Below are 51623 nucleotides of genomic sequence, written 5' to 3' on the forward strand. Positions count from 1 at the left end.
TGATAATATAGATGTAATTTATCTTGATCCCCCTTATAATCAACACCCTTATAGCTCTAATTATTTTATGCTAAATTTAATTGCAAATTATAAAGAACCCAAAGAAATTTCAAATATAAGTGGAATTCCAAAAGATTGGAATCGTAGTGTTTATAATAGTCAAAAAAATGCTGAAAATGCTTTATTTGATCTAATTTATAATTTAAAAGCTAAAATCATTTTATTATCTTATAATTGTGAAGGCTTTGTTAAAAAAGAAAATTTTTTAAAACGTTTACAAAATCTTGGAAAATGTTTTTTATTGGAACAAAAATACAATACTTTTAGAGCTAGTAGAAATCTTAAAAATCGCTCTATTTATGTTAATGAGCAACTTTATATTTTAGTTAAAAATTAATATTTCATCCTTAAATTTGCTCCGTGTGTTAAAGCTATAGCAATAGCATCTGTAATATCTAAAGGTTTAATATCTTTTGAAATTCCTAAAAGTCTTTTTACCATAAAAGCAACCTGTTCTTTTGTCGCTTTTGCTTTTCCTGTTATTGCTTTTTTAATTTGTAAAGGAGTATATTCTTTAAACTCACCATGAATTTGTAAAATTTTTAAACTTAAAGCTCCACGAAATTGTGCAAGTTTTAAAACTGTTTTTGGATTATAAGCAAAAAATATATCCTCTATAGCTACCTCATCAAATTGATGATTTTTAAAGATTAAATCTAGTCCTTCACAAAGCTCTGTAATTTGATATTGAAGTGTAGAAGGTTTAATCTTTATAAGTCCTGCTTCTATAAGAGTATTTTTATTTTTATCACTTTCTATAATAGCATAACCACAAAAACGAGTTCCTGGATCAATTCCTAAAATTTTCAAAATAAACCTTAAAAATGTGAAATTCTTTTCTAAAGATGTGAATAATTTTAACCTTTTTTTATAAAATTAAAGATAAAATTTAAAAAATATATTAGATAGGATTCAATGGATATAAATAAAATACTTGATTTTTTAAAAAAAGAACTTTCAGAAAATGAGTATGAAAATTATATTTTACCTCTTAAATTAAATGAAAAACAAAGCAAAGCAGATCTTTTAGTTTTTAATGCTTCAAATGAATTTCTAGCTAAATTTACTCAAACAAAATACGCTCAAAAAATTTCTTATTTTTATGAAGTACAAACTGGTATCAAAGCAAAAGTTATTATTCAAACACAAAATACAAAAACCCATTCTAAAGCTAGTAAAATAGATATAATGCAAATTAAAACACAAAGCACTATATTAAATCCCTCTTTTACCTTTGATAGTTTTGTTGTAGGAGATTCGAATGAATATGCCTATGTAACCTGTAAAGCTGTAGCTAACAAAGATAAATTAGGAAAACTTTATAATCCTATTTTTATTTATGGAGCAACTGGGCTTGGTAAAACTCATTTACTCCAAGCTGTTGGCAATACTTGTTTAGAACTTGGCAAAAAAGTTATTTATGCTACAAGTGCAAATTTTGTTAATGATTTTACTTCTCATCTAAGCAATAAAACTATGGAAAAATTCCACGAAAAGTATAGAAATTGTGATGTATTACTCATTGATGATGTTCAATTTTTAGGAAAAACAGATAAAATTCAAGAAGAATTTTTTTTCACTTTTAATGAAATTAAAGATAGATTAGGTCAAATTATTATGACTTCAGATAATCCACCAAATATGTTAAAAGGTATCACAGAAAGATTAAAAAGTCGTTTTGCAAATGGAATAATTGCTGATATTACACCGCCTGAACTTGATACAAAAATGACAATTATAAGAAAAAAATGTGAATTTAATGAAGTAAATTTAAATAATGAAGTTATTAATTATATTGCAACTTCTATGGGAGATAATATAAGAGAAATTGAAGGTATGATTACAAATCTAAATGCTTATTCAAGACTTATTAACCAAGAAATAACTTTAGATATAGCAAAAAGTTTAATGAAAGATCATATCAAAGAGAAAAAAGAAAATATTACTATAGAAGATATACTTAATATTGTTTGTAAAGAATTTAATATAAAACCAAGTGATATAAAATCAAACAGAAAAACAAAAAATATAGTAACTATAAGACGCATTGTGATTTTTTTAGCAAGAGAGCTTACAACTATGTCTATGCCTCAACTTGCAATGTTTTTTGAAATGAAAGATCACACAGCAATTTCACATAATATTAAAAAAATTAATGAACTTTTTTTAGAAAATTTAGAACTTAAAAATAAAATTGAAGAACTTAAAAATAAAATTTTAACAAAAAGTCAAAGTTAAGTGAAAAAATGTGAATAAAAATGAAAAATTAAAAAAGAAAAAACTATGATAAAATAAATTTTTAAAACACTTTTTCACATTTTCAATATGCTTATTATTATGATGAAATTAAATTAAAAAGGAGAAAAAATGAAATTAAGTATAAATAAAAAAACTTTAGAATCTGCTATTATTTTATGTAATGCTTATGTAGAAAAGAAAGATTCTAGTACTATCACTTCTCATTTACTTTTTGAAGCAAATGAAGATAAACTTACAATCAAAGCAACTGATTTTGAAATAGGAATAAATTATAAAATCAGAAAAATTCGTATAGAATCTTCTGGTTTTGCAACAGCAAATGCAAAAAGCATTGTTGATGTAATCAAAAACTTAAACAATGAAGAAGTTACACTTGAAACTATCGATAATTTTTTATTTATAAGACAAAAAAGCACAAAATATAAATTACCAATGTTTAATTATGAAGATTTTCCAAATTTCCCACAAACAGAAGGTAAAAATAAATTCGATATTGATTCTAGTGATTTAAGCAGATCTCTTAAAAAAATTCTCCCAAGTATAGATACAAATAATCCAAAATATTCTTTAAATGGTGCTTTTTTAGATATAAAAACTGAAAAAATCAATTTTGTAGGAACAGATACAAGAAGATTAGCTATTTATACTTTAGAAAAAAATAATGAACAAGAATTTCACATTTGTATCCCTAAAAAAGCTATTACAGAAATGCAAAAACTTTTTTATGAAAAAATCGAAATATTTTACGATGAAAATATGCTTATAGCTAAAAATGACAATTTTGAATTTTTCACAAAACTTATTAATGATAAATTCCCAGATTATGAAAAAGTTGTGCCAAAACAATTTAAACAAGAAATTATTTTACAAACCGAAGATTTTATAGATTCTTTAAAGAAAATTAGCGTAGTAACAGAAAAATTAAAAATTCATTTCCTAAAAAATAAAATTATATTTGAAGGTATTAGTCTTGATAATATGGAAGCAAAAACAGAGCTTGATATAGAACTTAATTTAGAAGAAGAATTTGCTCTTAGTGTTAAAATTAAATATTTATTAGATTTTCTATCTTCTATTGAAGAAAATGAATTTAAAATCAGTATCAATGAACCAAATTTAGCTTTTGTTGTAAGTTCAGGAAAACTTGAAATGGTTATTATGCCAATGATTTTATAATTTTTAAAAATCATAAATTTAACTAAAAGGAAAAATATGCAAGAAAATTATGGCGCAAGTAATATTAAAGTTCTAAAAGGTTTAGAAGCTGTTAGAAAGCGTCCTGGTATGTATATAGGAGATACCAATATAGGTGGTCTTCATCATATGATTTATGAAGTAGTAGATAATTCTATTGATGAAGCTATGGCAGGGCATTGTGATACTATTGATATTGAAATTACAACTGAAGGAAGTTGTATAGTAAGTGATAATGGTAGAGGAATTCCTGTAGATATGCACCCTACAGAAAATATGCCAACTTTAACTGTTGTTTTAACTGTTCTTCACGCAGGGGGAAAATTCGATAAAGATACTTATAAAGTTTCAGGTGGTTTGCATGGTGTTGGGGTTTCAGTTGTAAACGCTCTTTCTAAAAAACTTGTAGCCACAGTCGAAAGAAATGGAGAAATTTATCGTCAAGAATTTTCAGAAGGTAAAGTTATCAGTGAATTTGGTGTAATAGGAAAAAGTAAAAAAACAGGAACAACCATAGAATTTTGGCCTGATGATAAAATTTTTGAAGTAACAGAATTTGATTATGAAATCTTAGCTAAAAGATTTCGTGAACTTGCATATTTAAACCCAAAAATTACTATAAATTTTAAAGATAATCGTATAGGAAAATACGAAAGCTTTCATTTTGAAGGTGGAATTTCTCAATTCGTTACAGATTTAAATAAAAAAATAGCTTTAACTAAACCAATTTTTTTCAGTGTAGATGAAGAAGATGTAAATGTTGAAGTAGCTTTACTTTATAATGACTCTTATAGTGAAAATTTGCTTTCTTTTGTAAATAATATTAAAACTCCAGATGGTGGAACTCACGAAGCAGGCTTTAGAATGGGTTTAACACGCGTAATAAGTAATTACATAGAAGCTAATGCAAGTGCTAGAGAAAAAGATAGTAAAATTACTGGAGAAGATATTCGTGAAGGACTTATAGCTATAGTAAGTGTTAAAGTTCCTGAACCACAATTTGAAGGACAAACTAAAGGAAAACTAGGTTCAACTTATGTACGTCCTATAGTTTCAAAAGCTTCTTTTGAGTATTTAACTAAATATTTTGAAGAAAATCCTATAGAAGCAAAAGCTATAATGAATAAAGCCTTAATGGCAGCACGCGGTAGAGAAGCAGCTAAAAAAGCAAGAGAATTAACACGTAAAAAAGAAAGTTTAAGTGTAGGGACTTTGCCTGGTAAATTAGCTGATTGTCAAAGTAAAGATCCAAGTGAAAGTGAAATTTATCTTGTAGAAGGGGATTCTGCAGGGGGTTCTGCAAAACAAGGTAGAGAAAGATCTTTTCAAGCAATTTTACCTTTAAGAGGTAAAATTTTAAATGTTGAAAAAGCAAGACTTGATAAAATTTTAAAATCAGAACAAATTCAAAATATGATTACTGCTTTTGGTTGTGGTATAGGAGAAGATTTTGATATCTCAAAACTTAGATATCATAAAATCATCATTATGACAGATGCTGATGTTGATGGATCTCATATACAAACTCTACTTTTAACTTTTTTCTTCCGTTTTATGAAAGATTTAATAATAAATGGTCATATCTATTTAGCTCAACCTCCTTTATATCGTTATGAAAAAAGAGGACAAAAGAAAAAAGAAATTTATTTAAAAGATGAAAAGGCTTTAAATGATTTTTTAATTGAAATGGGTATAGAAAATTCTAACTACCAAGGTATAGGACTTAATGATTTAAAAGATTTTTTAAAAATCGTTTCAGCTTATCGTTCTGTACTTAAAGAACTTGAAAAAAGATTTAATATCATTTCAGTGATTAGATATTTAATTGAAAATCCAGATTTAATTAAAAATTCAAATGAAGAACTTTTTAACATTATAAAAGTTTATCTTGAAAAATCAAATTATAATATTTTAAATTCTTATATCAATGAAAATGAAATTCGTATTTTTGTTCAAACTGAAAATGGACTTGAAGAACTTTTAATCAATGATGATTTATTTACTCATCCTTTATATGTTGAAGCAAATTTTATCTTTGATAAGATTAAAGAAAGAGATTTGAAATTTGAAAAAGATATTTTAGAAATTTTAGAAGAAGTAGAAAGTAATGCTAAAAAAGGAGCTGATATTTATCGTTATAAAGGTCTAGGTGAGATGAATCCTGAACAACTTTGGGAAACAACTATGGATCCTAGTGCAAGAAGACTTCTTAAAATTACCATCGAAGATGCACAAAGTGCTGATGATACTTTTAATCTCTTTATGGGTGATGATGTAGAACCTAGACGCGATTATATCCAAGCTCACGCTAAGGACGTCAAGCATTTAGATGTGTGAGAATTTAGAGATAATTTATGAAAAAATATAATTTTTTAGATTTAATTATAGAAGTTTTAAAAGAAAGTAAATTTCCTTTAAGTGCAAATGAAATTTGGCAATATGCTTTAGATAAAGGTTTTGAAAAAAAACTTCAAACTTATAAAGATGGGAATTTAAGTAAAACTCCAGTTGCAAGTTTAACTGCTAAAATTTATGTAAATTTAAATAGTAAAAATTCTCTGTTTTCAATAGTTTCTAAAAGACCAACAAAATTTTGGCTTAAAGAAAGAGAAAATGAGCTCGATTTAAAAAATATTGAAAATATATCAACTAATAAATTTTCAAATTTATTGATTCAAAAAGAAATTAAATTTAAAGAAAGGGATTTACATCCTTTACTTGTTAAATTTTTATTTGAAAGTGAAAATTTTAATCTTTATTCTAAAACTATTTTTCACGAAAAGTCTCAAAGAGGTAAAAGTGGCGAAAATGAATGGATTCATCCTGATATAGTTGGTGTGCATTTTCCTTTTAAAGATTATGAAGATGAAACTTTTACACTTTGTAAAAATTTAAATCAAATTTCTTATAAAATTTATAGTTTTGAGTTAAAAGTCAAACTTGATTTTTCTAATTTAAGATCAAGTTATTTTCAAGCTGTAAGTAATTCAAGTTGGGCGAATGAAGGATACTTAGTTGCTTTAGAATTTGATGATGAAATTATGAAAGAACTTTGGAGACTAAATAATGCTTTTGGTATAGGTTTTATAAAGCTTGATACAGATATTAATAATTCTAAAATAATTATTAGAGCAAAAGAAAAACAGAATTTAGATTTAATAACACTCGATTTATTAGTGAGCAAAAATGAAGATTTTAAAAATTTCATACAAAATTTAAGTAAAGATATTAGTATAAGTGATATTGAACGTATTGGATATAAATTTTATGATGAAATTTACAATGATGAAAAAATGCAAAAATATTTAAAAGATAAAAAAATTATTTAATGATTTTTTTAATAGCTGGAGAATCACATACTGGAAAAACCTTACTCGCTCAAAAACTTTTAGAACTTTATCATTATCCTTATATAAGCTTAGATCATTTAAAAATGGGATTTTTAAAAGGAATTTTTCCTAAACCTTTTGAAGTTGATGAAGATATAAAAATCGCTAAATTTTTATATCCTATTATTAGAAGTATCATACAAACTAATTTAGAAAATAATCAAAATCTTATTTTAGAAGGAATTTATCTTTATCCTAAATATATTAATCTTTTAAAAGAAGAGTTTAAATCTAAAATAAAACATTTAAATTTACTTTTTTCTAAAGAATATATTCTAAAAAATTATGAGTTGATTTATGAAAAAGAAAGTGTAATAGAAAAACGTTTAGCAAGTGAAAAAGTAATTCTAAATGAACTTATAAAAGATCATCTAAAATTAAAAGAAGAATGTTTAAAATACCAATGTAATTTTTTAGAATTTAAAGAAAATTATGAATTAGAGTTTGAAAAAGCCTTAATTTTTTTTAATTAGTTTTTGTATAATTTTACTCTTAGAAAAAATACTATTAGCAGATAAATATTCGTCTATATTTGTAATTAATTTTAAAATTAATAAACTAAAATTATTTAAAAGGAGTATAAATAATGCGTTATGGTGAAAAAGAAATAAAAGAATTTGATGTAGATAAACATTTAGAGCTTTGGCCAAATGATGCTAAAAATGATTATGTGATTAAGATTACTTTGCCTGAATTTATGTGCTGTTGTCCAAGAAGTGGATATCCTGATTTTGCAACAATTTATTTTGAATATATTCCAGATAAACTAGTAGTTGAACTTAAAGCTATAAAATTATATATTAATTCTTTTATGAATAGAAATATTTCTCACGAAGCAAGTATCAATGAAATTTACAATACTTTAAAAGATAAATTAAAACCAAAATGGATTAAAGTTGTAGGGGATTTTAACCCACGTGGTAATGTACATACTATCATAGAATGTCGAAGTGATATGATTGTGCCAAAGTAAATTTAAAAAATGGATAAAAATTAAATCTAAAAATAATAAATTTTTATCTATTTAATTCAAATTCAATTATTAAATTTTTATACTTTAATCGTACTAATTAAGATTATTTTTTAAATAATAAAAAATAAATTTTATATAAAATACTTTTTATTTTTAAAAATTTATTACCAATTATAAAGTAATAATTTTAATTTTTATCCTTATTTAAAGGATAAAAATTAAATATTTTTATAAATTCTCTTGACAAGCAAAATATGAATTTATTATACTTTCGTTTTATTTTTAGTTAGTTTTTAAACTAACGAGTTCTTTTAAAAGGAAAAATTATGGAAAGAATTAGGCTTAAGCTTAAAGCTTATGACCACAGAGTCCTAGATAGAACAGTTGCAGCGATTGTAGAAGCTGTTAAAAGAACAGGTGCAGATATTAGAGGTCCAATACCATTACCTACTAAAATTAAACGATATACAGTTTTAAAATCCCCACATATTAATAAAGATTCTCGTGAGCAGTTTGAAATTAGAATTCACGCACGTTTATTAGATATAGTGGCTGCTACTCCTGATACAGTTGATTCTTTAACTAAGCTTGATTTAGCTCCAGAAGTTAATGTTGAAGTTAGAGCTATGGGTAAAAAAGGATAGAATATGGAATATATTGTAGAAAAAATAGGTATGAGTAGAACTATCACAAGTCCTAGTATTGCCGTAACTTTATTAAAAGTTGTGAATGCTAAAGTTTGTGAAATTGATAATGGTAGAGCATTAGTTGCTTATCCTAAAGGTAAAAGAAGCAACAAATGTATAAAAGGTCAGCAAAAAAAATACAATCTTTCAGCTGAATTTAACCGCTTTGCAACTTTAGAAGTGGCAAATACAGAAATAGGTGATTTAGATGAAACTCCTTTAAATGAAGCAAAAATTTTAAAAGTAAGTTTTAATTCTAAAGGACGCGGTTATAGTGGTGTTGTTAAAAGACATAATTTTGGTGGTGGTCCAGCATCTCACGGAAGTAGATTTCATAGACGCCATGGATCAATTGGTAATAGAGAATGGCCAGGTCGTGTTCAACCAGGGATGAAAATGGCAGGACATTATGGAAATGAAAAGGTTAGTGTTAAAAACGAAGTTGTATCCTATGATGCACAAAATAAAATTTTAGTTGTTAAAGGTGCAGTACCAGGATATAATGGTGCCATGGGTAAAATAAGGATTGCAAAATGAGTAAAATAACTATTTTAGATGAAAAATTTGATAGAGCTGGAGAATTAGATCTTCCTGCTAAATATGCAGAAGTAAATCCACACAATCTTTATTTATATGTAAAATCTTATCTTGCTAGTCTTAGAGCAAATACTGCTCATACAAAAGGTAGAAGCGACGTAAGTGGTGGTGGTAAAAAACCTTGGAGACAAAAAGGAAGAGGTGGAGCAAGAGCTGGTTCTACAAGAACAAATGTTTGGGTAGGAGGTGCTGTAGCTTTTGGTCCTACTAATAATAGAAATTATTTCCAAAAAGTTAATAAAAAGCAAAAAAGATTAGCACTTGAGAGAGCTTTAGAAGAAAAAGCTTCAAAAAATTCTCTTTTTGTAGTTCCTTCATTAACTATAGAAAGTGGTAAAACTAAAGATGCTAATGCTGTTATTAAAAAATTAGGGCTTAAAGATGCTTTAATTGTTAAAGATATGCTAGATGAAAAAACACTTTTAGCTTATAGAAATTTGTCAAATTGCTATGTTGTTGATATAAACGAAGTTAATGCATATCTTGTAGCTGTTTTTAATGCAGTTATTTTTGAAAAATCAGCATTAGATTCAATTACAAAAGAAGGATAATTATGGCAGATATTACAGATATTAAAACTATACTTTATACAGAAAAAAGCTTGAATTTACAAGAAAATGGTGTCGTAGTTATTCAAACTTCAACAAGAATGACTAAAACAAGTTTAAAAGTAATATTAAAAGAATATTTTGGCGTAAATGCACAAAGTATTAATTCTTTAAGAACTAATGGAAAAGTGAAACGTTTTAGAGGTCGTACAGGACAAAGAAACGATTATAAAAAATTCTATGTAAAGCTACCTGAAGGTGTTAGCTTAGAAAATATGGAGGCTTAAAATGGCAATTAAAACTTACAAACCATATACTCCAAGTAGAAGATATATGACAGGTTTAAGTTCTGAAGATATTACAGCAAAACCAAGCGTAAGATCTTTGCTTGTAAAACTTAAATCTCATTCGGGTCGTAATAGTTATGGAAGAATTACAAGCCGTCATAAACAAGCTGGAGCTAAAAAACTTTATAGAATTATAGATTTTAAACGTCGTAAATTCGGTATAGAAGGTAAAGTTGAAGCTATAGAATATGATCCTTATAGAAATTGTAGAATTGCTTTGATTTCTTATAAAGATGGAGAAAAAAGATATATTATTCAGCCAAAAGGTCTAAATGTTGGAGATATAGTAGCTTCAGCAGAAAGTGGGCTTGATATAAAGCCAGGTAATGCTATGAAGCTTAAAAATATTCCTATTGGAACTATAGTTCATAATATAGAATTAAAGCCAGGCAAAGGTGCTCAAATGATACGTTCAGCAGGAGCATATGCACAACTTATGGGCAAGGAAGAAAAATATGTTATTTTAAGACTTGCTAGTGGTGAGATGAGACAAGTTTTAGCTGAATGTATGGCAAGTATTGGTGAAGTTGGAAATGAAGATTGGGCTAACATTACCATAGGTAAAGCAGGTCGTAATCGCTATAGAGGAATTCGTCCTCAAACCAGAGGTTCTGCTATGAACCCAGTTGATCACCCACACGGAGGGGGAGAAGGTAAGAAAAATTCAGGACGTCATCCTGTGACTCCTTGGGGTAAACCTACTAAAGGTGCAAAAACACGTCGTAAAAAAGCAAGTGATAAATTAATAATTTCAAGAAGAAAAGGAAAATAAGATGGCTAGATCGTTAAAAAAAGGTCCTTTTGTAGATGATCATGTGATGAAAAAAGTCATCGCTGCAAAAAAGAATAATGATAATAAACCTATTAAAACTTGGTCAAGAAGAAGTACAATTATTCCTGATATGATAGGTTTAACTTTTAATGTTCATAATGGCAAAAGTTTTATTCCTGTTTATATTACAGAAAACCATATTGGTTATAAACTTGGCGAATTTGCACCAACAAGAACATTTAAAGGCCATAAAGGCTCTGTTCAAAAGAAAATAGGTAAGTAAGGGATAAGATATGAGTAAAGCTTTAATTAAATTCATAAGATTGTCTCCAACTAAGGCAAGACTTATTGCAAGAGAGGTTCAAGGTATGAATGCTGAACTTGCAATGGCAAGTTTAAAATTTATGCCAAATAAAGGTGCTAAATATATTGCTAATGCTATTTCAAGTGCAGTAGCTAATGGTGGTTTTGAAGCCAATGAAGTTATAATTAAAAGTTGCCGTGTTGATGCAGGTTCTGTTCTTAAAAGATTTAGACCACGTGCTAGAGGAAGTGCAAGTCGTATTAGAAAACCTACTTCTCATATTTTAGTAGAGGTTGCTAAAATAGAAAAAGAAACAAAAAATAATAAAAGCACTAAAAAAGCAACAGCAAAGAAGGAAAGCTAAATGGGACAAAAAGTAAATCCGATTGGTTTAAGATTAGGAATTAATAGAAATTGGGAATCAAGATGGTTTCCTAGTAAAACAAGTTTGGTTGAAAATATTGGTGAAGATTACAAAATCAGAACTTTTTTAAAAAGAAAACTTTATTATGCAGGAATTAGTCAAATTTTAGTTGAAAGAACAGCTAAAAGATTGCGTGTGACTGTTGTAGCAGCAAGACCAGGCATAATTATTGGTAAAAAAGGTAGCGATGTTGATGTTTTAAGAAAAGATCTTCAAAATTTAATTGGTAAAGATGTTAATATCAACATTAAAGAAGAAAGAAAAGCAGGAGCTTCAGCTCAACTTGCAGCAGAAAGTGTTGCAACTCAATTAGAGAAGAGAGTAGCCTTTAGAAGAGCAATGAAAAAGGTTATTCAAGGAGCGCAAAAAGCAGGAGCTAAAGGAATTAAAGTTTCTGTTTCAGGCCGTTTAGGCGGAGCTGAAATGGCAAGAACAGAATGGTATTTAGAAGGTCGTGTGCCACTTCATACTTTAAGAGCAAAAATTGATTATGGTTTTGCAGAAGCTAGAACTACTTATGGAAACATAGGAGTAAAAGTATGGATCTTTAAAGGTGAAGTATTACAAAAAGGAATGCAACCTGAAAAAACTGAAGAAAATGCTCCGGCTAAAAAAACAACAAGACGAAGAAGGAGTAAATAATGTTAATGCCAAAAAGAACGAAATATCGTAAAATGATGAAAGGGCGTAATAGAGGTTATGCTTGCAGAGGAACAGAATTTACTTTTGGTGAATTTGCATTAAAGGCCACTGAAGCAGGTCGCATTAATTCACGTCAAATCGAAGCTGCGCGTATAGCTTTAACTCGTTTTGTTAAAAGACAAGGTAAAACTTGGATTAGAGTTTTTCCTGATAAGCCTTTAACTAAAAAACCTTTAGAAACTCGTATGGGTAAAGGTAAAGGTGCAGTTGAAGAATGGGTAATGAATATTAAACCAGGACGTATTATTTATGAAATGGCAGGAGTTAATGAAGAAATGGCAAGAAAAGCTTTAACATTAGCTATGCATAAATTACCTTTTAAAACTAAGTTTGTTACAAGAGAGAGCCAAAATGAAATATACTGAAATTAAAGATAAAAATGCAGCCGAGCTTGCAACAATGCTAAAAGAAAAAAAGGTGCTTTTATTCACTTTAAGACAAAAGCTAAAAACTATGCAACTTACTAATCCAAATGAGATTAGACAAGTTAAAAAAGATATTGCTAGAATAAGTACGGCAATTAGCGTTTTAAAACAAGGATAGAATATGGCATTTAAAAGAGAAATTCAAGGTATTGTTGTTAAGATTGCTGGGGATAAGACAGTAAGTGTTTTGGTTGAAAGAAAAGTTGTTCATCCAAGATATAGAAAAATTGTTAAACGATTTAAAAAATATTTAATTCACGATGAAAGAAATGAGGCTAAAGTAGGAGATGTTGTGGTAGCTATAGAATGCAGACCTCTTTCTAAAAGAAAATCATTTCGCTTAAAATCTGTATTAGCTACAGGAGTTTAATAATGATTCAAAGTTTTACAAGACTTGCAGTTGCTGATAATAGTGGTGCAAAAGAACTTATGTGTATTAAGGTTTTGGGTGGTAGCAAAAGAAGATATGCTACAGTAGGCGATGTAATTGTTGCATCTGTAAAAAAAGCTTTACCAAATGGTAAGGTTAAAAAAGGTCAGGTTGTTAAAGCAGTCATAGTTCGCACTAAAAAAGAAATTCATAGAGAAAATGGATCTTTAATTCGTTTTGATGAAAATGCTGCTGTAATACTTGATAGCAAGAGAGAGCCTATTGGAACACGTATTTTTGGACCAGTGGGAAGAGAAGTTAGATATGGTGGCTTTATGAAAATTGTTTCACTAGCACCGGAGGTATTATAATGGCGGTTAAATTTAAAATTAAAAAAGGTGATAATGTAAAAATCATTACAGGAGATGATAAAGGTAAAACAGGAAAAGTATTAGCAGTTTTTCCAAAAAAATCTCAAGTGATTGTTGAAGGTTGCAAAATAGCTAAAAAAGCTGTAAAGCCAACTGAGAAAAATCCAAATGGTGGTTTTATCAATAAAGAAATGCCTATGGATATTTCCAATGTAGCAAAGATTGAGGGGTAGAATTTATGATGAGATTAAAAGAAAAATATGATCAAAACATAAAAGCTGCTTTAGTTAAAGAATTTGATATTAAAAATCCTATGCTTATACCTAGCATCGAAAAAATTGTTATTAGTGTAGGAGCAGGAGAATTAGCTAAAGATCAAAAAGTATTGCAAAATATTGCAGATACTATTTCTTTAATTGCTGGACAAAAAGCCGTTATAACTAAAGCAAAAAAATCTGTTGCTGGTTTTAAAGTGCGTGAAGGTTTTCCTGTAGGTGTTATGGTGACTTTAAGAAAAGATAATATGTATGCTTTTTTAGATAAGCTTATTTCTATTGCTTTACCAAGAGTAAAGGATTTTAGAGGTTTAAGCAAAGATGGCTTTGATGGACGTGGAAATTATAATTTTGGTCTTGATGAGCAATTAATGTTTCCAGAAGTTGAGTATGATAAAATTTTAAGAACTCACGGCATGAATATTGCTATTGTTACAACAGCACAAAACGATAAAGAGGCACACAGATTATTAGAACTTATAGGTGTGCCATTTGCAAAAGGAAGATAAAAATGGCTAAAAAATCAATGATTGCTAAAGCAGCACGCAAACCTAAATTTAAGGTTCGTGGATATACAAGATGTCAAGTTTGTGGGCGTCCTCATTCAGTTTATAGAGATTTTGGAATTTGCAGAGTTTGTCTAAGAAAAATGGGCAATGAAGGATTAATTCCAGGTCTTAAAAAAGCAAGTTGGTAAGGAAAAGATAATGATCAATGATATAATTTCAGATTCACTTACTCGTATTAGAAATGCAAGTATGAGAAAGCTTGAAACTACTAAGCTTTTACATTCTAATGTTATAGAAGCTTTAGTGGGTATTTTTCAAGCAAAAGGTTATATTGAAAGTTTCAATATTATTGAAGAAGATAAAAAGAAATTTGTTAATGTAGTTTTAAAATACGATGAAAAAGGACAAAGTGTTATAAACGAAATTAAAAGAGTTTCTAAACCAGGTCGTCGTGTTTATAAAGGTAAAGATGAAATTAAACGTTTTAAAAATGGTTATGGAACTATAGTAGTTAGCACAAGCAAAGGTGTTTTGCCAAACGATGAAGCTTTTAAAGCAGGAGTAGGTGGCGAAATTTTATGTACCATTTGGTAATCTTACTTTTTATGGCATTGGGTATCCATTCTTTAAAAAGTAGAAATATCCTAGACAAATAAAAAGGAAAAATATGTCTCGTATAGGTAAACAACCAGTTTCTATTCCAGATGGGATAGAAGTTACAATAGAAGGAAATTTCTTAAAATTTAAAAAAGGAAATTTAATAAAAGAGCTTGATACAAAAGCTAATGTTAATGTTGAAATTAAAGATAAGCAAATTATTTTCTCTCCAAAGGGTGAAGACAGACAAAGTAGAGCTTATTGGGGAACTTATAGAGCGCTTGCTTATAATGTGATTGTGGGAATGACTCAAGGTTTCTCAAAAACTCTTGAAATCAATGGTGTTGGTTATAAAGCAGCATTAAAAGGTAAAGTATTAGAATTAATACTTGGTTTCTCACATCCTATTAATTATGATATTCCAGAAGGTATTGAAATTGTAGTAGATAAAAATAATATCATTGTAAAAGGAAGTGATAAGCAAGTTGTTGGACAAGTTGCTGCTCAAATTCGTGAGTTTAGACCACCAGAGCCATATAAGGGTAAAGGCGTTAAATATTCTGATGAGCGTATTATCCGTAAAGCTGGTAAAACATCTAAGAAGTAAGGATAGGGTATGAGAATAAATATATTAAAAAGAAAAATTTCTTTAAGAATTAAAAGAAAAAAGAGAATTAGAGCAAGAATTTCAGGAACTGAAGTTTTACCTAGAATTTCTGTGTTTAAATCAAATAAAACCCTATATATACAAGCTATTGATGATGTTAAAGCTGTAACTTTAGCAGCAATTGATGGACGTAAGATAAATGTAAAAGCAAATAAAGAGGGTGCTAAAAAAATAGCTGCTGAATTTGCAAAAATTTTAAAAGCTAAAAAAATCGAACAAGGTATTTTTGATAGAAATGGTTATGTTTATCATGGTGTAATTGCAGCTTTAGCTGAATCTTTAAGAGAAAATGGCATTAAGCTATAACCCAAAGGAGGATCGATGGAAAAATATAATAGAGAAGAATTTGAAGAAGTAATCGTCGATATTGGCAGGGTTACTAAAGTTGTTAAAGGTGGTAGAAGATTTAGATTTACTGCTTTAGTTATAGTAGGAAATCGTAAAGGTTTAGTAGGTGTAGGCTATGGAAAAGCTAAAGAAGTTCCTGATGCTATTCGCAAAGCTGTTGATGATGCCTTTAAAAATATGGTTGAAGTAAAAACTAAAGGTTCTACTATCGCTCACGATGTTGAAGTTAAATATAATGCAAGTAGAATTTTACTTAGACCAGCAAGCGAAGGAACGGGAGTTATAGCAGGTGGTTCAACACGTCCTATTGTGGAACTTGCGGGTATTAAGGATATTTTAACTAAATCTTTAGGTTCAAATAATTCAGCTAATGTGGTTCGTGCTACAATCAAAGCTTTAACAATGTTAAAAGGATAAGAAGATGAATTTAACAAAAGCAGCGGGTTCAACGCATAAAACTAAAAGAATTGGCCGTGGTCAAGGCTCTGGTATGGGTAAGACTGCCACCAAAGGAGGAAAAGGCCAAACTGCAAGAAAAGGTTATAATGAAAAAAGAGGTTTTGAGGGAGGACAACAACCACTTCAAAGAAGATTACCAAAAGTAGGTTTTACTTCTAGAGTGGAAAAACCTTATGTAATTAATGTTGAAAAAATTGTAGCTATTAAAGAATTAAGCGAAATTAGCTTTGAAAGCATTAAAAGCATACATAAAATTTCAAAAGCTGTTAAAAAAATAAAATTAATTGGAAAAAGTGCTAAAGATTTAGCTTCTAAAATTAAAGATCAGAATATAAGTATTAGTGGAATAAAATAATGAATAAAGCATTGACGAATAAAATTTTAATTACCTTAGCGTTTTTATTCGCCTATAGGGTTTTAGCTTATGTGGCTGTTCCTGGCGTCAATGCTGATGTAATTGCAGAATTTTTTAATAATAATCAAAATAATGCCTTAGGTTTGTTTAATGTTTTTAGCGGAGGAGCAGCTGAGCGATTTTCTATTATTTCTTTAGGGATTATGCCTTATATTACAGCTTCTATTATTATGGAACTTTTAGCTGCCACCTTTCCAAATATTGGAAAAATGAAAAAAGAACGTGATGGTATGCAAAAATATATGCAGATTATCCGTTATGCAACTATTTTTATAACTTTAGTTCAAAGTGTAGGTGTGGCTATAGGTTTGCAAAGTTTACACGGACGCGGAGGCATTAATGCCATTATATTAGAGGATGCAAATACCTTTATAGCTCTTTGTGCTATTTCTATGCTTGCAGGAACTATACTTTTGATGTGGATAGGAGAGCAAATTACACAAAAAGGTGTTGGTAATGGTATTTCTTTGATTATTTTTGCTGGAATTGTTTCAGCTATTCCAAGAGCTATAGAAAATACTGTGGGTCAAATTAATTCAGGGGAAATGAATTTTTTAAGCGCATTTGTTATTTTTGTTTTGATTCTTTTAACTATAGGTATTATAATTTATGTAGAATTAGGAGAGCGTCGTATTCCAATTTCTTATTCGCGTAAAGTTGTAATGCAAAATCAAAATAAACGTATTATGAACTATATTCCTATTAAATTAAATTTAAGCGGTGTTATACCTCCTATTTTTGCAAGTGCGATTTTAATGTTTCCAGCTACAATTTTACAATCAAGTACCAATTCTTATTTACAAGCTATTAATGATTTTTTAAATCCAAATGGTTATATATTTCATATTCTAACATTCTTTTTTGTTATTTTCTTTGCTTATTTTTATTCTTCTATAGTGTTTAATTCTAAAGATATAGCAGAAAATCTTAAAAAGCAAGGAGGGTTTATACCAGGAATTAGACCTGGAGAAGGAACGGCAAATTATTTAAATGAAATTGCATCAAGACTTACTTTATCAGGTTCTATTTATCTTGGGCTTATAGCCACTTTACCTTGGGTTTTAGTTAAATTTATGGGAGTACCTTTTAATTTTGGAGGTACTTCTGTTTTAATTGTTGTTCAAGTTGCCCTTGATACAATGAGAAAAATTGAAGCTCAAATTTATATGAGCAAATACCAAACTCTTAGCGCAGTAGGTTTATAGACAAAGGAATTTTTCTTTGTCTATAATTTATCAAAAATATTTAGCAATCTTTATCTTGCACAATACTTGATAAAATTATTTTTTATTATTTGATCAATTAATTTTTATAAGCCTTAATGCTTTTTAGTTTATATAAGCTTAAAACTTTTACGATGAAGTCTGCAAGGTCCAAATTTTTGAATCAATTCTTTATGCTTTTTTGTGCCATAAGCTTTATTTTTTTCAAAATTATAATAAGGAAATTCTTTAGCCAAAAAATTCATCACCTTATCTTTACTGACTTTTGAAAGTATGCTAGCTGCACTTACTTGAGGAATTTTAGAATCAGCTTTTATAAGAGTTCTTATACCATTTATACCATAATTTGTATTGCCATCGTATAAAAAGTCATTATCTTTACTAAAATGTCTTTTTATAAGCATTAGGCCTATTTTTAAACAAGAGCTAAGCCCTAGAGTATCAATTTGTTCTGATGAAAAGCTAAGTATTAGATAGTTTGAATTTTTAATGATTTGTGTATAAAGCTCTTCTCTCTTTTTTTCGCTTAGTCTTTTAGAATCACAAAGTCCTTTTATATTTTTGTGAAGTTTACAAGCTGATAAAAACATAGGACCAGCTAGAGCCCCGCGTCCTGCTTCATCTATACCTATTAAATTATTGCTTATTGTAAGTTCATCTTCTTTAAATAAATTCATAAAAATATTGTAGTGAATTTTATATTTTATTTTCTTTAGTATTAAGATTAAAAATTGATTATGAATTTTTATATTTTTTAATTTAATGAATTTACATTTTAATAGAGTTTAAATAGAAATAGTATTTTATTATTTTTATATATTTTGAAAATTAATTTTTAAATAATATAATTAAACCCTATTAGGGTTTAATTATTCAACGCTAATAGAATCTTTAATATTTGTAAATATTTTTTCACTAATACCATTTACTTTTTTAATATCTTCTATGCTTGTAAAATTTTGATCTTTTCTATAGGTTATAATAGCTTTAGCTCTTGATTCACCTATACCATTAAGAGTTTTTAATTCTTCGATATTTGCTGTATTAATATTAATTTTGGCAAATAATGCATTTAAAAGAATAAAAAATAAAAATCCAATCTTTTTCATTTTTTATCCTAAAAATTCTCTTTTAAAATATTCTTTTGGAGCTCTGCATAAAGGACAAGCAGCAGGAGCTTTTTTACCACGATGAATATGACCACAAACCTCACAAACCCAAAGTTCTTCTACTTCGCTATTAAAAAATTCTTCTTCTTCTAGCATTTTTTTAAGAGCTAAATATTCTCTTTCATGTTCGATTTCTACTTTTCCAATAGCTGTAAACAATCTTGCTATTGCTTTTTTGCCTTCATCTTCTGCAATTTTTGCAAAATTTGGATACATAATACTATGTTCATAATTTTCGCCTTCTGCAGCGCTAATTAAATTTTTTGTTGTAACTTCTAAAGGCTTTCCATCAACGATTTCGTGATAAGCTTTAAATTCAGCTCTTGCATGCCATTTTTCATTTTCAGCCGCTTCTCTAAAATGTTTTGCTATTGCGTGCCAACCTTCTTCTTGTGCTATATCTGCAAATAAATCATATTTATTTCTAGCCATTGATTCGCCTGCAAATGCTTTCATTAAATTAACCGCAGTTAAATCTTTTGTTATGCATTGCATTTCTTCATTACAACAAACTAATTTACCACCACCAACATTTTGAACTTCAACTTCATTGCCACATTTATTGCATTTGTAAGTTTCATATTGTCTCATTGTTTGTCCTTCGTTTATATAGTGTTAAACTTTATGATTTTATAACAAAAAAATTCTTTTGTCAATTAATAATTTTTATTACTTATTAATATATTTATAATATTTTTATTATAAAATATTAATTTTTAATTTTAAAAATATTTAATTTTAAAATTAATATTATATAAAAATTTAATTTTATTATTTAAGAAAGAGGTTATTTTTATAATGAAAAAGCTGATATTTTTAGTTTTTATTTCAATTCTTTATGCAGATGATATGATAACTCCTATATCTAAGGTCTCTTACAATAAAGAAAAGGCTATTTTGGGAAAGAAGCTTTATAATGATACAAGTTTATCAAAAGATGGAACAGTATCTTGTAATACTTGCCATAGAATTGATAATTTCGGAGTTGATAATAAAGAATTTTCAACTGGAGTGAAAGGGCAACTTGATAAACCTTTTAATACTCCTACTACTTTTAACTCGGTATTTAATTTTGTTCAGTTTTGGAATGGTAGAGCCAAAGATTTAAAAGAACAAGCTAAAGTACCATTTTTTAATCCTATAGAAATGGGTTTAGAATCAGAAGAAGAACTAATTCAGAAAATTAATACCAATACTTTATATGTTGATGATTTTAAAAAAATTTATGGCAAGGTTAATATAGATAATATAATGGATGCTATAGCAGAATTTGAAAAAACATTAATTACTTTAAATTCACCTTTTGATAGATATTTGCAAGGTGATAGTACTGCTATATCACAAAAAGCAAAAAGAGGATATGAAGCCTTTAAAAATAATGGTTGTATAGCTTGTCATCAAGGAATAAATATTGGAGGTAATATGTATCAAAAAATTGGAATTTTTGAAGAATATCCTAATCAAGAAGTTTTAGGAAGGTATGAAATAACTAAAAATCCTGAAGATAAAATGGTTTTTAAAGTTCCAAGTTTAAGAAATGTTGCAAAAACAGCTCCTTATTATCATGATGGGTCTATTCCAACTTTAGATGCTTGTGTTCAATTTATGGCTTATTATCAACTTGGTAAATTTTTAGATCAAGAAACTGTTGATGAGATTGTAGCTTTTTTAGAAAGTTTAACAGGAGAATATAATGATCAAATCAAATAAAAGTTTTTTCTTGTATCAATTTGTTTGCTTAGCTGTAATTGTTTTTGTTTTTGTTTTGGCATTATTGTTTTTTATTTTTAGCAATCATTTGAATTCTAAGAGAAATGAGCAAGTTGCAAATTTATTAAATAGATTAGAAATTTTAGATTCTAGGATTGATCAAATTTTTGAAAAGAGATTTAATTTTGTTAATTATGATTCAAGTGTAAGTTTGGTTAAAGAATTTGAAGATTCTTTAACCAAACTTCGTAATTTCTCAATAGATGTTTCAGAAATTGATAATATTTTTAAAACTAAAGTAGAGCAATTAGAAAAATTTAAATCAGCAAATTCTATCGCAATTAATTCAAAAATTTATCTTTATGAATTAAATAAAAATATATTAACAGAATATTTAAACAATCAATTAACAGAGTATCCTAAAATACCTGAAGTTCTTAAAAATACAAATGAAATTTTAACAGTTTTAGCAACGCAAAGCATTTTAGAAAAAACCACTTTAGATATTCTTAGAAAATATATCAATAATTTAAAAAATATAAATATAAAAAATGAAGAGCTTAGTTTATTTTTAAAACATTTTCAAATGATTGTCGATCAAATTTATATTATGCAAGTAAATTCTTCAATGTATTTAGATAATACCTTGGAGACAAAAATTATTGATTTTAAAAATATGACCAATGAAAAATTAGCAACAAAAATGCTTAATAATCTTTATTTTGCTTTAGCTATAGTTTGTATCACTATTGTTTTATTGGGATTATTTATATTAATAACACTTAAAAAAGTTGTTATTCCTATTTCTATTTTAGAAAAGTTAAGTGCTAATCTTGCTGGAAATGAGGCAAATTTAAAAGCAAGATTAAATATTAACCCAAAAAGTGAATTGGGAAAAAGTGCAGGTTATATTAATACTTTTATTTCTACTGTTGAAAATTCTGTTCTTGAAGCAATTCATAGTGCAGAAATGTCTTATAAGAATTCAAAATTACTTAAAAATAATGTAAGTTTATTAGAAGAGAGTTCAAATTCTCAAAATGAACAAATTAAAAGTGTAAGAGGTATCACAAAAGCTCTAGATAGTCATATAGACTTAGCCCATAATCTTGCCCAAGAAAGTATTAATAATATGCAAGATATGAGTATATTAATGAATAAAGTAGAATCAACTTTATCAGATCTTGTAGGTTTGATAAATGAAAGCAATGAGAAAGAACAAAATATTGTTAAAAATATGGATTATTTAACTCAAACTGCTGATAATATTATTTCTATTACAAGCTCCATAAGGGATATTTCAGATCAAACCAATCTTTTGGCTTTAAATGCCGCCATTGAAGCTGCTCGTGCAGGAGAGCACGGAAGAGGTTTTGCTGTTGTGGCTGATGAGGTAGGGCAGTTGGCCGATAAAACAAGTAAATCTTTGGTTGATATTAATACAACTGTTCAAATGATAGTGCAACAAATTAATGATAATAAATCTTTAATGGATACTATTCATGATTCTATGAAAGAAACTTCTCTTAAAACAAATGATTTGCAAAAAGAACTTGTAAATTCCATGTATAAATTAGAATCAAGCAAGCAATCAGCTCAAACAATGAAGGATAAAAGCGTTGAAATAAAAGATAAAATGTTAAATTTAGGGGGTAATATTGATAAGGTAAGCGAACTTGCTAACTCGGTTAAAGAACTTTCAATGGAAATAAATACTATTTCAGAGGATGTATTAGAAGGCGCTTCAAAACTTTCTGAAAAATTAGGAAGTTTTAAGTAATTGATAATAAAATATTTTAATTTTTTTAATAAGGAGGCGTTATGGAGTTTTTAGAGCTTTTATTGGTATTGATTGCTTTAATCTTAATGATTAAAAAACCAGAAAAAGAAAAACTTGCTTTTACTTTGGTAATAATAGCTTGGTTAATGATGGTTTTTTTCTATGTTGGTCACAAAACTGGCGCACTTTTAACTATAATGAATTTATAAAGAAAGGGCTAAAATGAACGAGATTAATAAAACAAAAAATTTTTATACTTTAATGTGTTTAGCGGGTTTTTTAATCATACTTTTACCCGTTGGAATTGCGAATATGGTTTTTGGCTATATATTGGGTGATAGTCCTTGTACTCTTTGCTGGGGTCAAAGAGAAGCTATGATTTTTATAGGAGTAATAGCCCTTTTTATAGTCCGTTATGGTATAAAAGGAAAATATTTAGCCGCCCTTTTAATTATGACTGCTATTGGTCTTTATCAGTCCTTTGCTCACTATGGAAATCACGCTCATCGCGATTTAGATCAAGGTTTTGGATTAGCTGTTTTTGGAATTCATACATATTTTTGGGCTGAAGTTGTATTTTGGGCTGTTGTATTATTGTTAGGTGTAATTTTTGCTTTTGCTCCTAAATTTAGTGCTTTTGAAAAAGAATTAAATGGGGAACAATTTAGAAGATTTACTAAATTTAGTTTTACTGCTGTATTAATTAGTGCTTTAATTATAGCTTCAAATGTTTTTCAAGCTTTTGTAAGTACCGGAATTCCTCCATATGTGGGACAAGGAGATCCAGTAAGATTTACCTTAAATCCAAAATATGTTATTTGGAGCACAGAAGGCTGGAATGGCTTATGGCAAAATATATCTTTTTTAGGAAAACGTGATGTTAAGGCACCTGATTATGCTTTTGCTCCTGCAAGTGAAAAATTAGGGATTAAATTTGATAATAACATTAATAATTCTCCATTTGCCAAGATTGATAATGAATTAAGTATTGTAAAAGAAGAAACTATATCATTTTATAAGCCTATAAATACGCTTGATTATATTAATAATGAATTTATAGCAAGTTCTAAATGGGATGTTGCTTTTCTTGATGATAATTTTAAAATCAAAGAAAGTTTCGAACTAGATCCTTATTTTTCAGCTACTATTGATCCTATCATAGGAATTATTCCTTATATGAATGATAAATTTATTCTTATGGGTTCAAATAAATCATTTTTAAGATTTAAGAAAAATCCTAATGCTGATGATGCTTTGCAATATGCTGATTTTATAAAAGGTTCAAACAATTTTGAAGGTCAAGGAAAAGGTTTAGGTCGTGGAAGATTGGATACTGTAAGATCTAAATTTAATCATGTATTAAGTATGACCGCGGATAATAATTATTTTTATCTTGCAACAACTCCAAACAATAAAGATGCAAAAACTTTTGTTATTTCCAAATTTTCTTTAAAAGATTGTGTATTGTCTGGAGAATTTACACCTAAAGCTGAGCTCAAGGAAGGAAAAACTTTAGGAGATCTTTATATAACTTCAATGACTTATAAAGATGGTTTGATTTATGCATTAAGTAAAAATCATAATGTTATTGCAGTGATTGATCCGGAAAAAGAAGAAGTGATAAAAGTTATTTCTTATCCACAAGTTATTACAAATGCAAGAAGTATTTTCTTTAAAGATGGATCAATAAATATTCTATCTTATCAGAATAACGAAAATAAACTTTATGTTTTAAATTAATGATAAACCCTAGTTTTCTAGGGTTTATTTTTTAGTTTTAATTTTATTAATTTATAGCCAAAATCATCAATATATTCATTAAAGCCTTCAAAGCCCATTTTTTTATAAAATTTTATAGCATTTAAATTTTCTTTATTAACTTCAACTTTTTGTATATTAAAATCATTTAGAACTTTTTTTATAAGCTTTTCTCCGTATTTTTGACGAAAATATTGAGGATCGATAAAAAGCATTTTTATAATATCCTTATAAAATCCCAAAAAGCCAACCAAGTTGTTATTTTTATAATAAAATAAAAATTGAAGTTTTTCTAGTCCATTATTTTTTAGATAGTCTTTTATGATATTGAAATTTTTTTTATCTAAAAAGTGATGAGTAGCTAAAACGCTTTTTTCCCAAATATCAAGTAAAGATTTTTTTTCATTTTCATTTAGTTTTTTTAAATATTTTATTTTGTTTGAATAAGGAATTTTATCTTCTAGATTGGCTTGATTAAATCCTTTTAAGCGAAGCAGACAACTATCACATTCACCACAAGCTTCATTTTCATTTTCATAACAAGACCAAGTAAGTTCTAAAGGGATATTTTTTTTTAAAGCCAAAGAAACAATTTGCTCTTTTTTTAGATTGATTAATGGGGCTATGATTTCAACTTTATAATTTTTGCTTGTTCCTTCATTAATAAATTCTTTTGTTTTTTTTATAAATTGAGCTGTGCAGTCTGGATATCCACTACCATCTTCTTCGACTACTCCTATAAAAATAGCTTCGCATTTTTCTTTTTCTGCCAAAGAGCCTGCTATGCTTAAAAAAATTCCATTTCTAAATGGCACATAGGTAATAGGTGGTGTATCGTTTGAGTGAAGTTCGTTTTTTGGTATAGATAAATTTGTATTTGTTAAAGCATTTCCTCCTATTTCTTTTATAAAAGAAGTATCTAAAATATAAGATTTTTCTACTCCTAGGTTTTTACAAATTTGTTTAAAACATTCTCTTTCTTTATTTTGTGTGCGTTGATTATAATCAAAATGCAAAGCTATTATTTTAAAACCTTGTTCTTTTGCCAAATAAGCACACGTAGTACTATCCATTCCTCCGCTTATAATGCAAAGTGCTCTTTTATCCATTTATATCCTTTTACTTTTTATGATTTTATCATTTTTTTAATTATTAATAAAAAAAGTATTTTGTATTTATAGATGATTATAATATTATAAATTTTTGTTTAAGCATTTGTTATTGAATTTTATTGCTATTAAAATAAAAGAAGTAAATTATTTATTTAACGATGATTTTCAAAGAAGAAAATGATAAAATCATCTTAAAAATTATAAAGGATATAAATGATTAGCATAAATTTGATAGAACATATTTTTAAAGCTGCATCAATTAGTAGATGGAATGATTATCCAAGAATGACAAATTTGGTTGAGCTTGATAAACAAGCGCATAAATTTATTATTGCTTATTTTATTGCTAAAATGGAGCAAAATATTAATATGAGAGTTATTATCGAGGGTGGAATATTTGAATTTTTAAGCCGTGTTGTTGTAACTGATATACGTCCAGATGTTTATCATGAGATATTAAGACAAAAAAAAGATGAGATTAATAAATGGGTATTGAGTAAAGTAGAACCTATGATAGGTCATATTGAAAATGGAGAATTTTTAAAACGTTTCGAAGAATATTTAAAAGCTAATACTTATGCTAAAGAAAAATTGATTTTAAAAGCAGCATCTTATTTTGCAACAAAGTGGGAATTTAATATAGTTTATCAAACATCATCTTTTTTAAATGATATAGAAGAAATTAAAAGTAAAGTTGAAGAAGAATTAGAAGATTATTATGAGCTTATAGGTGTTAGAAAAATTGCCTTAAATCAAAAAATTGCCAAAATTATTGAGTTAAGCGGAAGACTTCGTTTCCAAAAACGCTGGGCTCAAACACCTAGAATTCCAGAAACTGCTGTTTTAGGACATATGCTAGTAGTAGCTATTTTGGGATATTTTTATTCTTTAGAAATAAAAGCTTGTGATAAAAGACTTGAAAATAATTTTTATTGTGCTTTGTTTCACGATTTGCCCGAAAGTTTAACTAGAGATATTATAAGTCCTGTTAAATACGGCGTAGATGGGCTTCATACTATTATTAATGATTATGAAATGAAACTTATAAATGAAAGAATTTTACCTTTAATTCCTGAAAATTTAAGAGCTGAATTTGCGTATATTTTAGGCATAAGAGAAGGAAGAGAAAATGAGGGAGTTTTTGTAAAAAATGAATTTGAAAACCGCACCTATAAAAATAAAGTAGTAGAGCTTTGTAGTGGAAGTTTAGCTTCTTTTAATCAAAATGAATTTGGGGCTATTGATGGTAAAGCTTTAAAACATTGTGACAAATTAGCAGCTTTCATTGAAGCTGGGCTTTCTATTAGTTATGGAGTGCGATCAAAAGAATTAGAAGATGGATTTAAAGATATGTTTAATTTTTTTGAACAAAATAAAACTATAGATGGGGTAAATTTTTTAACAATTTGTGAAGAATTTAAAAAATATTTCAGCTTAAATATTTAAACCATTAAAATTTTTTAAATTAAAATTTAATATATTTTAAATAAAAATATATTAAATTATTAGAAATTTATTGAGGAGGTAAAAAATGAAAACCAATGATTGTCAAAAACATATTGTTTTGTCTTTTTTTATAGGAATTTTAGCTGGAGTATTTGGTGCTATTGTTAAGTGGGGTTGGGAAGTTCCTTTTCCTCCTAGAAATCCAAATTTTCCTTGGCCATTGGATTCTTTAGAGAGAACTACTCCTCCTAAAATTTTTTTAGAACAGCTTGGTTTGCCAACAGATTTAACTTATATTTTTTCTGGAATAGAATTGCCTCTTTCAATTTTTATTGTTCATGTGGGATTTTCTATTGTATTTGCTGTAGCTTATTGTATGATAGCAGAGTATTATCCTCGCATTAAAATGTGGCAAGGTGCTGTTTTTGGATTTTTTGTTTATCTTTTTGCTCATGTTATGGTTATGCCTTTAATAGCAGAAGTTCCGCCACTTTCGCAAATTCCTTTAGATGAGCATATTTCTGAATTATTTGGTCATATAGTTTGGCTTTGGGGTATAGAAATAGTTCGTAGGGATATTAGAAATCGTATTACCAAGGAAATAGAATAAAAACCTTTTCCCAGGTGACTGCGGCACATATTAAATTTAAGTGCTCTGCTGTATTCCTACCCTGAAGCGATGTTTAAAAAAAATATTGCACAGGTCTGAAAAAAGGCTCGTGCATTATATCATAATATGCTTAAAAAGTCTTGAGCTTAATAAATAAATTATAATATTTTTTGTATAATATATCCTAATTTTTAAAAATATGATTATAAAGAATAATTATTATATAAGGAAAATAATGGAAGTTAGATGGAGTAAAGATTTTAGCATTAAAAATATGCAATTAGATAAACAACATGAGCTTATTTTTGAAATTGCTAGAGTTTCAAATGATTTGGTCCAAAAAATTAAAGATAATAAAATGCAATATAAAGATGATTTAAAACAAGTTCTTGCAAAATTATTTCAATATATAAAAACTCATTTTAAAGATGAAGAAAAATTTATGGAAAGTATTAATTTTCCATTAATTGAAGAGCATAAAAAATCTCATAAAATTTTAATAGAAAAAACCAAAGATCTTTTAGAGCATTCAGATGATATTATAAAAATGTCTCGTGAGCTTTCTACATTAACTGAAGAATGGATTTTAGATCATATTGCTAATGAAGATTTATGGATTGCTAATTTTACAAGTAAAGCTTTGCATCTTAAAGAAATTCATTATACATTAGATCAGTATATAAAATTAAAATCAATTAGACAAGATTTAACAACTGAAAAAACTCATGATTATATTTGCAATTGTCCTTTATATGTCCATACAGTTCCACAAACAATACACGAAGAGCTTGTTAGTAGAGAGAATGATTTAAAGTGTAGCAAATGTGGTCAAATCTTGGTGCATTTAGATAATTTTGACTTAAATCAAAATTCTGAAGAATTAAATTATATTTTTGAAAATATATTAACAGAACAAGATTTTATAAATGTTAAAAATGATGATATTGGTAACATCATGGGGGGGGGATAGATGAATTTTCAAACAAAAACTTTGGAAACATTCAATCCTTTTGAAAGCTTAAAATATGAACAAGAATCGACAAAGGAAATTCTTGATTTTAAAATTCTTGATTTGAAACTTTTATGTTCAAGTATAAAACCAGCAAGAACAAAAATTTATGAAAAAAAAGATTTTGATTTATTTTATGCCGATGATTTTTTTGTAAAAAATTATAACACTATGGTGCAAAAATTTCTAATAGAAATTTATCCCAAAAATCAAAAAGATACATTTACAATTAAGCTTAAAGCTAATGCTAATTTAACCTATTTAAAAGCTTGTGTTAGTTTTGCAGATAATTTTAAATATTATTCACATTTAAAATTTGATATTTTGCAAAGTATTTACAAGGCAATGATTAAACAGAAATTTTTAATCTTAAGGCTTGATAAAAATTTGTTTGAAAAGATTGATAATTTTACTTTGTTAATGCAAGAAAATCCATCCATTAAAGAAATGGAATTTGAAATTGCTAAAGGGGTTGATAAAATTGAGCATAAAAGTGATGAAGTTATTTATCATAGAGATGTCAATGAGATATGTTTTAGTGAAAATGTTAATTATGATGAAGGAAAATATTGCAAACCTATTGAAAAAAATGAATTGCTTTTTGAATATGTTTATAGAATTCAAGGAAAAGAAGGGCGCAATTTAAAAGGAGAAATTCTAAATATAAATCCTATTGTCTTTTTAGATAATCCCTTTGTTATAAAAGATGAAAGTATTTATACAGAAGAATTAGAAGATAGGATTAGATATTTTAGTGCAAATTATGGATTTTTAAATAAAGATCGTATAGGATATAGTGTTACAAATAATTTAAAAGTGTCACAAATAGGATTAAAAACAACAGGATCTATTAAAACAAATATTGATGAAAATATAAATTTAGAAATTGCTAATTTTGATATAAGTGATGATGCAATTAAGTCAGGTATTGTAAATGTACAAGCTTCTGATATAAAAGTAAATGGTAGTATTGGAGCAACAAAACTTCAAGGAAGAAATATCTATATAAAAGGTTTAACTCATGCAAAAAGTGAAATTTTTGCACAAGACGCTTTTATTCTAACGCACAAGGGAAGATTAGAAGCAAATACTGTATATATAAAAAATTTAGAAAATGGAACTGTTATAGCTAAGAATGTTTTTGTTGAAAATTGCATAGGCGCGAAAATAGAGGCTGAAAATATTTATATTTGTAATTTATTAACAGATAATGTTTTATATCCTAAGAAAAATCTAATTGTTACAAATGTTTTAAAATTTAAAAATAATATCCATATTTCGCCTATATTATCTATAGAGAATAATATGGCCATAGAATATGAAAATATTAAAAAATTAAGTCTTAAAATTAAAAATAAACTTAATGAAACGATAGGTAAAATGCAAAATTATTATGATTATTTAATCAAAAATCAAGCTAAAATTATCAAACTTCAAAAAAAAGAAAATTCCAATACTATAGAAGCGAAATTTTTAGATCTTTATCATGATATTATAGAAAAATATAATCAATTTAGTGTTATATATAAAAAATTAATAAAATTAAAGCATCAGATTGATGTTAAGTTAAATTTTTTTGATGAAATGGTTTATAATATAAAAATTTATATAAGAACTGAAAATATAGGTGAAGATAATTTTTTAAAATTTTATCCAAAGATTAATACCAATTTTGAATTAAAACATAGTATCAATATAAAAGATTGTGGAAAAGTTTTTTACCTTGAGAAGGGAAAACAAATAGATTATATTAAATCAAGTTATTCTTATAATGAAAGTGAAATTGAAGAGATTAAAGAGCTTTTCGAACAACTAGAAAAAGATAATCTTTAATTATCTTTTCATATTAATAGCCTTTTGAATCATTTGATCACTTGTTGTAATACTTTTTGAACTTGCATCAAAAGCTTTTTGCATTACAATAAGATTTGAAAGTTCTACACTTAAATCTACATTAGATTGCTCTAGATATCCTCCTTTAAATTTAGCCGTATTAACTATTTCTCCATTTTTCATTATAAAAGTAGGATCTCCGCTATTTGCAGTAGCTGCAAAAATATTGTCTCCTATTGCTGCTAAACCTTGTTCATTTATAAAATTATAAAGAGCAAGTTTTCCAACTATACCATTTTTGCCATTGCTAAATTGTGCAATTATGCTTCCATCATCAGATATACTGTATTGTTCAAAGAATCCTTCTGCTACACCATCTTGTTGTGTAACTATATTTTTTTCAACCCCTTCTTTTATATAAATTCCACTATAACCAGAGCCAGGTTTATTGGCATCGTAAGGAGTTCCTAAATCTATATTGATTATTCCACCATTTGGATTTGTAATGCTTGTGATATTATTTTGAAGTAAAGCCCCATTTTTATCAAAAATCATGTTTCCTTCAGTTGGATTACCTATGGCTTTGCCATTAGAGTCATAAATTTGTGCAATAGCTTTATATTGTATATTATCACCTTCTTGTGGCAAAATTCTTTCAAGTGTAACTCTTAAAGTACTTTTGCTCCCATCTGCGTTGTAAATAGGAGACTCCAAAATATCTTTATTAGCTTTTTGTTGTTCTGTAGCAATTTGAGCTGTATCAAGTTTTATGCTATTTTCATCTAGGCCTTTTAGATCAAGCTCATTGCTTGTAAAATTTAAATTTTCATCTAAAGTTGCTTCAAAACTTGTTTTTACTCCATTATTATCGGTAAAATTTAAAATAATTCTATCGCCCGCTTTTGCACTAAATACATCTTCTTTGCTAACACTGCCACTAACTATATACTTTCCATCTTCAGTTTTTGTAATATTAAATTTACTGGGATCAAGATCTACTTTAACTATTTCTGTCGTTGTGTTGGTGTTTAAACTTCCACTCCATTTTACGTTTTGAGTTACTTGAGGAGGTAAATACATATTTACAGGAACTTTAATAGCTCCTTGTGATGTGGTTGTTCCTATGCCAAAAGAATTGTTTGAGTTAATTGTAAAACCACTATTTACAGGAGAGCCTGTATCAAGATAATCTCCCATAAGCCCAGCAACTCTATCGCTGTAATTGATACTTGTAAAAGCTGGATTCATTGTGCCTAAAACATAATTTCCATAAGAATCTACAAGATAACCATTCGCATCTCTTCTAAAAGATCCATTTCTTGTATAATAAGCTCCTCCATCTGATCCTAAGACCCCAAAAAAACCTTTTCCTTGTAAAGCTACATCAAATTCTCCATCACTTGCAACAGGTGAACCTTGAGAAAAATCTAATTTTGATGAAGCTGAAGTTGATCCATATCCACTTTGACCAGGATTTGTAGATTGAGATACAACGGTTTGATAAAAGACATCTTTAAATTCTGCATTTGAATTTTTAAAACCTATGGTATTAACATTAGCTATATTATTAGCTGAAATGTCTATACCAAAGCTATTTGACTTTACTCCAGAAATTCCATTGTAAAATGCATTCATCATAGTTTATGCCTTTTCTTCTTTATCACTATCTCCTGTATCCCCAGTATCCCCTGTATCAGAAGAATCTCCATTTGAGCTCGAGCTATCTCCCACTGTAGATGAGGATGAGCCAAGTTTATAGTCGCTAATTTCACCAATATCATCAAAGCTTACATATTGACCACCCATTTTTGCGTAAGCAACCCCGTCGACAAATTTAATACCCTCTATAGGATAGGTTCCATAGTTTGCAGTAATTTTTTCACCATTTTTATTATTATAAACTACTTTTACACTATACTCTCCATCTCCAGCATAAACGCCATCATTGTCTCTACCAGGCCATTCTAAAGTAAATAAACCTTTTGAAACTTCTTTTCCTTCGTTACTTTTTTCTGAGAATATTAATTTATTATTTTTGTCATAAACCTCTAAAGTAATTCCTTTATCATCAGAATCTTCAGGCAAATACATTTTAAGTGCAATAACTTCATCAGCACCAGTTAATTTAATAGTATTTGCATTAACTGTGGCCATTTTTCCTATAGCTCCAACTGCTGCAGTACTCATACTTGTGCTAAAAGAATTAGAAAGTTTTTCCATAGTTTCAACCATTTTTTGCATAGTGGTATTAGTATTTTGTTGCATTTCAAGTGCACTAAGCTGTGAAGTTTGGGTAAGCATTTTGTCACTATCCATAGGATCTGTTGGATCTTGATGTTGAAGTTCTATTAAAAGAAGTTTTAAAAACGCATCTTTATCTAAAGTAGCATTTGGATTACTTACCACACCAGAACTACTACTGCTCGTGCTAGATGAACTATCTGCTCTAGTTGTTTTATTAATTTCGCTGGTGCTGGCAGTATTTGTCCAGTTAAGGTTGCTATTCCAAGTTGTTGTGGCCATTATCAAATCCTTTTTTTGTTAAGTTTTTTTTAATTAAAAGCAAAAAGTATTCCAACTTAGAAATATTTTGCTAAAACAAGCTCTAAATTAACTTTTTCACTTTCATTTTGCCCATCTAAAGTATCTTTAAAGCCATATCCGCTACGATTTTTTCCTTGATCTTGATTTTGCTCTCTTTTTCCTTGATCGCTAAAATTCATTTCAAGTCCAGTAAATCCCATATTTACAAGGGAATTTTTAAATTCAGCTTGATTTTGTATAAAAAGATTCATAGTATTAGTATTGGAATTAAAATTAATATGTAAATTATTTCCTCTTTGAACTAATGTAACCTCAACCTCTCCTAAATTAGATGGATTAAGAGTGATGTTAATTTTTGTAATAGGTGCTTTATATTGTTCTATGGCTTCTTTTAGGTCATTTGAAAAATATTGTAAAGTTTCTTTTACGCTTATAGAATTTCTAGTTTGATTATGATTTATTCTGCTTAACTCTTTGATTAAAGAATTTAAATCTTCAGAATTTTTTTCTATGGTCTTTTCTTCTTTATTTTGATTGTTTGAATTTTGATTGAAATCTTTATTTTGATTATTATCAAAAGTAGAGTTATTGTTTTTATTTGATTCTTTTAAAATTTTATCTATATTTTCTAAATTAATTTTTTGTTCAAAATTAGTTTGTTTCAAGTCTTTATGATTTTCTTGTTTATAATCTTTTTGAATACTATTAAATTCTTTCTGATTTAAATTAACAATTTGAGAGCTTTTTATCGTCTCATTTTTGTTAAAGTTGCTATTTTTTATTGTTTCTTCTTGTTTAATAATTTGTTCTTTTTTTTGCGTATCATTGATTTTGCTATCTAAATTTTTATCAATATTTTTTTCAACTTCATTTTTAATATCTTTGGAAGTAAGTTGAGTTTTTTCTTGTTTGATTTCATTTTTAATATTTTTTAGTTCTTGATCATTTTCTTTTAATTTATTTTCAACTTCATTTTTAATATCTTTGGAAGTAAGTTGAGTTTTTTCTTGTTTGATTTCATTTTTAATATTTTTTAGTTCTTGATTTTGCAAAAGACTATCTTTAAAATCTTTGATTTTTATATTTGTGTTTTCATTTAGATCTAGACTATTGGTTTTTGTGTTTTCTTTTTTATCTTTAGTTAAAAGATCGAGATTTTTTAGAGTTTCAGAAAGTAAAGAATTCGCATTGTTTTCTTTGGTTTTGTTTTGAGTTAAAGATAGTTTGTTGGTATTGATCTCTTTATTTTTAATAAGATGAGTGATTTTATTGTTGATAATTTCTTTAAAAACATTATCAATAGAATTTTTAAAAAAATTTGCTTTATCTAAGTTTGGAAAAGTAGCTTTTAAATCGAGCAAGCGATCTACTTTTATATTTTTAACATTCAAGCCTAGATCTTTTGCTATATTTAAAAGTTCGCTTAAATTATTTGCTTGTTTTAAGGCATTAAAATTAGCTTCTGTTTTAACAATTTGTGTTAATTGAGAGCTTAAATTTCCAAGTTTAATATCAGTTGTATTTGCTTTTAGTTTATCAAGCATAGAAAGAATTTGCATAAAAGAAGCTGATTCAAAAATACTTATTTTATCATTTTCATCAAAAGTTCCTTGCTGAAGCTTATTTAAAGCTTCATTAACAACTTCTTTTTTACTAATTTTCATATGATCTGGTAAAAATTCATTAGTCTCTTCGATAGATTGTAATAAAGAATTTAAAAAATCTTCTCGTTGATCTTCTTTGTCGTTTTCATTTTGATTTTTTGTATCCTTAACCTCAGTATTTTTGCTTTCTTTGCTCTTATCTGTTTTATTAAAATTTGTTTTGGAATTACTTGGAGTTGGATTTAAATTTAATATATCATTTTGTGAGGTTAGGCTTGACATAATAATCCTTAATAATTTAAAAATTTATTTTTTTTAAGTACAGGAAATCTTTCCTCTAAAAAATCATTATTATGAACTTTAATCATTTTATTGCTTATTTCTGCAAGAATTTGTAATAGTTCATTTAAATTATTAGCATTTTGAATTTTTATAAAATTTTCATTATTGGATAATAGTTCTGTTAATTCACCTGAAATTCTTGCCATTTTTTTATTTTTATTTGATTTTAAAATTTCTAAAAGATTTAAAATTTCTAAAAGAGTATTATTTTTTTTATTAACAACTTTAAGATTTAATTCTTCTAAAATTTCTTGTTCTAGTGGTTTTGACATTTTAATTCCTTCAATTTTGATTTTACACTAAGATTAAAAGCAATAAGCGTTCCAAGTTTTAATTTTTAATTTTTAAGTATTTTTTATATATAATTTTCATCTTTTAATTTTGAAGCTTTGGAGAAAATTTTGGAAAATATTAGAAATATTGCGGTAATTGCTCACGTTGATCATGGCAAAACTACAATGGTTGATGAATTGCTTAAACAATCAGGAACTTTTAGTGATAGAGAACAAATTTCAGAACGCGTAATGGATAGCAATGATATTGAAAAAGAAAGAGGTATTACTATACTTTCTAAGAATACTGCTATTAATTATAAAGGCACTAAGATTAATATTATTGATACCCCAGGTCACGCTGATTTTGGCGGCGAGGTAGAGCGTGTTTTAAAGATGATTGATGGAGTTTTACTTTTAGTTGATGCACAAGAAGGAGTAATGCCTCAAACCAAATTTGTAGTTAAAAAAGCCCTATCTTTAGGACTTAAACCTATAGTAGTGATTAATAAAATTGATAAACCAGCTGCAGATCCTGAACGCGTGATTAATGAAATTTTTGATCTTTTTGTAGCTTTAGATGCAAATGATGAGCAGCTTGATTTTGCCATAGTTTATGCAGCAGCAAAAAATGGTTATGCAAAGCTTGATTTAAATGATACAAATGATAACATGGAGCCTCTTTTTAAAACAATTTTAGAACGCGTACCTGCTCCAAGTGGAAATAATGAAAATCCTTTGCAATTGCAAGTTTTTACTTTGGGATATGATAATTTTGTAGGTAAAATAGGTATTGCAAGAATTTTTAATGGAAGCATAAAGAAAAATCAGAATGTAATGCTTGCTAAAGCTGATGGAAGCAAAGTAAATGGTAGAATTTCAAAGCTCATTGGTTTTATGGGCTTAGAAAAAATGGATATTGACGAAGCGAATAGTGGAGATATAGTAGCTATTGCTGGTTTTGAAACTTTAGAAGTAGGGGATAGCATTGTAGATCCAAACAATCCTATGCCTCTTGATCCTTTGCATATAGAAGAGCCAACTTTAAGTATAGTATTTTCGGTAAATGATGGACCGCTAGCTGGAACTGAGGGAAAACATGTAACTTCAAATAAAATTGCAGAGCGCCTAGAAGCTGAAATGAAAACAAATATCGCTATGAAATATGAAAATAGTGGTGAGGGTAAATTTAAAGTAAGTGGTAGAGGAGAGCTTCAAATTACTATTTTAGCTGAAAATATGCGTCGCGAAGGTTTTGAGTTTTGCATGGGAAGGCCCGAAGTTATAGTAAAAGTTGAAAATGGAGTTAAAACAGAGCCTTTTGAACATTTAGTTATAGATGTACCAGATGAATTTAGTGGTGCTGTGATAGAAAAGCTTGGCAAAAGAAAAGCCGAAATGAAAACTATGGTTCCAACAGGAGATGGGCAAACAAGATTAGAGTTTGAAATTCCAGCACGCGGACTTATAGGCTTTAGAAGTCAATTTTTAACAGATACTAAGGGCGAAGGGATAATGAATCATAGTTTTTTAGAATTTCGTCCTTTTAGCGGTGCAGTTGAAAAACGCAATAATGGAGCATTGATTTCTATGGAAAATGGCGTAGCTTTAGGATATTCTCTTTTTAATTTGCAAGATAGAGGTGTACTTTTTATAGATCCTCAAACTAAAGTTTATACAGGTATGATTATAGGAGAGCATTCGCGTCCAAATGATTTAGATGTAAATCCAATTAAAGGAAAAAATCTTACAAATGTTAGAGCAAGTGGAAGTGATGATGCTATTAAACTTGTACCACCTAGAAAATTAAGCCTTGAAAGAGCTTTAGAATGGATAGAAGAAGATGAGCTTGTTGAGGTTACTCCGCAAAATATTCGTGTGCGTAAGCGTTATCTTGATCCAACTCAAAGAAAAAGAATGGAAAAAGCAAAATCTTAATTGTATTTTGCTTTTGGCAAGATTATAGCTTAGAATTTTAGATTTATTTTTTATTTAAAAGCTTAAAGTCAATATAAAAAAGAATTCATTACAAATTTTATAGTTATAAATTTTAAATTTCAAGGTAATAATGCAAAATTTAGAAAAGCAAAGAGTATTTCTTATAAAGCGATTGGGTATTTTAAAATTTTTAAGTATTTTAGAAGCTTTTCTTATAGGGTTTTTGTCTTTTATTTTTATTAAGGATTTACTTATAGCTTTGATTTTGGCTATTTTTACGGGAATTTTTTTCTTTCGTTTTATAAGTAAAAAGTTAAAAAAGAATCAAAAAGAATTAGAATTAAATATTTTAAAGTTATTTTTATGTCGTTTTGGAGCAAAACTAAAACAAATTGGAATAAATCAAAAAGAGTTTGAAGCTTTAGCTTTAAGTGAAAAATTAGAAGAAATCAAGAGTTTTAATACTTTTAAATTTAATGATTTTACTATTTATGATTTGCAATTTATAGATGAAAGAAAGCGTTATTTTTGTGGGATTTTAATTAAATTTTCAAAAATAAATAAAGAAATTCGTTTTGATAACGAAGAAATAATTTATAATAAACTAAAAGATAAATTTTTTAATATTAAATTTTGTTTTGGTAAGGAAAAAAACTATTTAATTTCTACTTTAACACATCCATTTTTTATTGATTTTAATCATAGTGTAGAAGATAATTTAAAAAATTTGGAAAAAAATTTACAAATGATTAAAAATAAATTTTTAAATTAATTTTTTATTTTTAAATAAATATTTATTTTGCTAAAATGATTTTAATACAAAAAGAGGAGTTTTAGCAATGAAGAAATTATTTTTAATTTTTATGCTAATTTGTTTAGCTAATGCCAAAAATTTTAAAGATTATAAAATCGGCGAAGAGCTTAATGATAAGCAAGGTGTTGAGTATTTTGAAGAATTTTCTAAAAGACCTATACAACAATGGCCAAGTAAAAATTTAAGTATCGATGATGTGCCAAAAGGAGAGGAGGGAAAATTAATTCGTTATGGCATACAACTTTTAAGTAAAACAGAGAGTATATTAGGACCCAAGGGTAAGCTTAAAATAACCAATAATGAAGTTAATTGCATAGCTTGTCATATGGATGATAATAATGGTTTGCCTGGTACTAAAAAATATGTTATCCCTTTTTTAAATGTTATAAATAATTATCCAAAACTTGATATAGAAACAATGAAAATTATTTCTTTAGAAGATAGAATTCGTGGCATGGGAGGAACAGATTCTCATAAATTTCCTGATAATTCTAAAGAAATGAAAGCAATTTTAGCTTATTTTAAATGGCTTAAAAAAGCTTATGGTATAAAAGATGGAGTAAGACTTGAAGGAGATTTTTTTGCTAAAATGGATTTTCCAAATCGTCCAGCCGATCCTGTGCGCGGAAAAAAACTTTTTGAAGAAAATTGTGTAGCTTGTCATGGTGAAAAGGGATTAGGCGTTAAAAATGAAAATTATACGCAAGGCGGGGGCCATCTTTATCCATCGTTACTTATTTATCCTGATGGAGGACATATGTCAATGATACCTTTTTTAGCAAGATTTTTAAAATCAGCTATGCCTTATGGTGCAAGTTATGATAATCCTATTTTAAGCAATGAAGATGCACTTGATATTGCAGCTTATGTTAATACAGGTTTTGTAAGAATGCCAATTACGACAACAGAAAATCGTGCAGGACTTGATACTGCTTATAGTAAGTCTCCTTCTTTAAAACCAGAATATTTTGCATCCCCACAGCAAAATTTAGATCCAAAAGAATATATAAAAGTTAAATATGGACCTTGGAAAAATCCAAATTATTTTCCAGGAGAATGATTAAGATTTAAAAGCTTGTTTTTTAAACAAGCTTTATTTTAATCATCAAATTTTTGTCCTAAAATATTTCCATTTATATCTGTATAAACTTTCATATTATTATTAAATTTAAATTTATAACCATTAATTTCTTTGCTTACTTCTATGATTTGCGCATTTGCTTGAGAAGCTTGAACTTTAGAAATTAAATTAGCAGGTAAAAAACCAGTTGGAATAGCTTTATAATTTCCATCAATTTCTTTCCATTCTCCATTGATAATAAAATCAATTTCTGTGCCATCATTTAAAGTAACATCAAAAGAATCAATATCTTTTTTTACAAGAGCTATTTGAGTTCCTTTAAAATAAGTTTGGATAAATTTTTGAGCATTTTGCGGTAAAGAATCAACCGAAACAACCATATCAGCATAAAGCATTGCTACTGTGGCTAAAATTGCAAAAAATATTTTTTTCATAAAAACTCCTTAAAAAATTTTTGATTGAATGAATTGTAATCATAATTTGTGAAGTGAATATAAAAAGAATGAGCAACAGTTAAAAAAATATCAATAAATTTTTGTTATTCTTATTAAAAATAAAAATGAAATGTTTTTTATTATTTTTAATTTTAAAAATTTTTAAATAAAAATTATAATAAATTTTGATAATAGATATTAATTTTAAATTTAGAGTTATTTTAATATAATCATAAACTACAAAATTTGGAGTTTTTTATGGAATTTTTAAAAAATTATATAGATTTAATTATTTTTGTAGTTTTGGGCTTTATGGCTTTTATAGCACTTTGGTGTGTTATAGAAAGAATATTATTTTTCAAAAAGCTTGAATTTGGTGATTATAAAAATCAAGAAAAATTTGATGATGCAATAAGTGAAAATTTAACAACACTTTATATTATTTATTCTAATGCACCTTATATAGGGCTTTTAGGAACTGTTATAGGTATAATGATAACTTTTTATGAAATGGGTTTAGCTGGCAGTATAGATGTAAAATCTATAGTTATAGGACTTTCTTTGGCGCTTAAAGCAACAGCTTTAGGGCTTTTGGTAGCCATTCCTGTTTTGATTGCTTATAATGCTTTATTGCGTAAAGTATCACTTCTTAGCAATTCTTTTAGAATTTATAATGAGAATAAAAATGATTAAACTTCCAAAAAATGAAGGGTTAAACATAGTTCCTTTTATCGATATTATGCTTGTTTTGCTTGCTATAATTTTAAGTATTTCTACTTTTATAGCACAAGGAACTATAAAAATTAATCTTCCATCAAGTCAAAATAGCATAAATATAAACGATAAAGAAGAAAAAATTTCTATTGCAATTAATGCGCAAAATATTTTTTATATTGATGATAGAAAAATAAGTTTAGACGAGCTTAAAAATACTATTGATAATTTAAATCCTAAAGTTATAGTAGAATTAAAAAGTGATAAAGATGCTAAATTTGAAAGTTTTGTAAAAATTATTGATTTATTAAAAGCTAAAAATCACGAAAATTTTCAAATTTTAACTGAGAAAAAGAATGATTAATATATTGAAAAATCATAAGTTTCAAGCTTTCTATCTTTCTTTTTTGTTTTTTTTGCCTTTATTATTTTTATTATTTTCTAGTATTACTTTATTTAAAATAGAATTTAAGAATCAAGAAGTATTTTCTCTTTCAATGAGACAATTTACTATAAATTCTTCTCAAGATAACATTATTCAACAAGAAAAAGAGAATATCCCAATTCCACCTATCCCACCTATAAAAGAAAAAATTATTGAAAATCACAAACCAAAAAAACATAAAGAATTTAAAAAAAAGCCTCTAATTAAAGAAAATCTAAATAAATTTAATGAAGCCATTGTTTCAAAAGAAATTCAAAATTTAAATTCTAATTCAATTTCAAAACAAAATATAGAAACAGAAAGTGTAAATTTTAATGACAACCATCCTTTTTTACAAGAGATTAAAAAAGCTATACAAGATTCTTTAATTTATCCAAGACAAGCTATTAAAATGCGCATGATGGGTGTAGTTTTAATTGAATTTTTATGGAAACAAGAAGGAAAATTAGAGTATTTAAAAATTATAAAAAGTTCAGGACATAAATTATTAGATGAAAGCGCTCTAAAAACAATACAATTAGCATCCAAACACTTTCCAAAATATGATAAAAATATTAAAATTTTAATTCCTATTAATTATAAGCTTAAAAATTAATTTTTATTTGAAAAATAGTTTTTTAAAAAGTCTAATAAATATAAATTTATTATTAGATTTTTGATAAAGTTATTGTAATTATCTTTTTAAGATAATTACAAAATTATTCTATAAAGCCACTAGCTATGACTTTATCATTGTCATAAAATACAGCCATTTGTCCACTTGCTAAACCATAAACTGGTTCGTGTAAAATTATATTAGCACTTTTATCATCATTGATAATTACTTTACAAGGTGTTGATTTAGAACGATAACGAATTTTTACTGCACAATCAAGCTCTTTAGCTTCTATAAAAAGATTAATATTTTTTAGATTAAAATTACTAACTTTAAGCTCTTCTTTTGTGCCTACTATTATCTGATTTTCTTTTGGTTTTATTTTTAAAACAAAATGAGGTTCATGTGCTCCGCGTACTTCAAATCCTCTTCTTTTTCCTATGGTATAGTGCATATAGCCTTCGTGTTTTCCTATAACTTTCCCGCTACTATTTAAAACTTCTCCTGGTATTTTTGTATCCATAAATTGATCTAAAACTTTAATATAAGTATCTTCAACAAAACAAATTTCAGAACTTTCTTTTTGGGTTGCAAATGATTTTAATTCTTCTATGGTAGAAGCAAAAGCTTTAACATCTTCTTTTTTCATTTCTCCAAGAGGAAATATAAGATATTTTAGAGCCTCTTTATCAGCATTAGCTAAAAAATAACTTTGATCTTTACTTTCATCAAAAGCTACTTTAATATATCCATTTTCAATTCTTGCATAATGTCCCGTAGCAAGTTTTTCACAACCTAAGCTTTTGGCAAATTCTAAAAGTTTTCCAAGTTTAATAAAACGATTACATAAAGCACAAGGATTAGGTGTTTTTCCTTCTTTATAAGTATTAACAAATGGCATATAGACTTTATTTTTAAAATCCTCTTGTAAATCTAAAATATGATAAGGAATATTTAAAAAATTTGCTACTTTTTGAACTTTTTTGATATTGTCTTCGTGATAATTTGGTTTTCCATGAAGCTTCATATAGCATCCTATTACTTCATGACCTAAATTTTTAAGTTTATAAGCAGTTACTGAGCTATCTACTCCTCCACTCATTGCGACTAGAATTTTCATAATTGTTCCTTTAAAGTTTGAATGATAAAATCTAAGTCGTCAGTGATTTTATACTTTAACTCATCTCCTTTTGTAATAAGATTACATTCAAGCAAAGAATTTCTGACGAATTCATCAAAGCTTTGCCAAAAATCTTTCCCAAATAAAATAATAGGAACATCTTTTTTAAAACCGAGTTGTTTTAATGTAATTATTTCACATAATTCATCTAAGGTTCCAAAGCCGCCTGGGAAGATCACAAAAGCTAGACTCTTTTGAATAAGAGCCATTTTGCGTATGGCTAAGCTCTTAAAAGTGATATTATACTCTATAAAATCATTAAGTTTTTGTTCAAAAGGTAAGAAAATATTAAAACCTACAGATTGTATAGGAATTTTATTATTTTTATTTTTAAAAGCGCCCTCGTTGGCTGCTTTCATAATTCCTCCACCTCCACCACTAATAACACAAAAATCATTTTCAACACACTTTTGTGCTAATTCTTTGGCTTTTTTATAATAAATATTATCCTCTTTCAATCTTGCTGAACCAAAAAAAGTTACAGCTTTTTGAAAATTAGGGATATTTTCAAATTTTTCAATATCAAGTTTTACATTTTTCATTTAAGTTGTTCTAATCTTTCTTTTTTGCTTCCTATTTCAGTTACTTGAACTCCAAAATTTCCATCAACTATAACAACTTCTCCATAGGCAATTCTTTTTTCTCCAATTAAAATTTCTAAAGGATCATTAGCCAATTGATTAAGCTCTACAACAGAACCTATATCCATAGTTAAAACATCTTTTAAAAGCATTTTTTTATTACCTATACGCACACGTACTGGAAGTCTTACATCCATAATAAGATTAATATTTCTAAGTTCTTCGCTTAGTGCGATTTTTTTATCGTTGTCTTTAGAATTTTCTACACTATCGGTACTATCATCTTCTTTTTTCGTGAGTAAATTATAAAAGCTTTTATCCATTACTAAAGAGATTTGTTCGTTTAAATCTTCTATTTTTACATCATAAAGATAAACTTTAATAAAATCTTTAAGTTCTGGCTGATCAGAATTAAATTTACAAGAATTAAAATTAAATTCTAATTTCGGAATTTCTTTTTGTGCTCCTAAGCTTGTAGAGAAAGCCGAAATAATATTTTGTATAGCTTCTTTAGCTGCATCCATTTCATCATCACCGAGTTGATCATTTTTGGTGATTTCTTCTTCCCCCATCATCCATTCACCAATTGCACTCATTAAAACAGCACTAGCTAGAATTCCTATTTTACCTGTTGGGTTCATATTAAAATCTACATATACTAAAGGAGGTTTTAGAGTATCTTGAGTTGAAATATCAAATTCTTTATATTCGCTAAATTCTGCGCTTTTTCCTGTTAAACCTTCTATTGTGCTTATACATTCATTTGTAAATAGTTTTAAAAATTCATCAATCATATTTCTTCTTCCTCTTCCTGAGTTTCTTCTTGATCATAAACATTAGCTTTTGCTTTTCTTTCTTCTTCATATTTTTCGAGAATCTCTTTAATTTCATCTTTGTCGGTTCTGATAAGTTCTAAAATTTTAATTGATTTTCTAAAACGATGCAAACCAATTTGTGCTAAAAAAACTTCTTTTTTATCAATGCAAACTATTGCTTTATCATCTGCCTCTCTATCAAGGCGTAAAATATCTCCTTGATTAAGCTCTAAAAATTCATGCACACTAATTAATGTTTTTCCTAAAATAGCTTCATAAACAACTTCAGCACGACCAATAAGAGTTTTTAATTCTTTATTGCGAGATTTTTTAGCTGAGGTTTCTCCCATCATAATATCACGATTTGCCAAACGAGAAAGAATAGATTCTAAATGCACAACTGGATAGCAAATATTTACCATACCACTTGAGTTTCCTATAATAATCTCCATTACAACCATAATAACAATTTCATTTTGAGAAACTATTTGAACTACATTCGGGCTAGATTCTTTTGCTTCGATACTAGGATAAATTTCAGTAACACTTGCCCAACTTTCTTTGAGTCTTTGCATAATAATACGCAAAATAGAATCCAATAAATTAAGCTCTATATCTGTAAGCTCACGTGAAGCTTCGTAGCTATCTCCTTGACCCCCCAAGAGTCTATCGATCATTGGAAAAGCAATACTTGGATTAATTTCTAAAACGCAATTACCATCTAAAGGTTTAATAGAAAAAACATTAAAGCTTGTTGGACTCGGTAAAGACATTAAAAATTCACCATAAGTCATTTGATCAACGGAGTGAAGTTTAGTTTCTACTATACTTCTCATCATAGATGAAATTTGAGAAGCAAGATTTCTTGCTAATTTATCATGAATACCTTTAATTGTTCTTAATTGTTCCTTAGAAACTCTATTAGGCCTTTTAAAGTCATAAACGACTATATTTCTTTCTTCTTTATCTTCTTTATTATTAGAAGATACTGGAGTATCCGTATTATCATCTACAACTTCAAGTAGAGCATCAATTTCTTCTTGAGAAAGTATTTCAGCCATTAAGCAAGCCTTTCTCTTATTTTTTTAAGAAGTTTTTTGTGAATTTGAGAAATTCTACTTTCGCTAATTTGTAAAATTTCACTTATTTCTTTAAGATTGAGCTCTTCATAATAGTAAAGTTGAATTATTAACTGATCGCGTTCTTTTAAACCTTCTAAAATTTCATTAATTTTTTCTAAAAGTTCATCTTTTTCAATTTTTTCTAAAGTATTATCTTCATTATAAAGTTCAATTTGTTCATCTAAAGGAAGGGTATAGCTTATTGCATGAGCAGTTCTTACTTCTCTAACTTTTTCTATATCAAGATCTAATTTTTTAGCCAAGTATTCATCATCAGGCTCACTTTCGTATTCTTGATAGTATTCATCTATGAGATTATCAATACTCTTAATAATCTTTCTATTATTACGACTCATTACATCTAAGCTTCTTAAATAATCAAGCATAGATCCATTTACTCTTTTTCTTGCAAAACCCCAAAAATTATCATTTTGTTCTTTATTATATCTGCGTGAAAGTTTAATCATTTCTTCAACACCGGTGCTAATTAAATCATTAACATCTATGCTTGAAGGGAGTTTTTCTTTGAGTTTAAAAGCCATAGCACGTAAAGCAGGCATATAAGCTACAACAAGATCATCTTGTTCTTTTTTAATTATTTGCTCATAAGCTTTAGGCGGCTTTTTTAGCATTTTTACGTCTTTCCTTTGGATCATTCTTTTTAAGACTTTCTCTTTCCTGATTAAGTTTTTCTAAAATTATATCCATTTTTTTCTCGCGAATAATTAAATCATTGATAATATTATTGCTGGTTTTTTCATAATCATTTTTATTAAAAATACGACCGCTAATTTTTTTAATATCAATAAAATTCATTATAGCAATATGTGCAAAAATATAAAAAGCAAAAGTAATAAAGCATGTAAATAAAATAATATCAAAAGCTTCATCTACACTAATAACGCTAAATGAAAGTCCTATAAAAAAACCACAAACAGTAAAAAATGCTACGTAATTTTCAGTTCTCATATTTTCTCTTTTGTTAAAATCTTTCTATAATTTTTCTAAAGAAATTTGAAAAACTTCTATTTGAGACATTGTTAAGCACTTTTTGTTCCAATCTATATAAAAGCTTTGAAGCAAGAGCTTTAAGCTCATCACTTGAGTTTGTATTATCATCAGTAAATAAAGTTCTTTTTTTGATACTTGAACTTACATCCTTACTATTTGATAAAAATCCTAAAAATTCTAATTTTAAAGGATTTTTTATATTTGCATCAGCAACTTTTTTAATATTTTCAAAGACTTTTAATCCCTCATTTTCATTTTTAACCATATTAAAAATCATTAATAAGTTTTCTTTAGTTTTAGAGGTGGTTTTAATAGTTGCATAAGCATCAGTAATTGCTGCTGGATCGGGAACAGTTACAATTATAACTTCATCTGACATTTCTAAAAAATTTAAAATATTACCTCCAATTCCTGCTCCTGTATCAATAATCAAAAAATCAAGCTCATCTAAAATACTTGTTTGATTTAAAAATCTTTCATAAATATTTTTATCATTATATTTTAATATTTCATCCCCGCTTTCTCCAGGTATAAGCCATAAATTTGGTTTTACTTCTATTAAAATATCTTCTAAGGAACATTCGCCTTTTAAAACATGCAAAAGATTTTTTTGAATACGTATATTTAAAATTACATCTAAATTTGCTAAGCCTATATCTGCATCAAAAAGACCTACTTTATAGTTATTAGAAGCTAAAACATTTGCTAAATTAGCACTTATTGTACTTTTACCTACTCCACCTTTTCCGCTTGTAATTGAAATAAAATGTGTATTTTTGGATTTTCTTTTTCCATTTTCATTCATTAAATTTTTTAATTTATTAGCTTGATTATTCACTTGCTTTTCCTTTAAATCCTTCTAAAATACAACGCACTAAAAAGTCGCTATTTGCAACTTCTAAATCATCAGGAACTTCTTGACCTATAGAAAAAAAACTAAGAGGAATATTTGTTTCATAAATTAAAGAAAAAATATTACCAAAAACCTTTGTTTCATCAAATTTTGTAATAATAAGTGTATCGATATTTAAAAAAGAAAAATTTTTATAAATTTCGATCAAATCTTCATGTTTTGTATTAGCTGAAATTACCAAATTCACATCAATTTGTGCATTAGAATGAGATAAAAATTCTTTGGTTTTTGCTAACTTATTTTGATCATATTGAGAATTTCCTATGGTATCAACTAAAATCACTTCGCAATTATTTAGGCTTTTAATAGCTTCATCCAAATCTTTTGGTTCTATGCTATCAATAATAGGCAATTTCATCATTTTTGCATATTGAAATAATTGTTCCACGGCTCCAATTCTATAAGTATCTAAAGTAATAATTCCGGTTTTATAGCGTTTATCTCCATAAGCATAGCGAAAAGCAAGCTTCGCTAAAGTTGTGGTTTTTCCAACTCCTGTTGGGCCTACTAACATCATAATTTTTTGTTTTTTAATTTCACTTTCTACACGACAAGGCAAAATACTGCGTAAAAGTGAATAAAAATATTTTTGCACAGCTTCTTTATTGGTTTTCATAGCTGTTGGCATATTTTCAATAGTTGCTTTCATAATAGCTTCTAAATGTTCTTCTTTCATACCGCTTTCTTTAGCTTGTTTATAAATACTGGCAAATTCTGGCGGTATAACAAGATTTTTTCTTGCTTCAGCTTTATCATCCCACATCATATCAACAAGCAAATTCATTTTATCATTAAGTTTATTGATTTGCTTTTCAAATGATTCTATTTTTTTATTGTAATTTGGAGTCACCTCATAGTTTGGTAAAGGTGTATTAGTTACTTTTGAAATTTCACTGCTAACTTCTGATAATTTTTCTTTAATATTTTCAAGATTATTTTTTGGAAATTTTTCTTTTATAGGTTGAGTTTTTAGATTGGATGAAAAATCCAAAACTACATCTTCATCTTCTAACTTCTTTGAAATTTTTGATTGTTCTATTTTTTGATTTTGATAAGAATTAGCTTGTTTAGTTTGTTTATTTGGTAAAGTTTTACCCATTTTTTTAAGATGTTCTTCATAGTCTGATTCTTCTATGGCTACCATTACCTCATAAATCCCTTTGCGATTAATGGTTTTTGGCCTTATTTGTTTATTGGTTATAATTAAAGCTTTATCTCCATAGTCTTGCTTGACTTTAGGTATAATTTCTTCAGTATCTTCAACGGTAAAGGTATGGATAAGTTGTCCCATTAATTTTTCCTTTATAATAAGCCCATAGGCAAAATCACACTTATTCTATCTTTTACTCCAATATGAGGAACCTCACACCAAGAATCTTTTCTTACTTTTTGTGAAAAATATAAAAGATCAAGGTCTAAAGTTCTTGGAGCATTTTTAAAAGTTCTTTTTCGTTTAAATTTTAACTCATAATAAAGTAAAATTTTTAAAAGAGCTCTCGCGTGCAAATTAGTTGCAATAATCATTATAGCATTTGTAAAATCTTTTTGCTCTGTAAATCCAAATGCTTTATTAATTAAAAAAGGAGAGGTAGCTAAAATCTTAATTCTTTTATCATCTAGAAGTTTTCTAAAAAAAATATCAAAACGTTTTTTTTCAGGTTCTATATTGCTTCCAAGACCTATAAAAGCATAATATTTTTGTTTAATTACCCCTTTATTACAATAAGGAAAAAAGCGACTTTTTTCAAAGCGCATTGCTCCATTAATTTTTAACATTTTGTTGGTTTTGTTGCTCTTTAATTTTTTGAATTTGATCACAAATTTGTAAAACACCCATTAAGGCAAGATGATATCCAAAAGGTCCAAAACCTACTATACTTCCTGAACAAACAGGACTTAAAAGGCTTTTTTGTCTAAATTCTTCTCTGCGATAAATATTAGAAATATGAACTTCTATAGTTGGTAAGCCAACTCCAGCAATTGCATCTCGAATCGCAATAGAAGTATGAGAGTATGCCGCAGCATTTATAATAATGCCATCAAATACACCTAAACACTCTTGAATTTTATCTACAATTTCACCTTCAAAATTGCTTTGAAAAAAATCAAGCTCAACATTATTTTGAGAAGCAGCAATTTTCATTTGCTCATGAATTTCATCCATTTTCATTAAGCCATAAACTCCAACTTCTCTAAGACCTAACATATTGATATTTGGTCCTTGAATTACCATTATTTTCATAGTTTAAACCTTAAAAGTTAAATTCTTTAATTTAATATTATAACATTTTAAAATAAATTTTTGTTACAATTATAATTTTGAAAGGAAAGTATGAAAATAATTTATAGTGATAAAATATTTTTATGCAATGAAAAATTCAGTATTTTAGAAAAAAAAGCTTTGGCTTTTAATGAACAAATTATTGCTATAGATTCTTTAGAAACCTTGCAAAAAAAATATCCTAAAGCAGAACTCATAAAGTCTCACAAACATACTCTTTTGCTTCCTTCTTTTATCAATCCTCATACTCATTTAGAATTTAGTGCAAATTCTTATACTTTACATTTTGGAGAATTTTTAATTTGGTTAAAAAGTGTTATTAATTCAAGAGACGAACTTAGCAAAGAAGCTAAAGATAATTTGATTTTAGAAAAGCTAAATTGGATGCGTAAAACAGGGACAGCGACTATAGGCGAAATTTCAAGTTTTGGAAGCGATTTAAAACCTTGCGTTAAAGCAAGTGAAGAAGGAATGCGTATAATATTTTTTAATGAGATTTTAGGCGTTAGCGAAAGTCAAATTCCTAATAAAAAAGAAGATTTTTTAAAAAGATTTCAAGATGCATTAAAATATAAAAGCGAGCTATTTATCCCAGCAATTTCAATCCATTCTGCTTATTCTACTCACCCAAAGCTTGCTAAATTTGCTCTTGATTTGGCAAAGAAGCAAAATTTACTTGTTAGCACTCATTTATTAGAAAGTAAGATTGAAAATTTTTGGTTAAGATTTGCAAAAGGGAAATTTAAAAACTATTTAAAAAATTTTACTTCTAATCCAGCACCGCTTTATAATGTGGATAATTTTTTAAAACTTTTTAAAGAAGTAAGAACACTTTTTACTCATTGTGTTTATTTAAAAGAATGGAAAAATTTGGATATAAATTTGCATTCTATAACACATTGTGCTTTTTCAAATCGTCTTTTAAGCACAAGGAGTTTAAATTTAAAGCAAGCTTTAAAAAGTGGTTTAAATATTCATCTTGGTACAGATGGATTAAGTTCAAATATCTCTTTATCTATGTTAGATGAAATGCGTGCTAATTTACTTATACATAAAGATTTCAATCTTTTAGAATTATCAAAAAAACTTATTTTAATGACAACACTTTATCCAGCTAAAGCTTTAAATTTAAATCTAGGTGAAATTAAGGTTGGAAAAAGTGCTGATTTTAGTCTTTTTGAAGTTGAAGAATGTGAAAATTCACAATTGCCTTTGCAGTTTATTCTTAATGCAAAATACGTTGAAAAATTATTTATTAAAGGAAAAGAATGCAAATTTTAAAGTGTTTGTTTAAATTTATTGGAAATGTTATTAAATTTATTAATACCTATTTTAAAACTTTTGTTTTTTTATTTATTGTTTTTTTGATTTTTATGTCAAATTCTACTTCAAAATCAAGTTTTGCAAATTTAGAACGTATTGATTTAAAAGGAGAAATTTTTGATAGTTCAAAGGTTTTAGAAAGGATTATCAATGCAAAAAATAACGACAATATAAAAGGAGTACTTTTTGTTATAGATTCTCCAGGTGGATCTTTTGCACCAAGTATGGAGCTTGCTTTAGCTATTAAAAATTTAAAAGAGAAAAAACCTGTAATTGTTTATGCAAGCGGAACTATGGCAAGTGGAAGTTATTTAGCAGGAGCAAGTGCAAATAAAATTTTAGCTAATCCTGCAAGTTTTATAGGTTCAATTGGTGTTATTATGCAAGGAATAGATATAAGCGAGTTAGCAAATACGCTTGGCATTAAAGAGCAAAGTTTGCAAGCTGGAGAATTTAAAAGTGCTGGAACTTTTACAAGGGCTTGGACTATTGAAGAAAAAAAATATTTACAAAATTTAATCAATCAAAGCTATGATCTTTTTACAGGTTTTGTGGCAAAAGAGCGTGATTTAAATCTTGACAAAAAAGATGCTTGGGCTAATGCAAGAGTATTTTTAGCTAAAGAAGCAAAAGATTTAAAGCTTATTGATGAACTTAGTGATTATGAGAGTGCTAAAAAAGAGCTAGAACATTTAGCAGGAATTAAAAATCCTATTTGGAAAGAAGAAGATAAATTAGATAAATTTTTAGAAAAATTAAGTGTTGAAAGTTCAAGTTTTATAAGTAAGACTTTAAGTAATACTCTAAAAGGTATAAATTTAAATACCTTTTAGACCAGTTTATCTATAAGTTTTATTTGATTAAAATCTTTGTTTAAATTTAAGCTTAAATTTTGCAAAGATTTTTCTTGTAATTTTTCAAATTCTTTAGGGTTTTGCATTTTTAATTTTTCTTGCTCAGCTGCATTTAATGCATTTAAACCTTTTTCTTGTGCTTTTTTGAGTAAATCTTCTTTATTGTCATTTGTTTTGATTTTATCCTTTTGTTCTTCTTTATTTATTTTTTGAGGGTCTATTCTATCGGTAACTTTTTGAGTTCCATTTAAACTTTCTCTAAGTTCGCTTAATAATTCTCTATTGCTTTTAGATTTTTCCTCTCCAAGTTCTATTTTTCCATCTTTATCAACATCTTTATCAATTAAAAAATTAAGCTTTTGTGTGATTGAAGCATTATCATTTATAACATCTCCTTTATTTTTACCAAGACTTTGTAAG

At 27.4% G+C, this 51623-nt stretch carries 64 protein-coding genes, 1 other RNA gene and 3 pseudogenes; 45 read left to right on the forward strand and 23 right to left on the reverse strand.

What is annotated here, in order from left to right; all coding sequences use genetic code 11:
• Window positions 1-397: DNA adenine methylase (locus JG677_RS00485; RefSeq protein WP_200284629.1), on the forward strand; the 397-nt coding region annotated here is incomplete at its 5' end.
• Here JG677_RS00485 and ruvC read toward each other — a convergent pair.
• Window positions 394-870, reverse strand: coding sequence for a crossover junction endodeoxyribonuclease RuvC (gene ruvC / locus JG677_RS00490; RefSeq protein WP_200169162.1), 477 nt, complete (start codon window positions 868-870; stop codon window positions 394-396). The genes JG677_RS00485 and ruvC overlap by 4 nt on opposite strands.
• 105 nt (window positions 871-975) lie before the next feature.
• Here ruvC and dnaA point away from each other — a divergent pair, with 105 nt between their 5' ends.
• The 27 genes from dnaA (at window position 976) to secY (ending at window position 17896) form a co-directional block, all read left to right on the forward strand.
• A complete protein-coding gene (gene dnaA, locus JG677_RS00495) occupies window positions 976-2298 on the forward strand; it encodes a chromosomal replication initiator protein DnaA (protein ID WP_200169163.1) in 1323 nt (440 codons plus the stop codon).
• 129 nt (window positions 2299-2427) lie between these two features.
• Window positions 2428-3495, forward strand: a complete 1068-nt coding sequence (gene dnaN / locus JG677_RS00500) for a DNA polymerase III subunit beta (RefSeq protein WP_200284631.1) — start codon at window positions 2428-2430, stop codon at window positions 3493-3495.
• 36 nt (window positions 3496-3531) lie between these two features.
• Window positions 3532-5850, forward strand: coding sequence for a DNA topoisomerase (ATP-hydrolyzing) subunit B (gene gyrB, locus JG677_RS00505; RefSeq protein ID WP_200284634.1), 2319 nt, complete (start codon window positions 3532-3534; stop codon window positions 5848-5850).
• Window positions 5851-5867: 17 nt separating this feature from the next.
• The gene (locus tag JG677_RS00510) at window positions 5868-6842 is read left to right on the forward strand and encodes an HTH domain-containing protein (protein WP_200217026.1); all 975 of its coding nucleotides are present in this window, start codon (window positions 5868-5870) and stop codon (window positions 6840-6842) included.
• Complete coding sequence (locus JG677_RS00515; RefSeq protein WP_200284636.1) at window positions 6842-7375, forward strand: adenylate kinase; 534 nt, start codon at window positions 6842-6844, stop codon at window positions 7373-7375. Before JG677_RS00510 ends, JG677_RS00515 begins: the two co-directional genes overlap by 1 nt.
• Before the next feature lie 113 nt (window positions 7376-7488).
• Window positions 7489-7875 (forward strand): preQ(1) synthase, encoded by a 387-nt coding sequence (queF, locus tag JG677_RS00520; protein WP_200284638.1) that lies wholly within the window; start codon window positions 7489-7491, stop codon window positions 7873-7875.
• A gap of 326 nt (window positions 7876-8201) precedes the next feature.
• Window positions 8202-8519, forward strand: a complete 318-nt coding sequence (gene rpsJ / locus JG677_RS00525; protein WP_200169169.1) for a 30S ribosomal protein S10 — start codon at window positions 8202-8204, stop codon at window positions 8517-8519.
• Between the two features lie 3 nt (window positions 8520-8522).
• A complete protein-coding gene (gene rplC, locus JG677_RS00530) occupies window positions 8523-9098 on the forward strand; it encodes a 50S ribosomal protein L3 (RefSeq protein WP_200284640.1) in 576 nt (191 codons plus the stop codon).
• Window positions 9095-9709, forward strand: a complete 615-nt coding sequence (gene rplD, locus JG677_RS00535; protein WP_131163229.1) for a 50S ribosomal protein L4 — start codon at window positions 9095-9097, stop codon at window positions 9707-9709. Before rplC ends, rplD begins: the two co-directional genes overlap by 4 nt.
• Before the next feature lie 2 nt (window positions 9710-9711).
• Window positions 9712-9993: a 50S ribosomal protein L23 gene (locus tag JG677_RS00540; RefSeq protein WP_131163230.1), complete on the forward strand. Its 282-nt coding sequence runs from the start codon at window positions 9712-9714 to the stop codon at window positions 9991-9993.
• A 1-nt stretch (window position 9994) separates the two neighbouring features.
• On the forward strand, window positions 9995-10825 hold the full coding sequence (gene rplB, locus JG677_RS00545) for a 50S ribosomal protein L2 (RefSeq protein ID WP_200169171.1): 831 nt from the start codon (window positions 9995-9997) through the stop codon (window positions 10823-10825).
• Between the two features lies 1 nt (window position 10826).
• Window positions 10827-11108 carry a 30S ribosomal protein S19 gene (gene rpsS, locus JG677_RS00550; RefSeq protein WP_131163232.1) on the forward strand — a complete coding sequence of 94 codons (282 nt, stop codon included), beginning with the start codon at window positions 10827-10829 and terminating at the stop codon, window positions 11106-11108.
• Between the two features lie 10 nt (window positions 11109-11118).
• A complete protein-coding gene (gene rplV / locus JG677_RS00555) occupies window positions 11119-11493 on the forward strand; it encodes a 50S ribosomal protein L22 (RefSeq protein WP_200169172.1) in 375 nt (124 codons plus the stop codon).
• The gene (gene rpsC, locus JG677_RS00560) at window positions 11494-12195 is read left to right on the forward strand and encodes a 30S ribosomal protein S3 (RefSeq protein WP_131163234.1); all 702 of its coding nucleotides are present in this window, start codon (window positions 11494-11496) and stop codon (window positions 12193-12195) included. It abuts the gene before it with no gap.
• Window positions 12195-12620: a 50S ribosomal protein L16 gene (gene rplP, locus JG677_RS00565; RefSeq protein ID WP_200169173.1), complete on the forward strand. Its 426-nt coding sequence runs from the start codon at window positions 12195-12197 to the stop codon at window positions 12618-12620. Before rpsC ends, rplP begins: the two co-directional genes overlap by 1 nt.
• Window positions 12607-12798: a 50S ribosomal protein L29 gene (rpmC, locus tag JG677_RS00570; protein ID WP_131165627.1), complete on the forward strand. Its 192-nt coding sequence runs from the start codon at window positions 12607-12609 to the stop codon at window positions 12796-12798. The genes rplP and rpmC overlap by 14 nt, the downstream gene beginning before the upstream one ends.
• A gap of 3 nt (window positions 12799-12801) precedes the next feature.
• The gene (rpsQ, locus tag JG677_RS00575) at window positions 12802-13050 is read left to right on the forward strand and encodes a 30S ribosomal protein S17 (protein ID WP_200169174.1); all 249 of its coding nucleotides are present in this window, start codon (window positions 12802-12804) and stop codon (window positions 13048-13050) included.
• Window positions 13051-13052: 2 nt separating this feature from the next.
• Window positions 13053-13421, forward strand: coding sequence for a 50S ribosomal protein L14 (gene rplN / locus JG677_RS00580; RefSeq protein WP_131163238.1), 369 nt, complete (start codon window positions 13053-13055; stop codon window positions 13419-13421).
• Complete coding sequence (gene rplX / locus JG677_RS00585; RefSeq protein ID WP_131163239.1) at window positions 13421-13654, forward strand: 50S ribosomal protein L24; 234 nt, start codon at window positions 13421-13423, stop codon at window positions 13652-13654. Before rplN ends, rplX begins: the two co-directional genes overlap by 1 nt.
• 5 nt (window positions 13655-13659) lie before the next feature.
• The gene (gene rplE / locus JG677_RS00590; RefSeq protein WP_200169175.1) at window positions 13660-14205 is read left to right on the forward strand and encodes a 50S ribosomal protein L5; all 546 of its coding nucleotides are present in this window, start codon (window positions 13660-13662) and stop codon (window positions 14203-14205) included.
• Window positions 14206-14207: 2 nt separating this feature from the next.
• Window positions 14208-14393 (forward strand): type Z 30S ribosomal protein S14, encoded by a 186-nt coding sequence (locus JG677_RS00595; protein WP_131163241.1) that lies wholly within the window; start codon window positions 14208-14210, stop codon window positions 14391-14393.
• Between the two features lie 10 nt (window positions 14394-14403).
• Window positions 14404-14799, forward strand: a complete 396-nt coding sequence (rpsH, locus tag JG677_RS00600) for a 30S ribosomal protein S8 (protein ID WP_200169176.1) — start codon at window positions 14404-14406, stop codon at window positions 14797-14799.
• A gap of 73 nt (window positions 14800-14872) precedes the next feature.
• On the forward strand, window positions 14873-15409 hold the full coding sequence (gene rplF / locus JG677_RS00605; RefSeq protein WP_200169177.1) for a 50S ribosomal protein L6: 537 nt from the start codon (window positions 14873-14875) through the stop codon (window positions 15407-15409).
• 9 nt (window positions 15410-15418) lie between these two features.
• Window positions 15419-15775 (forward strand): 50S ribosomal protein L18, encoded by a 357-nt coding sequence (gene rplR / locus JG677_RS00610; RefSeq protein ID WP_200169178.1) that lies wholly within the window; start codon window positions 15419-15421, stop codon window positions 15773-15775.
• A 15-nt stretch (window positions 15776-15790) separates the two neighbouring features.
• A complete protein-coding gene (gene rpsE, locus JG677_RS00615; protein ID WP_131163245.1) occupies window positions 15791-16234 on the forward strand; it encodes a 30S ribosomal protein S5 in 444 nt (147 codons plus the stop codon).
• A 4-nt stretch (window positions 16235-16238) separates the two neighbouring features.
• Complete coding sequence (gene rplO, locus JG677_RS00620) at window positions 16239-16631, forward strand: 50S ribosomal protein L15 (protein WP_200169179.1); 393 nt, start codon at window positions 16239-16241, stop codon at window positions 16629-16631.
• Window positions 16631-17896: a preprotein translocase subunit SecY gene (gene secY / locus JG677_RS00625; RefSeq protein WP_200284642.1), complete on the forward strand. Its 1266-nt coding sequence runs from the start codon at window positions 16631-16633 to the stop codon at window positions 17894-17896. Before rplO ends, secY begins: the two co-directional genes overlap by 1 nt.
• 128 nt (window positions 17897-18024) lie before the next feature.
• Here the strand turns inward: secY and JG677_RS00630 are convergent, their stop codons facing one another.
• The 3 genes from JG677_RS00630 to JG677_RS00640 all read right to left on the reverse strand — a co-directional run bounded on the left by JG677_RS00630 (window position 18025) and on the right by JG677_RS00640 (window position 19674).
• Window positions 18025-18591 carry a ribonuclease HII gene (locus JG677_RS00630; RefSeq protein WP_200169181.1) on the reverse strand — a complete coding sequence of 189 codons (567 nt, stop codon included), beginning with the start codon at window positions 18589-18591 and terminating at the stop codon, window positions 18025-18027.
• A gap of 192 nt (window positions 18592-18783) precedes the next feature.
• Entirely contained in the window at window positions 18784-19023 is a 240-nt protein-coding gene (locus JG677_RS00635) for a ComEA family DNA-binding protein (RefSeq protein ID WP_200217019.1), read from the reverse strand.
• Window positions 19024-19026: 3 nt separating this feature from the next.
• On the reverse strand, window positions 19027-19674 hold the full coding sequence (locus JG677_RS00640) for a ferritin family protein (protein ID WP_200169183.1): 648 nt from the start codon (window positions 19672-19674) through the stop codon (window positions 19027-19029).
• A gap of 207 nt (window positions 19675-19881) precedes the next feature.
• Between JG677_RS00640 and JG677_RS00645 the strand changes: the two genes are divergently transcribed.
• The 5 genes and pseudogenes from JG677_RS00645 (at window position 19882) to dsbI (ending at window position 24313) form a co-directional block, all read left to right on the forward strand.
• On the forward strand, window positions 19882-20793 hold the full coding sequence (locus JG677_RS00645; protein WP_200169184.1) for a cytochrome-c peroxidase: 912 nt from the start codon (window positions 19882-19884) through the stop codon (window positions 20791-20793).
• Window positions 20777-21397 (forward strand): annotated as a pseudogene (locus tag JG677_RS09055) (DAHL domain-containing protein); the annotation flags it as partial. The gene JG677_RS00645 and the pseudogene JG677_RS09055, both read left to right, overlap by 17 nt.
• A gap of 633 nt (window positions 21398-22030) precedes the next feature.
• Window positions 22031-22573: a methyl-accepting chemotaxis protein gene (locus JG677_RS09060; protein WP_442778885.1), complete on the forward strand. Its 543-nt coding sequence runs from the start codon at window positions 22031-22033 to the stop codon at window positions 22571-22573.
• Between the two features lie 41 nt (window positions 22574-22614).
• Entirely contained in the window at window positions 22615-22782 is a 168-nt protein-coding gene (gene dba, locus JG677_RS00655) for a disulfide bond formation protein Dba (protein WP_200169185.1), read from the forward strand.
• Between the two features lie 13 nt (window positions 22783-22795).
• On the forward strand, window positions 22796-24313 hold the full coding sequence (gene dsbI, locus JG677_RS00660) for a disulfide bond formation protein DsbI (RefSeq protein ID WP_200284644.1): 1518 nt from the start codon (window positions 22796-22798) through the stop codon (window positions 24311-24313).
• A gap of 17 nt (window positions 24314-24330) precedes the next feature.
• Here the strand turns inward: dsbI and JG677_RS09015 are convergent, their stop codons facing one another.
• Window positions 24331-24783, reverse strand: coding sequence for a GNAT family N-acetyltransferase (locus JG677_RS09015; RefSeq protein WP_325099451.1), 453 nt, complete (start codon window positions 24781-24783; stop codon window positions 24331-24333).
• Window positions 24769-25440 (reverse strand): annotated as a pseudogene (gene queC / locus JG677_RS08730) (7-cyano-7-deazaguanine synthase QueC); the annotation flags it as partial. The gene JG677_RS09015 and the pseudogene queC, both read right to left, overlap by 15 nt.
• A 216-nt stretch (window positions 25441-25656) precedes the next feature.
• Between queC and JG677_RS00670 the strand changes: the two are divergent.
• Both JG677_RS00670 and JG677_RS00675 read left to right on the forward strand, forming a co-directional pair.
• A complete protein-coding gene (locus JG677_RS00670) occupies window positions 25657-26889 on the forward strand; it encodes an HD domain-containing protein (RefSeq protein WP_200169188.1) in 1233 nt (410 codons plus the stop codon).
• Window positions 26890-26974: 85 nt separating this feature from the next.
• Entirely contained in the window at window positions 26975-27499 is a 525-nt protein-coding gene (locus tag JG677_RS00675; RefSeq protein ID WP_200169189.1) for a YagU family protein, read from the forward strand.
• 4 nt (window positions 27500-27503) lie between these two features.
• On the opposite strand, the gene ffs is transcribed toward JG677_RS00675, so the two are convergent.
• Window positions 27504-27601: signal recognition particle sRNA small type (gene ffs, locus JG677_RS00680), an RNA gene on the reverse strand.
• 133 nt (window positions 27602-27734) lie between these two features.
• Here ffs and JG677_RS00685 point away from each other — a divergent pair.
• Both JG677_RS00685 and JG677_RS00690 read left to right on the forward strand, forming a co-directional pair.
• Window positions 27735-28469, forward strand: coding sequence for a hemerythrin family protein (locus tag JG677_RS00685; protein WP_200284655.1), 735 nt, complete (start codon window positions 27735-27737; stop codon window positions 28467-28469).
• A complete protein-coding gene (locus tag JG677_RS00690) occupies window positions 28470-30341 on the forward strand; it encodes a flagellar assembly protein A (RefSeq protein WP_200284657.1) in 1872 nt (623 codons plus the stop codon). It begins immediately after the preceding gene.
• On the opposite strand, the gene JG677_RS00695 is transcribed toward JG677_RS00690, so the two are convergent.
• From JG677_RS00695 to JG677_RS00710, 4 genes are read right to left on the reverse strand one after another with little or no spacing between them, the layout of a single operon-like run.
• Window positions 30342-31979 (reverse strand): flagellar hook-basal body complex protein, encoded by a 1638-nt coding sequence (locus JG677_RS00695; protein ID WP_200284659.1) that lies wholly within the window; start codon window positions 31977-31979, stop codon window positions 30342-30344.
• Window positions 31980-31982: 3 nt separating this feature from the next.
• Window positions 31983-32867 (reverse strand): flagellar basal body rod modification protein, encoded by an 885-nt coding sequence (locus JG677_RS00700; protein ID WP_200217048.1) that lies wholly within the window; start codon window positions 32865-32867, stop codon window positions 31983-31985.
• A 53-nt stretch (window positions 32868-32920) separates the two neighbouring features.
• Window positions 32921-34771: a flagellar hook-length control protein FliK gene (locus tag JG677_RS00705; protein WP_200284661.1), complete on the reverse strand. Its 1851-nt coding sequence runs from the start codon at window positions 34769-34771 to the stop codon at window positions 32921-32923.
• An 8-nt stretch (window positions 34772-34779) separates the two neighbouring features.
• Window positions 34780-35103, reverse strand: a complete 324-nt coding sequence (locus JG677_RS00710; protein WP_200169194.1) for a hypothetical protein — start codon at window positions 35101-35103, stop codon at window positions 34780-34782.
• A 129-nt stretch (window positions 35104-35232) separates the two neighbouring features.
• On the opposite strand from JG677_RS00710, the gene typA reads away from it, so the two are divergent.
• From typA to JG677_RS00725, 3 genes are all read left to right on the forward strand, one after another.
• Window positions 35233-37041 carry a translational GTPase TypA gene (gene typA, locus JG677_RS00715; protein ID WP_200169195.1) on the forward strand — a complete coding sequence of 603 codons (1809 nt, stop codon included), beginning with the start codon at window positions 35233-35235 and terminating at the stop codon, window positions 37039-37041.
• 130 nt (window positions 37042-37171) lie between these two features.
• Window positions 37172-37813, forward strand: a complete 642-nt coding sequence (locus JG677_RS00720; RefSeq protein WP_200284663.1) for a poly(A) polymerase — start codon at window positions 37172-37174, stop codon at window positions 37811-37813.
• Between the two features lie 67 nt (window positions 37814-37880).
• Window positions 37881-38915 (forward strand): c-type cytochrome, encoded by a 1035-nt coding sequence (locus JG677_RS00725; RefSeq protein ID WP_200217006.1) that lies wholly within the window; start codon window positions 37881-37883, stop codon window positions 38913-38915.
• A gap of 38 nt (window positions 38916-38953) precedes the next feature.
• Here JG677_RS00725 and JG677_RS00730 read toward each other — a convergent pair whose 3' ends face one another.
• Window positions 38954-39370 (reverse strand): PepSY-like domain-containing protein, encoded by a 417-nt coding sequence (locus JG677_RS00730; protein WP_200217005.1) that lies wholly within the window; start codon window positions 39368-39370, stop codon window positions 38954-38956.
• 258 nt (window positions 39371-39628) lie between these two features.
• Between JG677_RS00730 and exbB the strand changes: the two genes are divergently transcribed.
• From exbB to JG677_RS00745, 3 genes are all read left to right on the forward strand, one after another.
• Window positions 39629-40063, forward strand: coding sequence for a TonB-system energizer ExbB (exbB, locus tag JG677_RS00735; protein ID WP_200169199.1), 435 nt, complete (start codon window positions 39629-39631; stop codon window positions 40061-40063).
• Window positions 40056-40448 carry a TonB system transport protein ExbD gene (gene exbD / locus JG677_RS00740; RefSeq protein ID WP_200169200.1) on the forward strand — a complete coding sequence of 131 codons (393 nt, stop codon included), beginning with the start codon at window positions 40056-40058 and terminating at the stop codon, window positions 40446-40448. Before exbB ends, exbD begins: the two co-directional genes overlap by 8 nt.
• Window positions 40449-40581: 133 nt before the next feature.
• Window positions 40582-41124, forward strand: coding sequence for an energy transducer TonB (locus tag JG677_RS00745; protein WP_200284665.1), 543 nt, complete (start codon window positions 40582-40584; stop codon window positions 41122-41124).
• 103 nt (window positions 41125-41227) lie between these two features.
• Here the strand turns inward: JG677_RS00745 and mnmA are convergent, their stop codons facing one another.
• Genes mnmA through aroQ form a run of 10 tightly spaced genes read right to left on the reverse strand, consistent with a single transcriptional unit; the run spans window position 41228 to window position 48987 of the window.
• Window positions 41228-42244, reverse strand: a complete 1017-nt coding sequence (gene mnmA / locus JG677_RS00750; protein ID WP_200169202.1) for a tRNA 2-thiouridine(34) synthase MnmA — start codon at window positions 42242-42244, stop codon at window positions 41228-41230.
• On the reverse strand, window positions 42241-42846 hold the full coding sequence (locus tag JG677_RS00755) for a TIGR00730 family Rossman fold protein (protein WP_200169203.1): 606 nt from the start codon (window positions 42844-42846) through the stop codon (window positions 42241-42243). Before JG677_RS00755 ends, mnmA begins: the two co-directional genes overlap by 4 nt.
• Window positions 42843-43679 (reverse strand): flagellar motor switch protein FliY, encoded by an 837-nt coding sequence (gene fliY, locus JG677_RS00760; RefSeq protein ID WP_200169204.1) that lies wholly within the window; start codon window positions 43677-43679, stop codon window positions 42843-42845. The genes JG677_RS00755 and fliY overlap by 4 nt, the downstream gene beginning before the upstream one ends.
• Window positions 43676-44761 carry a flagellar motor switch protein FliM gene (gene fliM, locus JG677_RS00765; RefSeq protein ID WP_200169205.1) on the reverse strand — a complete coding sequence of 362 codons (1086 nt, stop codon included), beginning with the start codon at window positions 44759-44761 and terminating at the stop codon, window positions 43676-43678. Before fliM ends, fliY begins: the two co-directional genes overlap by 4 nt.
• Entirely contained in the window at window positions 44761-45453 is a 693-nt protein-coding gene (locus tag JG677_RS00770) for an RNA polymerase sigma factor FliA (protein ID WP_200169206.1), read from the reverse strand. The genes fliM and JG677_RS00770 overlap by 1 nt, the downstream gene beginning before the upstream one ends.
• Window positions 45434-45790, reverse strand: a complete 357-nt coding sequence (locus JG677_RS00775) for a hypothetical protein (protein WP_200169207.1) — start codon at window positions 45788-45790, stop codon at window positions 45434-45436. The genes JG677_RS00770 and JG677_RS00775 overlap by 20 nt, the downstream gene beginning before the upstream one ends.
• A 13-nt stretch (window positions 45791-45803) precedes the next feature.
• Window positions 45804-46670, reverse strand: a complete 867-nt coding sequence (gene flhG, locus JG677_RS00780) for a flagella biosynthesis ATPase FlhG (protein WP_200169208.1) — start codon at window positions 46668-46670, stop codon at window positions 45804-45806.
• Window positions 46663-48036, reverse strand: coding sequence for a flagellar biosynthesis protein FlhF (gene flhF / locus JG677_RS00785; protein ID WP_200169209.1), 1374 nt, complete (start codon window positions 48034-48036; stop codon window positions 46663-46665). The genes flhG and flhF overlap by 8 nt, the downstream gene beginning before the upstream one ends.
• Window positions 48037-48047: 11 nt before the next feature.
• A complete protein-coding gene (gene folK, locus JG677_RS00790) occupies window positions 48048-48521 on the reverse strand; it encodes a 2-amino-4-hydroxy-6-hydroxymethyldihydropteridine diphosphokinase (protein WP_200169210.1) in 474 nt (157 codons plus the stop codon).
• The gene (gene aroQ / locus JG677_RS00795) at window positions 48508-48987 is read right to left on the reverse strand and encodes a type II 3-dehydroquinate dehydratase (protein ID WP_200169211.1); all 480 of its coding nucleotides are present in this window, start codon (window positions 48985-48987) and stop codon (window positions 48508-48510) included. Before aroQ ends, folK begins: the two co-directional genes overlap by 14 nt.
• A 90-nt stretch (window positions 48988-49077) precedes the next feature.
• On the opposite strand from aroQ, the gene mqnF reads away from it, so the two are divergent.
• Window positions 49078-50307 carry an aminofutalosine deaminase family hydrolase gene (mqnF, locus tag JG677_RS00800; RefSeq protein WP_200284667.1) on the forward strand — a complete coding sequence of 410 codons (1230 nt, stop codon included), beginning with the start codon at window positions 49078-49080 and terminating at the stop codon, window positions 50305-50307.
• Window positions 50295-51182: a signal peptide peptidase SppA gene (sppA, locus tag JG677_RS00805; protein WP_200284669.1), complete on the forward strand. Its 888-nt coding sequence runs from the start codon at window positions 50295-50297 to the stop codon at window positions 51180-51182. Before mqnF ends, sppA begins: the two co-directional genes overlap by 13 nt.
• Here sppA and JG677_RS00810 read toward each other — a convergent pair.
• A pseudogene (locus JG677_RS00810) lies at window positions 51179-51623 on the reverse strand (hypothetical protein); the annotation flags it as partial. The gene sppA and the pseudogene JG677_RS00810 overlap by 4 nt on opposite strands.

The organism is Campylobacter sp. TTU-622 (assembly GCF_016598965.1).
Taxonomy (GTDB): domain Bacteria; phylum Campylobacterota; class Campylobacteria; order Campylobacterales; family Campylobacteraceae; genus Campylobacter_D.

Coding starts and splice junctions, on each gene's coding strand:
- dnaA (WP_200169163.1), top strand. CDS start 976: ATGGATATAAATAAAATACTTGATTTTTTAAAAAAAGAACTTTCAGAA.
- dnaN (WP_200284631.1), top strand. CDS start 2,428: ATGAAATTAAGTATAAATAAAAAAACTTTAGAATCTGCTATTATTTTA.
- gyrB (WP_200284634.1), top strand. CDS start 3,532: ATGCAAGAAAATTATGGCGCAAGTAATATTAAAGTTCTAAAAGGTTTA.
- JG677_RS00510 (WP_200217026.1), top strand. CDS start 5,868: ATGAAAAAATATAATTTTTTAGATTTAATTATAGAAGTTTTAAAAGAA.
- JG677_RS00515 (WP_200284636.1), top strand. CDS start 6,842: ATGATTTTTTTAATAGCTGGAGAATCACATACTGGAAAAACCTTACTC.
- queF (WP_200284638.1), top strand. CDS start 7,489: ATGCGTTATGGTGAAAAAGAAATAAAAGAATTTGATGTAGATAAACAT.
- rpsJ (WP_200169169.1), top strand. CDS start 8,202: ATGGAAAGAATTAGGCTTAAGCTTAAAGCTTATGACCACAGAGTCCTA.
- rplC (WP_200284640.1), top strand. CDS start 8,523: ATGGAATATATTGTAGAAAAAATAGGTATGAGTAGAACTATCACAAGT.
- rplD (WP_131163229.1), top strand. CDS start 9,095: ATGAGTAAAATAACTATTTTAGATGAAAAATTTGATAGAGCTGGAGAA.
- JG677_RS00540 (WP_131163230.1), top strand. CDS start 9,712: ATGGCAGATATTACAGATATTAAAACTATACTTTATACAGAAAAAAGC.
- rplB (WP_200169171.1), top strand. CDS start 9,995: ATGGCAATTAAAACTTACAAACCATATACTCCAAGTAGAAGATATATG.
- rpsS (WP_131163232.1), top strand. CDS start 10,827: ATGGCTAGATCGTTAAAAAAAGGTCCTTTTGTAGATGATCATGTGATG.
- rplV (WP_200169172.1), top strand. CDS start 11,119: ATGAGTAAAGCTTTAATTAAATTCATAAGATTGTCTCCAACTAAGGCA.
- rpsC (WP_131163234.1), top strand. CDS start 11,494: ATGGGACAAAAAGTAAATCCGATTGGTTTAAGATTAGGAATTAATAGA.
- rplP (WP_200169173.1), top strand. CDS start 12,195: ATGTTAATGCCAAAAAGAACGAAATATCGTAAAATGATGAAAGGGCGT.
- rpmC (WP_131165627.1), top strand. CDS start 12,607: ATGAAATATACTGAAATTAAAGATAAAAATGCAGCCGAGCTTGCAACA.
- rpsQ (WP_200169174.1), top strand. CDS start 12,802: ATGGCATTTAAAAGAGAAATTCAAGGTATTGTTGTTAAGATTGCTGGG.
- rplN (WP_131163238.1), top strand. CDS start 13,053: ATGATTCAAAGTTTTACAAGACTTGCAGTTGCTGATAATAGTGGTGCA.
- rplX (WP_131163239.1), top strand. CDS start 13,421: ATGGCGGTTAAATTTAAAATTAAAAAAGGTGATAATGTAAAAATCATT.
- rplE (WP_200169175.1), top strand. CDS start 13,660: ATGATGAGATTAAAAGAAAAATATGATCAAAACATAAAAGCTGCTTTA.
- JG677_RS00595 (WP_131163241.1), top strand. CDS start 14,208: ATGGCTAAAAAATCAATGATTGCTAAAGCAGCACGCAAACCTAAATTT.
- rpsH (WP_200169176.1), top strand. CDS start 14,404: ATGATCAATGATATAATTTCAGATTCACTTACTCGTATTAGAAATGCA.
- rplF (WP_200169177.1), top strand. CDS start 14,873: ATGTCTCGTATAGGTAAACAACCAGTTTCTATTCCAGATGGGATAGAA.
- rplR (WP_200169178.1), top strand. CDS start 15,419: ATGAGAATAAATATATTAAAAAGAAAAATTTCTTTAAGAATTAAAAGA.
- rpsE (WP_131163245.1), top strand. CDS start 15,791: ATGGAAAAATATAATAGAGAAGAATTTGAAGAAGTAATCGTCGATATT.
- rplO (WP_200169179.1), top strand. CDS start 16,239: ATGAATTTAACAAAAGCAGCGGGTTCAACGCATAAAACTAAAAGAATT.
- secY (WP_200284642.1), top strand. CDS start 16,631: ATGAATAAAGCATTGACGAATAAAATTTTAATTACCTTAGCGTTTTTA.
- JG677_RS00630 (WP_200169181.1), bottom strand. CDS start 18,591: ATGAATTTATTTAAAGAAGATGAACTTACAATAAGCAATAATTTAATA.
- JG677_RS00635 (WP_200217019.1), bottom strand. CDS start 19,023: ATGAAAAAGATTGGATTTTTATTTTTTATTCTTTTAAATGCATTATTT.
- JG677_RS00640 (WP_200169183.1), bottom strand. CDS start 19,674: ATGAGACAATATGAAACTTACAAATGCAATAAATGTGGCAATGAAGTT.
- JG677_RS00645 (WP_200169184.1), top strand. CDS start 19,882: ATGAAAAAGCTGATATTTTTAGTTTTTATTTCAATTCTTTATGCAGAT.
- JG677_RS09060 (WP_442778885.1), top strand. CDS start 22,031: ATGGATTATTTAACTCAAACTGCTGATAATATTATTTCTATTACAAGC.
- dba (WP_200169185.1), top strand. CDS start 22,615: ATGGAGTTTTTAGAGCTTTTATTGGTATTGATTGCTTTAATCTTAATG.
- dsbI (WP_200284644.1), top strand. CDS start 22,796: ATGAACGAGATTAATAAAACAAAAAATTTTTATACTTTAATGTGTTTA.
- JG677_RS00670 (WP_200169188.1), top strand. CDS start 25,657: ATGATTAGCATAAATTTGATAGAACATATTTTTAAAGCTGCATCAATT.
- JG677_RS00675 (WP_200169189.1), top strand. CDS start 26,975: ATGAAAACCAATGATTGTCAAAAACATATTGTTTTGTCTTTTTTTATA.
- JG677_RS00685 (WP_200284655.1), top strand. CDS start 27,735: ATGGAAGTTAGATGGAGTAAAGATTTTAGCATTAAAAATATGCAATTA.
- JG677_RS00690 (WP_200284657.1), top strand. CDS start 28,470: ATGAATTTTCAAACAAAAACTTTGGAAACATTCAATCCTTTTGAAAGC.
- JG677_RS00695 (WP_200284659.1), bottom strand. CDS start 31,979: ATGATGAATGCATTTTACAATGGAATTTCTGGAGTAAAGTCAAATAGC.
- JG677_RS00705 (WP_200284661.1), bottom strand. CDS start 34,771: ATGTCAAGCCTAACCTCACAAAATGATATATTAAATTTAAATCCAACT.
- JG677_RS00710 (WP_200169194.1), bottom strand. CDS start 35,103: ATGTCAAAACCACTAGAACAAGAAATTTTAGAAGAATTAAATCTTAAA.
- JG677_RS00720 (WP_200284663.1), top strand. CDS start 37,172: ATGCAAAATTTAGAAAAGCAAAGAGTATTTCTTATAAAGCGATTGGGT.
- JG677_RS00725 (WP_200217006.1), top strand. CDS start 37,881: ATGAAGAAATTATTTTTAATTTTTATGCTAATTTGTTTAGCTAATGCC.
- JG677_RS00730 (WP_200217005.1), bottom strand. CDS start 39,370: ATGAAAAAAATATTTTTTGCAATTTTAGCCACAGTAGCAATGCTTTAT.
- exbB (WP_200169199.1), top strand. CDS start 39,629: ATGGAATTTTTAAAAAATTATATAGATTTAATTATTTTTGTAGTTTTG.
- exbD (WP_200169200.1), top strand. CDS start 40,056: ATGATTAAACTTCCAAAAAATGAAGGGTTAAACATAGTTCCTTTTATC.
- JG677_RS00745 (WP_200284665.1), top strand. CDS start 40,582: ATGAGACAATTTACTATAAATTCTTCTCAAGATAACATTATTCAACAA.
- mnmA (WP_200169202.1), bottom strand. CDS start 42,244: ATGAAAATTCTAGTCGCAATGAGTGGAGGAGTAGATAGCTCAGTAACT.
- JG677_RS00755 (WP_200169203.1), bottom strand. CDS start 42,846: ATGAAAAATGTAAAACTTGATATTGAAAAATTTGAAAATATCCCTAAT.
- fliY (WP_200169204.1), bottom strand. CDS start 43,679: ATGATTGATGAATTTTTAAAACTATTTACAAATGAATGTATAAGCACA.
- fliM (WP_200169205.1), bottom strand. CDS start 44,761: ATGGCTGAAATACTTTCTCAAGAAGAAATTGATGCTCTACTTGAAGTT.
- JG677_RS00770 (WP_200169206.1), bottom strand. CDS start 45,453: ATGCTAAAAAAGCCGCCTAAAGCTTATGAGCAAATAATTAAAAAAGAA.
- JG677_RS00775 (WP_200169207.1), bottom strand. CDS start 45,790: ATGAGAACTGAAAATTACGTAGCATTTTTTACTGTTTGTGGTTTTTTT.
- flhF (WP_200169209.1), bottom strand. CDS start 48,036: ATGGGACAACTTATCCATACCTTTACCGTTGAAGATACTGAAGAAATT.
- folK (WP_200169210.1), bottom strand. CDS start 48,521: ATGTTAAAAATTAATGGAGCAATGCGCTTTGAAAAAAGTCGCTTTTTT.
- aroQ (WP_200169211.1), bottom strand. CDS start 48,987: ATGAAAATAATGGTAATTCAAGGACCAAATATCAATATGTTAGGTCTT.
- mqnF (WP_200284667.1), top strand. CDS start 49,078: ATGAAAATAATTTATAGTGATAAAATATTTTTATGCAATGAAAAATTC.
- sppA (WP_200284669.1), top strand. CDS start 50,295: ATGCAAATTTTAAAGTGTTTGTTTAAATTTATTGGAAATGTTATTAAA.